This window comes from Peribacillus alkalitolerans (assembly GCF_010882125.1).
In the GTDB taxonomy this organism is placed as follows: domain Bacteria; phylum Bacillota; class Bacilli; order Bacillales; family DSM-1321; genus Bacillus_BN; species Bacillus_BN alkalitolerans.
In genome coordinates this window covers 172,872-230,542 of sequence record NZ_JAAGVZ010000006.1, presented here as the reverse complement: position 1 = coordinate 230,542, position 57,671 = coordinate 172,872, and the positions used below count along the sequence as shown (strand labels likewise).

Sequence of the window (57,671 nt, the reverse complement as noted above, 5' to 3'; positions counted from 1 at the left end):
CAAGAAAAAGACAAAAGCCTATTCCTTTACCTTCCACTTACAAGTGAAGCTCTCCCATCCGAAGGAGCTCTACTACTGCTTGTGAACGTCCTTTAACTCCAAGCTTTTGCATAGCGTTCGAGATGTGGTTTCGGACTGTCTTTTCGCTAATGAATAATTCGCCTGCAATTTCTTTTGTAGTCTTATCCTGCACCAACAGCTCGAAAACTTCTTTTTCTCTTTTGGTGAGTAATGGCTTATGAGTGAATTCGTTCTCCTTCAAGTATTGTAACCCTCCTTGCCTTCACCAGCTGTAACCTAGGAATGGGTATAAATTTAGTCATCATATAGTATGTGAAAGAGGAGAAGGAAGTGACTATTTTACGTGATAGATGACTTATTTATTTACAAAGCTGATTTGGCCCTCTTTTAAGAAGCACCTCTTTCATTTCTTCCGTCCAAGCTACAGACTTTCCTGTTAATCTTGAGATTTGTACCATCGTTCCCCTTCCAGTAAAGCAAATCTGCCCATTCTCTCTTTTTCCCATGTAATGGATATCAACAGAAGAATTACCGACCTGGCTAGCCTTGACATAGATTTGTAAATTTTCATCAAAAAATACCTGTTGAAGAAAGTCACACTGAAGGTCTGCTACCACAGGAATTGTTTCATTCGTTGGCTTTACCCAATCTTGCATGAAACCAAGGGTTTTCAAGAATTCAATTCTCGCCATTTCAAAATAAGTGAATGGGACCGTATTATTTAAGTGCCCAAACATATCCGTTTCGGAAAACCGTACTTTTATTGGGTATGAAAAGGAAAACGCAGCTTCCCACTCCCTTAGATTTTCAATATATGATATTCGACTCATCTTGTTTCCTCCTATTTAATGAATGGTTATTCATTAAATTTTATAATATTTAGAACATTATGGAAAGCAATATTATTTAAATAAATTTAAGTGAAAGAAAACGGTTGTTTTCGTAAAGTTTGTTGCTTTTATAGTTTAATTTAACTTTAACGATCTGAGTTGATTGTAGCGGAGGACACTTGGCTCCAGCGGGAAAATGAGGGAAGTGGGAGACCCCACAGGTGGTATCGCCGAGGAGGCTCCCATCCCTCCCCGCGGAAAGCAAGTGCCTCTCGATGCAATCAACGGACAAACTTTATTGTCTTAAAACAACATGCGAAAAGAGCCAAGAAAAAAGAACATGGCCTAATCAAAGCCATGTTCTTAAATCAACTTTTACCTAGGAAGCTTTCGGATGACCACAAGCCTTTCCATTAGGCTCTTTTAGCTTCTTGTCATGTCCTTTATGCTTTCCATTATTAGAAGCTTGATCTGGACAGTCTTTAACTTCAGGAACATCCGTTAGATCCAACTGTGCAAGCAGTGGATCATGATCGCTTGCGCGGCCGTGTATATTCATAAACGGTGAATTGATATTTAAAATATCAAATTCGGTTTTATCATACAAATTCTTTGAAACTAACATATGATCTAATGTTTGGGCATTACCTTGATAGTTATACGTATAGCGCTCCTCTATTGGAAGTTTGTATAGTAGATTTTGCAGTATATCGCCTTCCAACCTTTTTAAGGCAGGAGAAAATTCAAAATCATTTTGATCGCCCAATACTACTACATTCGCTTTAGGGTCTTGGGAAATGATTGAATCAACAAAAGCATTGATAACTTTGGCAAGCTTGATTCTTTTCGCTTCACTTGTTAGGTTTGGCGGCTGAATTTTCCCAAAAAGCGGTAAGTCTCCACCTTTAGAGTTCAAATGATTCGTAATGACGATGACGTCCTCACCTTGGAATTCGAACTGTGCAGCTAACGATTTTCGGGTGTCTTCAAATAAAGGATTTTGAGGATCGATTCGTCCCGGATTAACTGTCAGACCTCCATTTTCATATCCAACTGCCTGATCTGCCGTCCCCTTAGTTGCTTCTTTTAAGCTTACTCGCTCAGGGTTATACAGGTACCCGACACGAATATTTCCACCAGGTGCCCCTCCATCATGATTATCTTCTGGGGCAATGTCTGTATAGGCATATAGTGGACCACCTAATTCCTCAATTTTATTTACTAGCTTCTCAAAACTTTTTGTCGCATCTGTCGTTCCATCGTCCGTTTCCCCGTTGTTGTCTTGCATTTCAATTAAACCAATAACATCAGGAGTTTTTAATTCTTGAATAAAGGAGTTCGCAATTTTTTCAACCTTATCCTCAGATGTTTTGGATGAAAAGTTTTCAACATTATAGGAAGCAATGGTTAACTCGTTATCATTTTTCACAAATCCAATTGCATCTTTTTGTATTTCTTGTTTAATTAGGGACGGCATTTTTGTTGCATCAACCAAAAGTTTGTAATTACTGTATGAATAGCTCAAAACACCTTGGACGATTCCGTCAAAACGATCTCCTGTCTTTGCCACAAAGTCTTTATTGATTAATAGGTGAATTCTTTCCGGATTTGTATTATTCTCAGCCAGTAATGGAGCACCTAGAGGTGTATAGACCTTATCAGCATATCTTGAGGCAATTACCGGTACCTCTCCATACTTTTGTGGCCCCACAACAGAAGGGCTCTCCAATCCAACCATCATCCCCTCAATACTCTCATAAAAATCGATTGCATCTTCTTCAACATCAAAACTAGATAAAGAATCGTTGTCAATGATTTGACTTGGAATGGTGCGATCCTTTCCTAAGATAATGGGTTGAGGAAATGGTTGATTCTTTAAGTGAACCGAAACGGAGGTTGCATTTATTTCCGTCATCGACAAATCCGTTTCCAGTTTTTCCTGGTATCCTTCCAATACCCACTCTTTTACCGTACCATTAACGAATACAATATCGCCTTTTTGTACTCCATGGGCTTTTTTGTATACCATAATTGCATCAGATGTACGGTTATTCTGATCCCCTAGTTGATCTTGGATGAAGAAATTATTGCTATCTGTAACGTGGGTCACTATTCCTTTAACTCCAGCAACCGTCTTACCACTGTAAGGTGAAATATGGCTTTCTCCTTGAAGTTCAAAGATTTTTGGACCTTCTGTTACAGGTGGTTCAGTAGGAGTCCCTGCTTCATCGGAAAAATGGATGGCTGTAGTATTTTTTAGACCGGGAACGGAAAAGTAATCCAATATAGATGCTGTTACTTGAACTTTTTTTCCAATAATAGTTGGATTTGTTTGTAATCCGAAGCTTGGCCTTAAAGAGGCTGGTAGCTGTACAGGCATCATTTTTGTAATATCTGTTTCTGCGGGATCATCAGCAAAGATAAAGTTAAAGTCGTTTGAAAACGGCGAAGTAAAATCATATGATCCAGTTGTTAATGCATGTCCAACGATAAATCCTTCTACCGAAACATTACCACTTCTTAATGCTATTGCTTCCTTTACTCCAATCACCTCTGCCGCAACAGCAGTATGGATTGTATGCGGCAAGATAGTTGTCAGCAAAAGTACGATTGAAGCAGATAGAGCCATTAGTCTCCTCTTAAAAAAGTTCATTGATAGATTCCTCCCTATTGTTTTAGGTTTCCCGGGAAATACAAATTGCAACAAAAAATTACAATTTTCTGAATAACTATAACAATACTTCGTAAACTACCTGTAAATTTTTGGGTATTTTTCTGTAAACACCTAAAAAACAAGACTATTGCACTAATTCACTTTGATTTGTTAGGTATATACTCTTGCCGTTTTTCAAAAAAAAGATGGCTGGTACAAGTGTTATTTTTCACACTTTCCATCCATCTAAATCAATGATTCCTTTTAGTTAATAGGGGACCCTTGTATCGTGCTTCAGGACGGAAGATTGTATTATCCTCTGCCTGCTCCAATACATGGGCTGTCCAACCAACCATTCGGCTTGCCGAGAACGTCGGAGTGAATAAGTCGGGGTGCATTTGAATCGATTTCATTACAGCGGCTGCGTAAAATTCAACGTTTGTATAGAGCCTTCTTCCTGGCTTATATTCCTCTAATAATGTGATTGCTGTTTTTTCCACATGACTAGCTAAGTCCAACCAATGGTTATCACTTTGAACTGAAGTTACCACTTTTTGCAAAGCAATCGCCCTTGGATCACGTGCCCGATAAATCCTATGTCCGAAGCCCATAATCTTTTCTTTATTTTCCAGCCTTTCACGAATCCAATCTTCCGCAAAGTTCTTCACTTTAATTTCATCTAGCATCTTAATGATTCCTGTAGGTGCCCCTCCATGTAACGGTCCTTTCATGGCCCCTAGTGCCCCCACGACAGCAGAAACCATGTCTGATTCCGTTGAAGCAATCACTCTAGCTGTAAATGTTGAGGCATTCATACCATGCTCCATCGTAAGAATCATATAGGATTCTAGCGCCTTCAAATTAGCTGGTGAAGGATTTTCACCATAAAGCATAAATAAGAAATTTTCTACATGTCCCAAAGATTCATTAGGATGAATAAATGGTTGTCCAATACTCTGACGATAGCGGTAGGCAATGACGGTAGGTACAATGGACACCATTTTAATGGCTTGCTCCATTGACGGCTTCCAGTCATAATCCTGTGTTCCTAATGATGATAGTACGGTCCTAGTCGCTTCCATGATTCCCATTGTTGGAGGTAGACTCTCAATTAAACGAATCGCATATTCAGGTAAAAATCGTTCTCTCTGAATTTGCTTACGTAAAACATCTTCCTCTTGCTTTGAAGGTAATCTGCCACGCCATAAATAGTAAGCAATCGCCTCAAAACTATAATTTAAGGCTAACTCTTTAGCCTCAATTCCTCTATATAACAACACGCCTTTTTCTCCATCGATAAAGCTTAAAGAAGTTTCTGCGGCAATGATTCCTTTTAATCCTTTTTGGAACATATTTACCATCCCCCTTTTATACTACTAGTGTACGTGATACAATCATTAATAAAAATTAAATAATTATCGAACTTTTAATTAAAATTATTAATCAGAGGTGGATGGTATGGATACAAAATGGCTAATGACTTTTGTCAGTGCCGCAAAACACGAAAATTTCAGGCAAGCATCTGAAGAACTTTTTATATCTCAGCCATCAGTTACTGTACATATAAAACTCTTAGAAGAATATTTGGATGTATCTCTCTTTGAACGAAACGGTAGAAACGTATTGTTAACTGAAGAAGGTAGACGGTTCTTACCAAAAGCTAAAGTTTTATTGAAACAATTTGAGGAAAGCATAGATGATTTGAAGCTTTTTAAACAAGGCGTGCAAAGAAAGCTTATATTAGCCATTTCCCCATTGATAGCAGCCTCCATCATGCCCTATATCCTTCAAAAATATATGAAGGATAACCCCGAAATCATGATTGATATTCAAGTCATAGAATCTAAAGGAATCCTCTCAGCCGTTTTATCAGGGGAGGTAGACTGTGGTTTATCAAGACTAGAAGTTTATCATCAAAGTGTCACTTGCACTGCTCTTTATGATGATCCTGTACTTTTAATCTCTGCGAATGATGGTTTGGATCCAGAAACCAGCCCACCTATTGATGTTGAATCCCTTTTAGCCTCAAATAGAATTCTGACCCACAATCATCCAGAATATTGGGATGAATTACTGAGAAATTTAGGAAATCAGTATCCAAGTATTCAAACCATGATTGTTTCCCAAGTACATGTTACTAAAAGATTCATTGAAGAGGGACTTGGGGTTTCATTCCTGCCTGAATCAACTGTTCGAAGAGAATTAATGGAAGGAAGGTTAATGGAAGTCCACATGCCTGATTTCCCATTACCAATTGCGAGAAGTTACTTCGTGACAAAATATCAGCATACAGAGGGGATGCAATTTTATGATTTTATCACGAAGTTTAAACTATAAGAAACAAAAAGGAGCCACCGAAATGGTGGCTCCTTTTTGTTTATAAAGAGTTTTACTTGTTGTAGTTAAGGCGGTGTCTAGCTTCGATGCACAGGACGTGCTAGTGCCGACAAAACATTCGGCCGTGGCGTTTTTGTCGGCATGAGCCAAAGAACGCTTCCGCTTTTCGTTACGCTTCGTCGCTTCCGAAGAAGTTTCTGAATGATTGGATTGTAGTATCGCGGTTTAGCGCAGCAATCGATGTAGTCAAAGGAATTCCTTTTGGACATGATTGTACGCAGTTTTGTGAGTTACCACAGTTAGCAAGTCCACCATCACCCATGATAGCGTTTAATCTTTCTGGTTTATTCATTTCACCAGTTGGATGAGCGTTGAAAAGACGAACTTGTGAAAGTGGTGCTGGACCAATGAAGTTTGATCCACTGTTTACGTTCGGACAAGCTTCCAAACAAACACCACAAGTCATACATTTTGAAAGCTCATAAGCCCATTGACGTTTTCTTTCTGGCATACGTGGTCCAGGTCCAAGATCGTACGTTCCATCAATTGGAATCCATGCCTTGACTTTTTTCAATGAATCGAACATTCTACTACGATCCACTTGTAAGTCACGTACTACGGGGAACGTGCGCATTGGCTCAAGGCGGATTGGTTGCTCAAGTTGATCAACTAAAGCCGTACAAGATTGACGTGGCTTTCCGTTAATCACCATTGAACAAGCTCCACATACCTCTTCAAGACAGTTCATATCCCAAGTAATAGGCGTTGTAGTTTCCCCTTTAACGTTTACAGGATTACGGCGAAGCTCCATTAGCGCCGAAATAACGTTCATGTTCGGGCGGTATGGAATTTCAAATTCTTCAGTATAAGGGGCAGATTCTGGTGTATCTTGACGAGAAATGATAAAACGAACTGTTTTTTGCTCAGCCATGATTTAGTTCTCCCCCTTTTTCTTTTTCGAATAGTCACGCTTACGTGGTGCAATAAGGGATACATCAATATCCTTATAATGGAATTCAGGAGCGGTTTTGAATCCAGTGAATTTCGCCATTGTCGTTTTCATGAACTCTTCATCATTACGATCAGGGAATTCAGGCTTGTAGTGAGCTCCACGGCTTTCATTACGGTTTAATGCACCGATTGTAATAACACGAGCCAATTGAAGCATGTTCATTAATTGACGTGTAAATGAAGCACCTTGGTTACTCCATTTCGCTGTGTCATTAATATTGATGTTTTCCCAACGCTCAATAAGCTCTTGAATTTTCTCATCTGTCTGTTGTAGCTTGTCGTTATGACGAACCACAGTTACGTTATCTGTCATCCATTCTCCAAGCTCTTTATGGATGATGTATGCATTTTCTGTACCATTTAAGGACATGATGTGATCCCATTTCTCTTGTTCCTGCTTCACGTGCTTATCAAAAACTTCAGAAGAAATGGAGTCAACAGACTTTTCTAATCCACTGATATATTTCGATGCGTTTGGTCCAGCAACCATTCCTCCATAAATCGCAGAAAGTAAAGAGTTAGCACCTAAACGGTTCGCTCCATGCTGTGAATAATCACATTCACCCGCAGCGAATAATCCTGGGATGTTCGTCATTTGATCATAGTCAACCCATAGTCCACCCATAGAATAGTGAACAGCAGGGAAAATTTTCATAGGAACTTTACGTGGGTCATCACCCATGAACTTCTCATAGATTTCAATAATTCCACCAAGTTTAATATCAAGCTCTTTAGGATCTTTATGAGAAAGATCAAGGTATACCATGTTTTCACCATTGATACCAAGCTTTTGATTAACGCACACATCGAAAATTTCACGAGTTGCGATATCACGTGGAACAAGGTTTCCGTATGCAGGATATTTTTCTTCCAAGAAATACCAAGGCTTGCCATCTTTATATGTCCATACACGTCCGCCTTCACCACGAGCAGATTCACTCATTAGACGTAGTTTATCGTCACCTGGGATGGCAGTAGGATGGATTTGAATGAATTCTCCATTTGCATAATAAGCACCCTGCTGGAATACAATCGATGCAGCTGAACCAGTGTTGATTACGGAGTTCGTAGACTTACCAAAGATAATTCCAGGGCCTCCAGTCGCCATGATTACAGCGTCACCAGGGAAAGCCTTAATTTCCATCGACGCTAAGTTTTGTGCTGTAATACCACGACAAACACCAGCATCATCTAGAACCGCACCTAAGAATTCCCAGCCCTCGTATTTTGTAACAAGGCCGCTTACTTCATATCGACGAACTTGCTCATCTAATGCATACAATAATTGTTGACCTGTAGTAGCACCCGCAAATGCTGTACGGTGATGCTGTGTTCCGCCAAAGCGACGGAAGTCAAGTAATCCTTCAGGTGTACGGTTAAACATTACTCCCATACGGTCTAGCATATGGATAATAGCCGGTGCAGCATCACACATTGCTTTAACTGGAGGTTGATCCGCTAGGAAATCTCCACCATATACTGAATCGTCAAAGTGTTCCCAAGGTGAATCTCCTTCACCTTTCGTATTTACCGCACCGTTAATCCCACCTTGTGCACATACAGAGTGAGAACGCTTAACAGGTACAAGAGAGAATAGATCTACTGGTTGTCCAGCTTCCGCAGCCTTAATGGTAGCCATAAGACCTGCAAGTCCGCCACCGACTACGATGATTTTACCTTTACTCAACTTAATTCACTCCCTTTTCCTAACACGTGTGCAGAAAATTTTCTGCCTGCTTTGAATCAATAATTCTTATACGAAAGCAAAAATTGCTCTTAATCCGACAATGGATAATGCGACAAAGATTCCAATTGTCACATAAGTAGAAATTAATTGTGCACGTGGAGTAATAGTTAATCCCCAGCTTACTGCGAATGACCATAATCCATTAGCGAAGTGGAAGATCGCAGATAGAACACCAATGATATAGAACCATAGCATAAATGGATTACCTAAAATCTCTTCCATCATTTGGAAGTTAACTTCCGCACCGAATGCTGCTTGAATTCTTGTTTCCCAAACATGCCATGCAAGGAATATCAAAGTAATGATTCCTGTAACACGTTGTAACATGAACATCCAGTTTCTGAAGAAGCCGAATCTTCCAACATTGTTTTTAGCTGTAAAAGCGATGTAAATTCCATAAATTGCATGGTAAAGCAACGGTATGAAGATAATGACAAGCTCCAATAATTCCCGAAAAGGCAACATTTCCATGAAATGAGCTGCTTTGTTAAAAGCCTCTGCACCTCTTGTTGCAAAATGATTGACAACCAAATGCTGTATCAAGAATACCCCAACTGGAATAACTCCCAGTAAAGAATGTAGTCTGCGGTTTGCAAACTCACGATTTCCAGCCATTTTGTACCCCCCTTAATTAGTTAAAATGTTTTATGCAGTGACCTCATAACCCCCGTTAATCGCTCACATAGCAGAAAAATGTTGCTAATACTATATTGAAAATAGTTATAGCCGATACCAGTATAATGTAAACAAACCATTAATACATAAAAAAAATACAAAACTTTTAAAATTTAATTCTTCATATTTCTACATTTTCTAACAATAATATGACATAAACATTTTACTCCTCTAAAAATGAAGCGTCAAGAAAACGGATACATAAATAATCCCAGAAAAATAAAATATTTGGTTAAAAGTTGATACTTTTTTCTTTCCAATTGTTGTAGAAACCAAAGTATGCTTCCTTTATAATATGGAATAGAAAAGAGGGGAAGTTCATGGAAAAAGAACTGCTTGAAGAAAAAATTGAAACCACGACAACATCCAACGAACCTTACGTGCCCGTCTTTGGACAAGAAATATTACGCGAATTCGTTTTGCAGGAAATCCTCGGCAAAGAAGGCCCCCAAATCCTATATTGGGCGGGTAAGCAATTGGCAAGAAAATTCCCTGTAGAAGACTTTAACGAAATATTGAATTTCTTTACCCATGCTGGCTGGGGAACTCTCACCCTTAAGAAAGAAACAAAGCATGGATTGGAACTAGAGCTCTCTGGTGATATTCTAGCACGTAGATTCGAATTAAATGATGACTGCCATTTTCAATTAGAGGCTGGATTCTTAGCTCAACAAATTGAAATGCAAAAAAAACGTATGACAGAAACATTGGAAGAAAAGAAAAAGAAACTCAATAAAGTACATTTCACGGTACAATGGGATTCTAAAGACATGATTGACTAACAAACCATTATTAAAAATGATAAGCTGAATCCGCTTTGGATTCAGCCTTTATTTTTTAAAAATTCACACCAGATCATGATGGCTTGTTGTCGAAAAATCGGTATTTTGGCTATTTCGAAAGTATTTTTGGTTTATCGAATGTAATTTTTGATTTTCGAAAGTATTTTGCCGGATTCGATTGTAAATTTCAAATATCGAAAATAAATCCTATCTTTTCGAAAGTAAGCCTAAATTTTGCATGCCAAGATTGAAGATTATGCTTTTATCTCTGAAGTTTCACTTAATTGGAAGGCTTCATGTAAACATTCTACAGCTTTTACCATCTTTTCGAATTCAACGACTGTAGACACTTTTATTTCTGATGTGCTAACCATTTTAATTCCAATTCCGTTACCCGCAAGTACATCAAACATCTCTGCTGCTACCCCTGGATTGGAAACCATACCGGATCCAACAATTGATACTTTTGCTAGTCCGCTCTCTGTTTCGATGGACTCGTACATTAATTGCTCCTTATTCGTTGTCAATACATCAAGTGTATCCTTCAAATCGTTTGACTTAATGGAGAAGCTCAAGTTCATTTGCCCAGTTGACGTTGCACTTTGAATGATGATGTCCACATTGATATGATTCTTTGCAAGCAATGTGAAAATGCTAGAAAGTGTCCCGACAACATGTGGCAATCCAATCAGTGTAATTCTAGTAATCCCATCTTCAAATGCAATGCCTCTGACAACTAAATTTTGTTCCATTGTAGCTTCCTCCTCAATTCTCGTTCCTTGCTCCATGACCATGCTTGAACGTACCTCTAATGGCACAGAATAATTTTTTGCAAATTCGACGGCTCTAGGATGCAAGACACCCGCACCTAGATTGGCTAATTCTAACATCTCGTCATATGAGATGCTCAACAGCTTCCTAGCTGATGATACACATCTTGGGTCTGTCGTAAAAACACCCGTCACATCTGTATAAATGTCACAGCGATCAGCCTTAAGGATAGCAGCCAATGCAACGGCTGTTGTGTCAGAGCCTCCACGTCCAAGGGTCGTAATCTCACCTTCATCGTTTATACCTTGGAAACCAGCTACTACCACAACTTTTCCTAGTGACAATTGTTCTTGAACCCTCGCCTTGTCAATATCTATGATTCTTGCATTTCCAAACACACTCTCTGTTTTCATACCCGCTTGCCATCCAGTATAGGAAATCGCGTCAATACCAATATCCTGAAGAGCCATTGCCAATAATGAAATAGTCACTTGTTCACCTGTAGTCAGGAGCATATCCATTTCCCTTTTATTAGGGAAGGCAGAAATCTCCCTTGCCATATCTACTAACACATCAGTTGTTTTTCCCATAGCGGATACGACTACTACAACATCATTTCCAGCATTTTTTTCTGCTTGTACCCTTTTTGCCACATTACGGATTCGATCTACATCCCCTACTGATGTTCCACCAAACTTTTGAACGATTAGTCCCACAGCTTTCTCCACCTTTTTCTTTTTTGTTCAAAATAACGCAAAAAACAGCAATGAGAGATCTCATTGCTGTGAATACGCAAAAAATACGCAGTACACAGTGAGATAGCTCTCCAAGAATAACATTCTTGACAATCCAGTACCTATTCAATACTGAACCAGCACAAGCAAATTATGAGTTTGCTTTACTTCGGCGATTTCCCCTTTCATAACCCTTCGTTGAAGCTCATCCTTCTCCAGGCATTACTATTGAAACTCGCACCTCTATCATCACTTTAACTTGTAAAGTAATTTTATTATTCAATTACGAGAAATTATATCACGGTGTCATTTACACCGCAATGTTTTTATATTTGGCTGTTTTGTAAACTTTGTTTGCTAGTAAGAATAGAGTGGTTGATTTCCGCTCCAGGATGCTCGCTTTCCGCTCCAATCAACCTGATTATTAACCGTTCGCTTTAACAAAACCAATAATAAAACAATCTTTTAGAAAAGATCCATATATTTATGTTTCTAAAAGAGTTCGCTGGATTTCCTCTGCAAGAGGCTTTGGAATTCCGATTTTTATAAATTCCTCTATATTTGCTTCTTTCATTTTCTTAATAGACCCGAAATGTTTTAAGAGTAATTTTCTTCTCTTTTCTCCCACCCCAGGGATTTCATCCAGCTTAGAGGAAATAGCATTTTTCCCTCGAAGCTGCCTATGGAATGTAATGGCGAATCTATGCACTTCATCTTGGATTCGTTGAAGTAAATAAAATTCTTGGCTCCGTTTGTCCAATGATACCACTTCTAGAGGATTTCCGATCAATAATTCAGATGTTCGATGTTTTTCATCTTTCACAAGTCCAGATAAAGGAATATCAAGTCCTAGTTCGTTTTCAAGTACATCACGGACTGCTTCAATATGGCCTTTACCACCATCGATGATAATTAAATCCGGAAGAGGAAGCCCTTCCTTTAATACCCTTGAGTATCTTCTTCTAACCACTTCTCGCATAGATTCATAATCATCTGGACCTTTGACGGACTTGATTTTATACTTCCTATATTCTTTTTTCTCCGCTTTTCCATCGATAAAGACGACCATTGCTGAAACAGGGTCGGTTCCTTGGATATTCGAATTGTCAAATGCCTCAATACGATGGGGTGTATAGATACCAAGTTTTTCTCCGAGATTCTCTACTGCCTTGATCGTACGTTCCTCATCCCGTTCAATCAGGGAGAATTTCTCTTGGAGCGCAATTTTTGCATTTTTATTCGCAAGCTTCAAAAGATCTTTCTTTTGACCACGCTTTGGATAAAGAGTTTTGACTTGCAATAATGCTTCAGCCATTTCCGCATCCACAGTCTCTGGTAGTAGGATTTCCTTAGGTTTGAAATGGTTAGACATTTCATAAAACTGGCCAAGGAAGGTAAGGAATTCGTATTCCGCTTCATCATAGATTGGGAACATCGAGACATCCCTTTCAATCAATTTTCCTTGTCTGATAAAAAATACTTGAACACACATCCAGCCTTTATCGACAGCATAGCCAAATACATCGCGATCCGTGAAATCGGTCATCATCATTTTTTGCTTTTCCATCGTCACTTCGATATGAGCTATGCGGTCCCTATATTCCTTTGCTCTCTCAAAATCAAGCTCCTCCGCCGCTGCATGCATCTTAACCGTAAGCTCTTGCTTGATTTCCTTATACCCTCCACCAAGGAATTTAGTGATGTTTTCAACTATCTGCTTATATTGCAGCTCACTTACTTCCTTAATACAAGGCGCCAAACACTGATCTAGATGATAATACAAACATACACGATCAGGAAGCGTATTACATTTTCGAAGAGGATAAATCCTGTCGAGTAGCTTTTTCGTTTCATTAGCCGCGAAGACATTTGGATAAGGGCCAAAGTACTTCCCTTTGCCTTTTTTGACCTTCCTGGTCGTAATCAATCTTGGATGGCGTTCATTGGTCAAGTGTATGAAAGGATAGGTTTTATCATCCTTCAGCATGACATTATATTTAGGCTCATGTTTTTTGATTAAATTTAGCTCAAGGATTAGGGCCTCCATATCAGAAGAAGTCACAATATATTCAAAATCCTCGATTTCATTTACGAGGCGCAAAGTTTTTCCGTCATGGGATCCGGTGAAATAAGATCGAACACGATTCTTTAATATTTTCGCTTTTCCTACGTAGATGATGGTTCCTTGACGATCCTTCATCAAATAACATCCTGGTTGATCGGGAAGTATTGCCAATTTATCTTTAATTCTTGCGTTCATTTCGGATTTCCCACCCTTCTGTTAATAGAATAAAGGGATTGCTAATTTCCGACAAGTCCTTTGCCAATAGGATTGAAATTTTTAAAAGTTTCATCTCCATTTATACAGAATAATTTCATTATAGACAGGATCAAAAATTGGACTGGATTTAAAAGTATTCACTTTTTCAATTTTTTTAGATATATCTATCCCTTGGGCTTTGAATCCATCCACAGCTTTATCCGTTAATAAGATGGTCTTATCTTTGTAATAAGATTGGTCTAATAAGAAAAATTCAAAGGTTTGTACTTTTTTATGGGACTGGGGTACCTCGTTATACTCTAGAACTCTTGTTTCTTCCCAGGTATACACGATAGAATCTTGATTATATTCCTTTAAGAAATTTGCAAGCTGATAGGATGCGGGAATTTCATTTGATTGGACTTTTATATACTTATACGACTGACTAAGTTGTAGCGCTAAAAGAGTACAACTTAAAAACAGAGTTAGCGATACTTCGGGTTTATTCACTAAATTAATCAATAGAACAAAAAGGATCAATCCTATTAAAGGAAGAATATGTCTTGGTTTATCTATGTTTTGTGCAAGTAGAGCCCAGAAAAAATAACTAACGCTCATGAGTAATGCTAGTTGGAGTATTGCACCCGTACTAACTCTTTTCCATTTATAAATAAAAAGACATAGCAATATACCAAATAGTAGGGCTATAGCTATGGATTGAGCAGCAATTCCCGTCCAAAGAACATTATCCAATATTATGGTTTTTAATCGTATGGGGAAGGGAACAGCACTTGAGACTGCAGTATTCCCCCAACTGTTAAAATGTCCATTCGTAAAAGCGGTTGAAAGCTTTAAGAAACCTTTTACACTTCCTTCAGAAATAATAAGTGCCACTACCCAGATCAGTTGAAGCATGACTGCAATCATCGAATAATTAACTACATGCTTAAACCTGAATTGTTTATTCCGCCACTTTTTATAAAACAGAAAAAGGATACCTACTGCGAATGGAAGATAGGATAGTCGAATTCCTAATAAAACACTAAACAAAATTAATGGCATAATATTTAACCAAGGTTTATTATCTTTTGTTGCTTTAATAACACTCCAAAAATACCACCATAAAGCAGCAATTGCCGCCCCTTCAGACATTGGTTGGTTTACAATAATCAAAGTATAGGTTGAGGAGTAAAGGATTGCTGAAATGAATAAACTCGATTCCTTAGAACAAACTTCTTTCGCTAGTTTATACATCGGTAATATAGAACTGAAGTAAAATAAAATGTTGAACAGAGTCAATGAAGCTATTTTATTTTCAATGAAAAGATGGATAAAATATCCACCTAAAATAAAGTAAGGGTATCCTGGAAAGTGCGGTTGCATTGCCATTAAATCATATCGTTCCAATGCTAGAGCAAAATCCACTTGATCCCACGAAGATGCAAAAGAGTTGAGATGAGCTAATTGAGTATAAAATACAAAAAAAATCGATAAAAGACTATAGATTACAATTACAATTTTCAAATATTTTGTATTCAAAACTTTAGATTCCATATGTTCCACCATTCGCTAAAGGTCTGCTCTTACTAGATAATTTACTATTTTATTATTAGAAAACTTGGCTAGCACCAAGCCTAAGCGCCGACGATTGCCTAGTTGCACTTATACTTTAATCCTAAAATTGGCCTCGACGTCGCCTTACTTCTTTGCTGCCAATTTATACTTTCTTAAAGTACAAGGAAAAAGTACAAGGCACCGCCTTGTACTTTACATGGAAAGAGGAAAAAATCATTTTGCTTGTGGTTTCAGTATGTTAACTTTTTTTGCTTTGTCTTTGCTTTTATTATCATTTACCGATTGATTAGACGTTAATAGATATATACAAACAAAGTAGCCTAAATATGCGATGACTTCTTCAATAGATGGCATAGAGGAATATCCAAACAATGCTTTAAGGAAGATTCCAATATCTCCTGATAGCAATGGAGCTACCCCATGATCCCGCAAGTAATGATCGTAGTCAATTGGATGTTCAGGCAGTAACCAAGTCAGATCGTACAGATGTGGAACTACACTTCCAACTAATTCCAAATCCTGCATCATTGAAATGGCTTGAACAAATAATCCTGCAGCAATCAATATGATAAATGCACCAGTCACTTTAAAAAATGTTTTTAAAGGGATTCTCATTGTTCCCTTAAAGAATAAATAGGAGACAACCGCTGCAATGATTACACCTGTAATAGCTCCCCAGCCCTGCATGGCAGCACCAATGTTACCTCCGGTGATTGCAGCAAAGAAGAAAACCGTTTCAACGCCTTCTCGAAGGACTACTAAAAATGAATGTATGACCATACCAACGACGTTTCCCGTCGATATAAAACGATCCATTTTCCCTTCATACTCTCCTTTTAAATCCCGACTATGCTTAGCCATCCAAAATACCATTTGGGTTAACAACAAGGTAGAAACAATCATGATGCTGATTTTTAAATACATCTCACTTCCCATTGAAGCAAAACCAGTTAAAACAAGTTGGAACAGCATGGCTACACCGACACTTGCCAAAACCGCCAATCCCGCACCTAACCATACGTATTTGGTATATTGTTTATTGTCCATCCTCTTTAAGTAGGTTGTGATAATCCCTACTATGAGCAATGCCTCTAGTACTTCACGAAATGTAATTAACAGTGCTTGTATTTCCAAAGAGCAAAACTCCTCTCCCCATGATGTCCCTTTATTATTTTCTATTTTTCTTACGAATGGAAAGAATGATAACAGAAGCTATAACTCCCACAATTAGTATGATTGGAATCCAATTTTTCAAATTGCTTATATCCGTCCATTCTTTTTTTTCTGTTTTTGTCTCTGTTGCACTCTCAGAGAAATGGCCAACTTCTAAACTTTTAATTTGAAATTGTTTTTGTAGAGAAGTTAATACTTTATCTTTACTTTCATTAAAGGCTACTTTGTCAGCTTCCCTTTTTCCTACACCAAAGAGTCCAGGATTTCCTAATGATGCTAATGCTTTATCAAATTCTTCATTTATTTCTTTATTCATTTGTGCATTTTCTGCATCTACTTTAGGTGACAAAGCTTTATAAGTAGCAAAGCCCTTCGCTAACAAACGTTTGCTTGTTTCATATTCTGCAAAGTTTTTATCTACATTTTCTAAGCGTCTTGCAATATTTAAAACAAGGAGCTTCTCCATGTTTTTTATAGTATTCTCTTTGTCTTTATCTTCAAGGTTTTGAAGAATGATCTTGGCAGGTTCAGGTCCCATATGCATATCAATTTCTTTTTTCACCGTTTCAAAATGCTTTTTAGCGGTAGCAAAATCGGGAGGATTTTTATCTAGTTGAATTAACATTTCATTATATACTGTTGCCAATTCTTCTTCATTAGGATCTCCGTATGTATACGCATTTACCGAGTTAGCAAATAAAGGATTTAGTGCAAATAACAATATAAAACCAATATAAAAAAGTTTTTTCATTTTCAATCCTCCTACATTCTCAATGATAATGATTATCAATATTAATGTCAATCTTATTTTGCAATGGATATATCCTTCGGATTTCTTGATTTAATTGACTTTTTTATTTCTAAATTATTGAACGAATGTGCCTCTGTATCAATTTCTACTTTGTGAACGGGTCTTTTTAGCTCTTTCAAGATTGCAGGAACAACCGAAGTTATATATCCTCTGAAAGTAATAAAAGATTCACCTGTAGAACGCACCTGATATTGAATAGGAATCTCCTTGACACGAAATCCTTTTCTAACAATATTTAAGGTCAGTACCTGTGCATAGTTATAATCATGGATAATTTCTGCATGTTCGAGAACCTGCCTTGTAAAGGCCCTCATACCAGATTGACCATCAAATATCCATTTTTTAAGGAGTATACTCTGTATAAAAGTAAAGAAGTAATTACCTAATCTCCGGTGAAGCTTCATTCCTTTTATGGTCCCTAAAAACCTTGATCCCATCGTATAGTCCACTTCACCATTAAATATCGGTTCCAACAATTCGGGGATTTGCTTCGGTGGATATTCTCCATCTGCATCAATCATGACCGCGATATCTGCACCACGTTTATAACTTTCCTTCAACCCTGCACGCACCGCCGCACCTAGACCACGGTTCCTCTCAAAGCTGACAATATAATCAGCACCTGCTTTTTTGGCCACGTTGACAGTTTGATCCTTTGACCCATCATCAATCACTAAAACCTTAACTTCCACCTGATGATGAAAGTCTCTTGGAATGTCTTCAATAACCCTACCTATTGAATCCTCCTCATTAAATGCAGGAAGAAAAACTATTACTTTTTGTTTATTCATGTTTGAACTCATCCTTCTTGAATGCATCTAATAATACTTTACCTCTACTATGATTTGGGAAAGGCGCACCTAAAAGGTATGAAAGGGTAGGTGCTAAAGAAACGAGACTATGTTTCTCCTCAACTTTTTTCCCTTTTGCGATATTCGGTCCATGGACAATAAAGGGAACAAACCTTTCGCCTTCATCAAGATGCCCATGTCCACCAATTCCATCAGCCTGTCCATGATCAGCACATATGAATAACGTGGTATTTTCCATTTTCCCTTCTTTTTCAAGCCATGAGACAAAGTCCTTTATTAGAGCATCAGCTTCATGTATTTTTTGTAAGTATTCATCATATAAAACGCCCATGCTATGACCCGTTTGATCTGTTGCAATCATTTGAACAATGAATAGTTCAGGATCCTGTTCACTCATAATTTTTTTTGCTCTTGCCATGATATTAGGATCTGCTTTATCGTTGTGCATGACTGCTGTGACTGTTTCAACATCATCTCCCATTGAATCCACTAAATGCGCAATTCCAAGAAGCCTTCCCTTTTTCCCTACTTTACGCAAAGAGTCAAAAATACTTTCTACTTTAATCCCTAGTTTCCATACCATATTTGATTGAATACCGTGTTCAAATGGATAGGTACCTGTAAACATGGACGAAAAACATACTACGGTTCTTGCAGGATAAACAGTCTCCATATTCATATATTCTGTACCGTTTTCTTTTAAAAAGTCTAAATATGGAGTATCCGCTTCATAAAACCGCTCTTTTCTCATTCCATCCACTACAATCACAATGACTTTTTCAGATAATGCTTTATCTGGTTGTGGAAAACTATCTTTTGTATAAGATCCATAGATTTTTGGTTTCCAATCAAATAAATTCCGATGAAGAATATATGCAAATAATAATATAAATGCATAAAAGAGAATGAAAGAAAGTATTTCAATTTCTCCAGCAGATCTATTAGCTTCAAAAATCATTTCCCAAATAGATAAAATTAGTAGGAATTTAGGCAATTGCTCTTGAGCGTTCCCACTTGTTGAATCACTATTTTTCAATACTAGTTTCCAAAAACGAGTAAAGTTCATCCAGGATGTGCCAATCCTTAAGTGATAATAGAAGGTTCCCCAAAAAAACACAGTGAAAAAGAAATACAGTGCAACTGAAAATAAAAGAAGATTAATATCGACTTCATTCCAAACGATTAAATAAATGACAAAAGGAATCCATAAATAATTCCTTAATAATAATGGGAAATCAAAGATATAAAAGATGACTAATAATGGGATTACATATATAAATGCTCCTAATAAATCAAGCATCGACTGAAGTGATCCCCATAAAGAGGCATGAAATAACATAAAAGTCCCGAAAACAAAGATGGGAGTAAACGGTTTTCCTTCATTTAATAAATTCCAACATCGTGCTGCAATTTTTTCGAATTTAGAAGCACTTTTCACTCTTTCATCACTCCTCTTACCTTTACCCATTCCTTCATGGTCTTTAAGGATATGGGATAATTAATAAATGCAATAAAGCCTGCTGTATAAGAAAACATAAATTTCATGGCATGTGTTAAAACTGCTACCATATACCCCTCTTTAATAGAAAAATCCATCAAACCTAGTGCAAATACAAGGAAACTTTCATAATTTGCAAGTCCACCTGGGGTAATTTGAAAGACCTGTCCTGCAATTGTAAAGCTATTGGCTATCACTGACTTAAAGAATGACAGGTCTCCATCAAGTGCCATGACTGTACCATATAGAACTCCGGCTTCTAGAATCCAACTCGTCACAGTAAACAGAATGATACCAATACCATTCATGCCTGAGAATGCTTTTTTCATAAGGGCTAGATGTCTTTTCAAAAAACTAGGGAAATATTTATTTATTATAAGCAAACAAAGAAAACTACCGATTCCGCCAATCACTATCATCCATACAGGTATTCTAAACTTAACTCCCAAACTTAGTAGCCCAACCAAAGTAATGAGCGTTAAGGTAAGCATATCTATCAACCTTAGTACTATTACTGATTGAAATGCTTCCTGATCCTTAATGTGTGAGTCCCTCGTGCTTAATACTTTAATTCTAAACAAATCCCCTAATTTAATAGGTAGTAAATGATTGATCAACAAACTATATAATATGCCTAATAAACAAGTAGTGAATCGTGCCTTCCCTCTAAAATAAAGCTTCCAAGCAACTGCTTTAAAGCAAAAAGAAATGAAATAGATTACGAATATAGAAAGTAGCAGAATTGGATGGGCAAACATTTTATTCGTGCTTTTCCACAAATATTGAGCATCAAAGTAATGCAAGGTCAAATATATAAAACCAATCAGGATGAATAAGGATGGTAAATGCTTTACATTCTTTTTAAAGAATGCTTTCATTTTCTTTTGCCCACTTCACAGTTTCCATCAACCCTTGTTTAAAGTCTACTTTTGGAGCAAATCCTAATAAACGTTTAGCCTTACTAATGTCAGCCCAAGTGTTAACTACATCTCCTACACGAGGATTTTCTTTAATTATTTTCATATCAGGGAAAAAGGAATTTAATTCAGATAAAAGAAATTCCATCGTTATTGGCCTACCTGATCCAATATTGATAGTCTCACTTTTGGATAATGTGGTAATGGATAAGTAAATTCCAGTCACTATATCATCTATGTATGTAAAATCCCGTGCTCTTCCCTCTCCAAAGAGGATAATGTCTTCGCCACGAATGAGTTTTTTTATAAATTTCCCTATAGCCATGTCAGGTCTACCCCATGGTCCATAAACCGTAAAAAACCTCAGGATATTCACCCGATAACCATACAAATACTCATATACATGACAATAGGACTCTGCTGAAAATTTCGAAGCAGCATAAGGAGAAATGACCTTTCCATTTGCCATTTCTTCTTTGAATGGTCCTGGTTGGTTACCATAAACGGATGATGAAGAAGCAAAAACTACATTTGAGACGCCTGACTTCCCAGCAGCTTCTAGAACATTAATGGTGGCTTTTATATCATAATCTACATATTCAAGGGGGTTTTCAATCGAATAGGCCACGCCTGGTAAAGCAGCTAAATGGACGACAGTATCCGCATTGATTTGCATTAATAGTTCCTCAAGTTTCTCTTTATCAAGTAAGTTCATCTCAATAAATTTAAAAGATCCAATTGATTCGATACTGTCTAACTGCTTCATTTTCCTTTCAGGTGAATAATAGGGATGAAGGCAATCAATAACATAAACCTCATGATTTTCTTTTATTAATCTTTTAGTGAGGTTACTTCCAATAAACCCTGCACCACCAGTTACTATAATTTTCAAAATAACACCTCAATCAATAATTTGATTCATTATTAATATGCATTAAACAAGGAAAAAACCTTGTTGTTACACAAGGTTTTTCCTAATCAAAATTAGGTTTATTTCGCTTTTTCAATCACTGTTTCTAAGCTTGCTCGAAGATCTTTTAGTAAAGGTTCTCCAACTGTTTTATCTTTTGCTTTTGCTGCATCGAGATATTTTTGTGCATTTTCTTTTAGTTTATTATACTCTGCTTCTCCAAGTAATCCTTTAATATCTTCGCCAATTACATCAATGAATAAAGCACCTTCTAAAGCAGTTATAACAGATTTGTCTTCTCCCCAAAGTTCTTCACTTTCTTGATACTCCCCAAGAGCAATATTAGAGAATCCTCGAATGAAAGCCTTGTTTACTTGTTCAGGATTCAATGTAGCTACATCTGTTTGTAAATCAAATTGCTGAAGAATGAAAGCTGCTTCTTCTGGAGAATGGCCATTCAAATAGCTGTATAGCGATTGATAGAATGCCCAACCCTCTGCTTGTTCAATTTTTGCTACTACCTTATCTTTTTTCGCTTCATCTGCAGCTTTTGTTGCATAGCCATTTGGAATTGCCCCAGTTGCAAAATAGAAAGTTTTCATTAATGTTTTATCAACTACTTGCTTACCAAGCATGAATCCTAATTTATCATTAGATTCCACAGCTGTTTCAATCTCAGTAAATCCACCTGCAATTACATCCACCATATTCGTTCCATATGCTGCATCACGTTTTTCAACAGTTGTTTGTATAATCGCATAAAACTCTTTAGCTTCTTCGATTTCTTCTTTTACCTCTTCTTTATTATCCCAGTTCTCATCAATTTCTTTGAACTCATGTTTCATAGTCGTATAGAATACTTTTTGCATAAGTTTATCAAATAATTGCTTTACTACCACTTTATCCATAGAACCGTCTTTACCCGCTTGTAAAGCAGTTGTAATATGCTGATCTAATTTATCCTCAAATTCTGCATCTCTTTCTTGAACTAGTGTTTGAAGATTATTTGTATATAATTCGGTAACTTTATCATAATCTACTTCTTTACCCTCTTTAGCTTTTTCTAATTCAGTAACAGCCTCTTTAAAGACTTCTGAATAATTCACTTCTTCTACTTCTGCTGTCTCTGTTGATTCTTCTTTAGTCTCAGCCTGTTCCTCTTTTTTCTCTTCATTTGTTGAAGTTGTTTTACTTTCAGAATTACAGCCTGTCAAAACTGCACCTGCTAATAAAAAACTAGAAAAAATGGCTGCCAATTGTCTCTTTTTCATTGTATGTATCCCCCTGTAACCCCTAATTGAAAATGATTTTCATTCACAATTGCTATTATAGAGAGAATGATTATCACTGTCAATACAAATTCGTTAAATAAAATCTTTCATTCTCTTCATTTCCTAGAAAAATAAAAAAGGATGATTCAGATATCCTAAAAACGGATACTGAATCACCCTTTTTAATAATTATATTAAGCGTGCTTGCTTAAAAGGTTAGCAAGAGATTCTTTAGGTTGGAAACCTACCACTTTATCGACCACTTCACCGTTTTTCAACACTAGAAGAGTCGGAATGCTCATAACGCCAAATTTACCAGCAGTTTCTTGGTTTTCATCAACGTCAACTTTAACGATTTTTGCTTTGTCTGCCATTTCAGAGTCTAGCTCTTCAAGTACTGGAGCGATCATTTTACAAGGTCCGCACCAAGGAGCCCAGAAATCTACCAATACTAAGCCTTCGCTCGTTTCATTTGTAAAAGTTTGATCAGTTGCATTCACAATTGCCATATGACTAAATCCTCCTAATAAATAAATACTTTATAACTACAGACAGTATAACACTGCAGCCAAAAACTATGCTAATAATTTGTCTCGACTCATTTTATGCATTCTTTATTCCTTTTGGGACAACTAAATAGGTTCAAAAAAGGTCTTTAACACTTGAAAAACCCGGCAAATTCATGCCGGGTTAGATGGAATGTTATTAAGCGTTCACTTTTAGCTTTCTGAATTCTTCAGTCAGCATAGGTACAACTTCAAACAGGTCTCCTACGATTCCGTAGTCTGCTACTTTGAAGATATTAGCTTCTGGATCCTTGTTGATTGCCACAATTACCTTTGAGTTAGACATTCCGGCTAAGTGTTGGATCGCTCCAGAAATTCCACAAGCGATATATAAGTCAGGCGTTACTACTTTACCAGTTTGACCAATTTGAAGGGAATAATCGCAATAATCAGCATCACAAGCTCCACGAGATGCTCCTACAGCTCCTCCAAGTACGTTTGCAAGCTCCTTCAATGGGTTGAAGCCATCTTCGCTCTTCACGCCACGTCCACCAGCAATAACAACTTTTGCTTCTGAAAGGTCAACACCTTCACTTGCTTTGCGGACAACTTCCTTAATAATTGCACGAAGATCTTTAATCTCAACAGATAGTGATGATACATCTCCAGTGCGGGAAGCATCTTTTTCAAGTGGAGTAATATTGTTCGGACGAATCGTTGCGAAAATAAGACCGACTGTCACAATTTTCTTTTCAAACGCTTTTCCTGAATAGATTGGTCGAGTAAATACTAAGTTTCCGCCTTGCTCTTCGATTGCAGTAACGTCAGAAATCAAGCCAGAATTCAATTTTCCAGCTAAACGAGGAGCTAAGTCCTTCCCTAATGCAGTATGGCCAAGGATGATTCCTTCAGGCTTCTCCGATTCTACTACTGCTAGGAAAGCTTGTGAAAAGCCGTCAGACGTATAGTTTTGTAGCTTTTCATCTTCTACTGTAACAACTCTGTCAGCTCCATATTGTACAAGCTCATTTGCAACATTAGATACACCACTGCCAATTAATACACCTACAACTTCACCATTTTCAGATGCTAACTTTGCAGCAGCGATTGCTTCAAAAGATACGTTACGAAGGGAGTTATCACGAACCTCACCTAGTACGAGAATTTTTCTAGCCATTTATATAACCTCCTGTACTTGTTGTTTGATTTTTTGAATTAGATTACCTTTGCTTCAGTGTGTAGAAGTTTCACCAATTCTTGTACTTGATCTTTGATTTCACCATCAAGGATTCTTCCAGCTGCTTTTTGAGGTGGAAGGTATACTTCGATTGTTTTTGTTTTCGCTACTACATCATCTTCTTCTAAATCAAGGTCATCAAGTTCCAGTTCATCTAAAGGCTTCTTCTTAGCCTTCATGATTCCAGGAAGGGATGGATAACGAGGCTCATTCAAGCCTTGTTGAGCTGTTACCAGTAATGGAAGGGAAGTTTCAATCACTTCTGAATCCCCTTCTACATCACGCAATACCGTTGCAGTTGTTCCATCGATATCTAATTTGGTAATCGTAGTGATATAAGGAATGTTCAATAATTCTGCTACACGTGGACCAACTTGGCCAGAGCCACCATCAATCGCCACGTTTCCAGCTATGATTAAATCTGCATTTTTATCTTTTAAATATTCACCAAGGATTTTTGCAGTAGTGAATTGATCTCCTGCTTCTACATCATCTTCAATATTAATTAAAACTGCCTTGTCAGCACCCATAGCTAAAGCTGTACGAAGTTGCTTCTCTGCTTCTTCATTACCTACGGTTACAACTGTAACTTCGCCACCAAACGCATCACGCTTTTGGATTGCTTCTTCAACTGCATACTCATCGTATGGGTTGATAATGAATTCAGCGCCGTCTTCGTTAATTCGACCACCGGATAAAGTGATTTTTTCTTCCGTATCGAAAGTTCTTTTTAATAATACATAAATGTTCATGTAGTTCCCTCCCATTTTGTACGGTATTTTAGAAGATTTTGAATATTGATGGCAAAAAAATTATTTGCCGACAAATTGTGGTTCTCTTTTTTCAATAAAGGCACCAATGCCTTCTTTGGCATCCTCAGAAACAAAAACATGTCCAAAGACTGAAGCTTCTTTGTCTACCCCTTTGAAATAGTTTTCATGTTTAGTGAAATTTAATAATTCAATCGCTGCTTTTAAAGCAACTGGACTTTTCTTGGCGATGGATGTAGCTAATTCCTTTGCCTTAGCAGGAAGTTCTTCATCACTATAAGCATGGTTAGCTAACCCATATTGGACTGCTTCCACACCTGTAATTGGCTGGGAGGTAAAAAGCATCTCTGCAGCTTTTGGCATTCCTACATATCGTGGTAAGCGCTGCGATCCGGCAAACCCTGGAACCAATCCTAATTGTAGCTCAGGAAGTCCAAGTTTAGCTTTTTCGGTTACAAGTCGGATATGGCAAGACATGGCTAACTCTAATCCACCACCTAGTGCAGCTCCATGAATAGCAGCAATGACCGGTTTTGGAAATTGTTCAATTCTCTCAAAGAAATCTTGTCCGAGTTTAGCAAGTTTAGAGAATTCCTCACCTGATTCAATCGATGTGAATTCTTTAATGTCAGCTCCTGCTGAGAAGAATTTCCCTTCACCTTGAAGAAGAATAACCCTTACCTCATCATTGGATTCTAGTCCGTCAAATACGGATGAAAGCTCTTTCAAAACATGAGACGACAAAGCGTTAGCCGGAGGTCTTACTAAACTGATATAGGCAACTTTGTCTTCTATTGCGACCTTGACGAATTCCATGACAATCCCCCTTTTAACTAACCTAGTAAACTACTACCCTTCTTAGTATAAAAGTTTTTTCGATATATTACAAAAATAATTTATCAAAAAAGGCAGAATAATCTGCCCCCTTTTTTTTATTCATTAGAAGTTGTTCTTTGTCCGCAGCCATGGACAATGAGTTTATGTACCTCTGGCGCAAGATTTACTAGGTTGTATTTTTGGTCATTCATAACCCATGTGGTAACAGATTCATCAATGGTTCCGAAAATCATTTGTCTTCCAAGACGATAATTTAAATCAGCTCTCAACTCATTTTTTTCAACGCCATCTATTAATATCTGCTCTACAAGTTTTAAGTAACCTTTTAAAACTTCATTGATTTTAAGTCTTAGCTCCTTATTGGATTGCCTTATCTCCAGCTGTGTCACTATTGCAAGATGCGGATCCTCAGATAGCATACTGAAATGTTTCTCAACTAGTACGTAAAGCTTCTCGGATGTTGATGGAACATTTTTAATTTCTTCTTCAATTTTTTCTACAAAGTATCCCATCTTATCCTGAAATAGTGAAATTAATATATCTTCTTTATTTTTAAAATAAAGATAGATGGTTCCGTCAGCTACTCCAGCTTGCTTTGCAATCTTTGACACCTGAGCCTGGTGGTAGCCATGTTCAGCTATGACAACCACAGCTGCATCAATGATTTGCTTATATTTCGGTCGATTCTTTTTCAAAAAATCCTTCCCCTTTCAGAGAAATGAATGGATGATCACCCAATTACTGAATGAATACTCATTCATAATTTCATAATAGAATGTTGTCATTTCTCTGTCAAGAAAAAACTAAGATTTTCTATATTTTTACTCCATTCAAACTCTATCATCGTTTTCCAAGCTTGTCCAATAGGTGTTAGATACTCGCCTTAATGGCGAGCCTTTAAAGAAAGGTGGTTAATGATGAACTTATACTGCTTTCTAACTTTTGCCGCTACACTTATTCCTTAAAAATGCCTTAGACTACGCTCAAACTAAGCCTGCTTTTTCTCTTCAGACAACTTATTTTTTTCCTCTTCGACTAATGCCCTTCTCAGAATTTTCCCAACTGCTGTCTTTGGAAGCTCTTTTCTGATTTCATAATATCTCGGTACTTTAAAGGCTGCTAAATGCTTACGCGCAAAAGTATTTAATTCTTCCTCCGTCACGGTTCTTCCTTCTTTTAGTACGATATACGCTTTTACTGTTTCACCCCGGTAAGGATCGGGTATGCCAGCAACGACCACTTCTTGAACAGCTTCGTGCTCATACATGACTTCTTCCACTTCTCTAGGATATATGTTAAACCCTCCGGCGATAATCATATCTTTTTTGCGATCGACAATAAAGAAATAACCGTCTTCATTCACGTAACCAAGATCTCCGGTTAAGAAATACCCATTTTTAAACGTCATTGCAGTTTCTTCTGGACGATTCCAATAACCCTTCATTACTTGGGGACCTTTGATTCCAACCTCGCCTATTTCATTTGGTCCTAAAGGCTCACCAGTCTCGAATGACAATATGGCAGCATCTGTGTCAGGCCATGGAACTCCAATGCTTCCTTTTACACGTGGACGGTCCCATAGGAAATTGGCATGTGTAACTGGGGAGGTTTCTGTTAAACCATAACCCTCAACTACCTTGCCACCCGTTACTTTTTCAAAGTTCTCTTGGACTTCCACCGGTAGTGGCGCCGAACCGCTAATACAAGAATCAATGGATGAAAGGTCATATTTTTTAATATCAGGATGATTCAGCAAGGCAATGTATATGGTAGGTGCTCCAGGGAACAACGTCGGGCGTTGCTTATCAATCGTTTTCAAGGTCGTTTCAGCATCGAATTTAGGCAGAAGAATCATCTTATAGCCTTCCATTATGGACAAGATCATTACTGCTGTCATTCCATATACATGAAAGAATGGTAGTATACCAAGAACACTCTCTTCTCCTTTTTTACATTTATACATCCAAGTAGTACACATTTTTGTATTTGCAATTAGATTTTTATGCGTGAGGATAACTCCTTTAGGAAAACCTGTAGTCCCACCTGTATATTGAAGGATGGCAATATCCTCTTCAAAGTCGAACTCATAAGGTATTTCTATTGAAGAAGATTGTTTTAGAATTTCAGTAAGTAAATGATGTTTACCTGAATGCTCGACCTTCACGGAGATACCTAGCTGTTTTTTCTGAATAAATGGGTAGATTAAATTTTTTGGGAATGGTAAATAGTCTTTGATAGCGGTAACAATAATATGTTCAAGTTTAGTATTTGGCATCACCTTTGAAACTCGTGGAAACAGGGCATCCATGGTTATGATGATTTTGGCACCTGAATCCTGCATTTGATACTCCAGTTCACGTTCCATGTATAATGGATTTGTTTGAACAACAACACCACCAGCTAAAAGAACTCCAAAGAATGAAATGACCGAGGATGGCATATTAGGCAACATGATAGCCACTCGATCGCCTTTTTGAATCCCTAGTTTTTTCAAGTAATTTGCTAATTTGAGAGAAGCATCATACACTTCTTGGAAAGTATGTTCTTTACCCAAAAAATGAATCGATGTTTTATTAGGGTATAGTTGTGCAACTTCTTTCAGTAAGCTTTGTATTGGCTTGGTTTCGTATGTCAAAGTTGGAGGTATTTCAGCAGGATAATTCTTTAGCCAAACTTTTTCAACCATTGTATTCCCTCCTTAAATATATTTAATTTTCTAACTTTTCTATCTTATTATAATATAGTGTACTTTTAGTGACAATTAGAAGGTTAGTTCCATTGTCATGTTTTTACAATAGACTCTTTTCGCATAGATTGTTGTTTTGAAACAATAAAGTTTGTCCGTTGATTGCGACGAGATGTACTTGCTTTCCGTGGGAGGGATTGGCGCCGCGATACCGCCATTGTGAGGTCTCCCACTTCCCAATTTTTCCCGCTAGAGTCAAGTGCCTTTGCTTCAATCAACTCTGATCGTTAAAGTTAAATTAAACTAATAAAGAAACAAACTTTACAAAAACAACTTTACGAAAAAACCCTTTCATTACCATCGTATTCCAAACAGCGATTATTCAGAATCAATTGCATACCTTGCCAAAATCAATGGACAGGACCTTTTTACAATTAAATTAAGGTAATTGTATGAAAAAACGGATAGAGAAGAGTCCTCTATCCGTCTAGTAGTTATGAAGTTAAGTAAAGAACAACATGTAGATGATTCCAATCGCTATAAATCCGCCGCAGCAAACTAATAGGACTTTTGCTAGTTTTTCCACATTCCCTCTCCTTTACGATATTCCAGCTCCAATGACATAAGATAATCCTACAGAAATGGATAAAGAAATGAATCCAACTGCACGGTTATCTTTTTCGATTTCTTCATCTATTTTAAAACCTGGTGTCAAAAATTCATAGATGAAATATCCTGCCAAAAGAAGGATAAAGCCAAAGATTCCCCAACCTACCATATCAATCAATGAATCATGCTGACTGATGGAATGCCTAAAAATATTGGCGATACCAAAGATTTTGCCACCCGTAGCCATAGCAACTGAAAGATTACCCTTTTTAATTTCTTCCCAGTTCCGATATTTGGTGACCAATTCGAATACTGCCAGAAAAACAAACGCACACAAGATAACAACGCTAAAATAGGCGGATATTTGAATAAATTCATTCTCCCAAAAGGAATTCATGGCAATCTCCTACTTTACTTAAATTCTACTATGGTCACGCCAGTGCCACCTTCGCCCGCTTCACCGAATCTAATTCGCTTCACTGAACGGTGATATTTCAAATATTCCTGAACACCTTGTCTTAGAGCTCCGGTTCCCTTACCGTGAATAATGGACACTCTTGGGTATCCTGCAAGTAAAGAATCATCAATATATTTTTCAACACGTAATATGGCGTCTTCAAATCTTTCTCCACGTAAATCCAATTCTAGATTGACATGGAATTCTTTCCCTCGAACTGTAGCAAGCGGCTTCGTCTCCACTTGTTTTGGACGGCTCAAGTACTCAAGATCTCTTTCTTTTACCTTCATTTTCAAAATGCCAATCTGGACGTTCCATTCATCACTTGTCGCTTTTTCTATCAGATGACCCTTCTGACCAAATGTGAGAACTTTCACTTCATCCCCAGGCTGTAATTCCCTTTTGGTTTGCTGAGTGACGGTTTTCTTTTTCTTAGTGATCTTAGGAACCGCTTCTTCCATACGTTTACGCGCTTCAATAAGTTCATGTTCCTTCACTTCTGCATTCTTTTGAATGCGCAATTCCCGAAGTTCTCTAATGATCTTCTCTGAATCTTCTTTTGCTTTTTCTACAAGGCGTTGGGCATCTAGCTCTGCTTTTTCCATAAGTGCATCTTTTCGCTCGTAATACTCCATCATTTGCTTTTGTAAATCTTTATGAAGCATTTCTGAAGTTTTTAGGAATTCATTTGCTTCTTCTCTAGCTTCCTCGGCCTGTTTTCTGCTTTTTTCTAATGAAGCAATCATGTTTTCTACTTTATTCGTTTCTTCCCCAATATAGCCACGTGCATTTTCAATCACGGATTCCTCTAGACCTAACCGTTTTGAAATTTCAAAAGCGTTACTTCTTCCTGGTACTCCAATCAGAAGTTTATAGGTTGGGCTAAGTGTTTCTACATTAAATTCAACGCTTGCATTCACAACACCTTCGCGATTATATCCGTAGGCTTTCAGTTCAGGATAGTGAGTAGTCGCAATAATCCGAGCTCCACGACCGTATACCTCATCGAGGATTGAAATCGCAAGTGCAGCCCCTTCCTGCGGATCGGTCCCTGCCCCTAATTCATCGAACAAAACAAGACTTTCATCATCCACTTTCTTTAAGATATCCACGATATTTACCATATGAGATGAAAATGTACTTAAGCTCTGTTCAATTGATTGCTCGTCACCGATATCAGCATATACAGTTTGGAAGACAGCTGCTTCTGAACCATCCAAAGCAGGAATTTGCAAACCAGACTGTGCCATTAAGGTTAAAAGGCCAACCGTTTTCAACGTAACTGTTTTCCCCCCAGTGTTTGGTCCAGTTATGACGATGGCTGTAAAGTCTTCTCCTAAATAAATGTCATTTGCCACTGCTTCTTCACGTGGCAAAAGTGGATGCCTAGCCTTGAATAGCTTAATCCGACCTTCATTATTTAGATTAGGTTTTGATGCCTTCAATTCTTTTGCAAATCGAGCTTTGGCAAACATGAAATCCATTTTACCTAAAACTTTAACATTTTGGAGGATTTCATGTGTATATTCACCCACTGTGACAGTCAATTGAATTAGGATGCGCTCAACTTCTTGCTGCTCTTGCATTCTGATTTCAGAAAGCTGGTTGTTTAGCTGAACAATACTCTGAGGCTCGATGAACAATGTCTGTCCAGAAGAAGACTGATCATGAATGATTCCTCCATAATGAGAACGATATTCCTGTTTCACGGGGATAACGAAACGGTCATTACGGATAGTAACGATGGCATCAGACAACATCTTCTGAGCATTGGTTGAGCGAATCATGCTTTCAAGCTTTTCTCGGACACGTGCCTCATTTGAACGTAGCTGACTTCGTAAAGTACGGAGCTTATCACTCGCTGAATCAAGTACTTCTCCCTGTTCACCTATAGCATCAAATATATGCTTTTCAATATCATGTAAATCAAATAGAGTATGAATAGTTTCATCCATCAACGGAAGCTCAATATCATCTTCCAGCATTTCATCAATGAACTTCGTTAATCTTCTGCCTGCTCTTAAGGTAGAGGCCGTTTCCATTAATTCCTGAGGGCTTAACATGCCTCCGATTTGTGCACGCTTTGCATGTGGACGGATATCAAATATCCCTCCTAGCGGTACATTTCCTTTCAAACGAATGACTTTTGCTGCCTCATCCGTTTCTTCCTGCCAAACCACTACTTCATCAAAGTTGATGGATGGCATTAAATGCTCAGCTTGGTCCCTCCCAAGAGATGAGGACACATATTTCAAAAGCTGTTCACGTATTTTATGGAACTCCAATGTTTTCAACACTTTATGATGCATGGAGAGAGATCCTCCTCAAGTAATTTCAGTCATTTCTTTTTAAAAATGCCATTAGTTCTTCACTGCTTTTTGTGTTTAATACAGAGTTTTTAGGAATCCATGCCTTTTTTGCTGTGGATACCCCGATTGGCATATGTTCAAGCATTGCCGTATGATGGGCGTCTGTATTAATGACAAGCGCGACGCCTGCTTCCTGTGCTTTCTTTAAATGCTCAGGAGCCAAATCAAGCCTGTTAGGGTTTGCATTCAGTTCAAGAGCTGTATTTGTTTCTTTTGCTAGTTCAATCAACATGTCCATGTCCACCTCATAGCCAGAACGTCTTCCAATAAGACGTCCTGTTGGATGGGCAATGATATCCACATGGGCATTTAATAAAGCCGTCTTTAACCGTTCCATAATCTTTTCTTTAGGCTGTGAAAAACTAGAATGGATAGAAGCTATGACAATATCCATATCTTTTAAGAGCTCGTCATCATAATCTAATGAACCATCTGGTAGGATGTCCATTTCTACTCCAGATAAAATTAGGATATCATCATATTTCTTATTCAATTCTTTTATATATTCTCGCTGTTCACGAAGCCTCTCAGGTGTCAGGCCATTTGCAACCTTTAAATATTGAGAATGATCCGTAATTGCCATGTACGAATAACCTTTCGTACGGCATGCTTCTATCATCTCTTCAATCGAGTAAGCCCCATCGCTCCAAGTGGAGTGCATATGAAGATCACCTTGTATATCGTCTAGCGTCACAATATTCTCAAAATCATGACTGTGCTCAATTTCCTTTCCATCCTCCCTAGCTTCAGGAGGTATGAAGGATAGATCGAAATGGGCAAAGAATTCTTTTTCCGATTCAAAAGTAAGAATCTCACCAGTCTCTAAATTCTCAACACCGTACTCGCTTATTTTTTCTCCTCGGTCCTTTGCGATTTGACGCATTCTTACATTATGGTCTTTCGAACCTGTGAAATGGTGAAGAGTTGTAATAAATTCATGGGGCTTCACTAGTCGAAAATCGACAGAAAGGTCATATTGATGGGCTAGAACAATAGAAACCTTTGTATCTCCACCTGCCACAACATCCTTTATGTTGGCCATGGACAGTAAATGTTCTTTCACAATGTCTGGTTTTTCTGTAGCGATGATATAATCTAAATCCTTTACTGTCTCGCGCATTCTTCTGAGACTGCCAGCACGTGAAAATCTTACAATGCCTTCTACTGATTCCAAATAATCTTCAATATTGGCAGCGATCGGCAAAACTAAGGCTAATGGTAACCTGTCAGGTCTCGATCCCACTTCTTTTAATGCAGCCAAAATTTTCTCTTCTGTTTTTTTTCCAAACCCTGCAAGAGCTTGTACTTTATTAGCTTCGCATGCTTCCTTTAATTCATCTGCATTGGTAATATTCAATTCTTGATAGAGCTTAGCAATTTTTTTGCCACCTAAACCTTGGAGTTGCAAAAGAGGGATCAATCCTTTTGGCACTTCTTCTTGCAGTTCCTTTAAAGGTGTGGACATACCCGTTTCAATAAACTCTTCGATGACAGAAGCCGTCCCTTTCCCAATCCCAGATAGAGCTGTAAAATCTTGAATTTCTGAAAGACTTCGATCATCTGTTTCCAATGCTTGTGCAGCTTTTCTAAAAGCAGAGGTTTTAAAAGGGTTTTCACCCTTTAATTCCATATATATTGCTATCTTTTCTAGCAACTTAATGACATCTTTTTTATTTACTGGCATTGTTTATCACCTACCAATAGTGTAATTTGATACATCTAAACCTTAAGATTTTTCTATCTATTTAAAGATACCTATTGTGGAGTTAAAGTACAAGGAAGTGGGATTTAATATCTACATATTGTTACTTCACTGCTGTTGTAATTTACGGTTAGTACAAAAAAGACCTTCCTCCCCTTAATACGAAATGGCTGCTTAAAAGTTGCATATGACAGCCATTTTTTCGCCTAAGGTGCAAGTAGGTCTTAAGAAGGCATATGATTAAACCATAAATCTTTAACTTTATCCGAAAACAACGGTGTATTCTTTACAATCGATTGAGCAAAAAATGACTCATGGATTTGATTTTGGATGATTTCTATCGGCAAAAGTGCAGCTATGTATACTAGTATAAACATGATAAGATAGACTTCAGCGAGTCCTAAAACTCCTCCACCCCATCTATTCAAGGTTTTGAGAATTGGGAAATGGGCAATGAAATCAAGCATCGATCCAATCATTTGCCATAGTATTTTAACAGCAAAGAATATCGCTGCAAATGCAATCGCATTATAGTAGGCTAAATCCAATCCTATTGTGTCAAAGAGCATATTAAATGACCCTTTGGCTCCCATGCTAGGGAACGGAATCCATAGCTTCAGTTTTGGTGCTAGTTCATCGTAATACATATAGGCAGCTATAAAAGCCACAAAAAAGCCAGTCAAATGAATAAATTGAAGAATGAAACCTCTTTTTAGGCCTACAATGGCTCCAATCAGAAGGATGGTTAATATCACTAAGTCAAGCATGGAATTCATTCCTTTTCATTTCTTTGTTCCAGTTGTTCATAATGAGATAACTGGTCTTTTACCTTAATATAATCGTGGATTGCGTTCACGGCTGTCAAAACTGCTAGTTTGCTACTATCAAGCGACGGATTCTTGGCACTGATTTCGCGCATTTTATCGTCAACCATTGAGGCAACCAGTCGGATATGGCTGGAGCTCTCAGCTCCGACGATTGTATATTGTTGTCCATATATATCAACTGTAATTTTAGTTTTTTTCATGTCTGACAAGGTGAAGCCCCCAATCTAAAGAATCCTAATCTCTATAATAACATGAAGTTTTTCAGCTTAAAAGAGAGACGCTATCTATTAAGGTCTCATTTTTGCAATAAAATGTAAATTCCTAGAATTTTTGCCCTAATTACCTGAAAAAAGGAGAAAAATAATGTCCCATGTAGTATTAATGCTTACTCAACAAAAAATCGAGACTATGAAAAAACATTATATGAATGACTTGTCTCCCACTTCCCCACCAGGAAGCGTATTTTCAGCAAAGCCTACATCTTGTACAGTTACTGCCTACAAATCTGGGAAGGTATTGTTTCAAGGCTCCCGAGCAGAAGCAGAAGCGAAACAATGGATGTCTGAATCCATATCTCCATCTAATTCAACACAAAAGAAATCAATATCTTCAAGTGTTAAAAAACATGCCTATTCGCCGCCTGCCACAATTGGAGAAATGTCTTTAATCGGATCAGATGAGGTAGGGACAGGGGACTTTTTTGGCCCTATCACGGTAGCAGCTGCCTATGTACCAAAAGAAAAAATCTCTCTATTAAAAGAGCTGGGTGTCAAGGATTCAAAAAATCTAAAGGATCCTCAAATTCTAGAAATTGCTTCTCAGCTTAAACATGCAATTAGCTTCAGCCTACTTGTACTCGACAACACCAAGTACAATGAATTGCAATCAAAAGGAATGTCCCAAGGAAAAATCAAAGCCTATTTACATAACCTTGCCATCAAGAATTTATTAAAAAAAATTGACCCTGTCACTCCAGAGGCAATCTTGATAGACCAATTCGCACAACCTGACGTGTTCTTCAATTACCTTAAGGGGCAGGAGCTATTCAAAGGTGAAAAAGTCTATTTAAGTACAGGTGCTGAAAGCCTTCATGTAGCTGTTGCAGCAGCTTCGATTTTAGCTCGTGCAGCATTTGTCAAACAGTTCGAACTACTTAGTGAAAAAGCAGGCTTTAAACTTCCAAAAGGAGCGGGCCCACAGGTTGATCAAGCCGCAGCTAAGCTTATCATCGCTAAAGGCACAGGCTCTCTACATGAATATACAAAAGTCCATTTTGCGAATACCGAGAAGGCGAAGGCCATTTTAAATAAGAAACGTAACTAAAAAAATGAATGCTGATGGTTGGGTATTACCCGTCCATCAGCATTATTTATTATTTAAGACATTTTTTATCATATTGTTAAACAAACCATGCCAACCTTTCATATTGGACCTAGCTCCTTTGCTGCCAATTTATTTATTCCTAAAGTAAAATAAAAAAAGACCGCCTAACTTTTCACAGTTAGAACGGCCCTCCTTTATTTATTATCCACGCATTTCCGCGCCTTTTGCTTTTACTGCATCCAGGACTTTATTATGTGCTTTTGTTACTTCTTCGTCCGTCAACGTTTTCTCTGGATCAGAATAACGTAGGGAATAGGCAATGGATTTCTTGCCTTCCTCCATTCGATCGCCTTCATAAAGATCAAAAATGGAAACTTCCTTCAGAAGTTTACCAGCCGCTTCTGTGATGATTGATTTCAACTCAGATGCAGGCATATCCTTATTTACAACTAGTGCAATATCACGAGTGATAGAAGGGAAACGAGGGATCGTCTCATATCCAATCGGAGCAACTTCTGCTTCTAGCAATGATTTTAGCGATAATTCGAATACATAGGTGTCTTTCAAATCCAGATCCTTTTGTACATTTGGATGTACTTGACCTACAAATCCAATGTAAGAACCATTCAATTTTACTTGTGCTGTTCTTCCAGGATGCATGCCTTCCATCTCTACTGCAGCATACTCAATTTGGTCAGACAATCCGAGATGATTGAACATTCCTTCTAAAATACCTTTTGCCACATAGAAGTCTACCGGGTTCTTCTCACCTTGCCATGGGTGTGAATGCCATAAGCCCGTGATTGCACCAGCCACATGTTCTTTTTCAACAGGTAGTTCATCGGATGTCGTTTTTAAGAATACAGCACCTGTCTCATACAGTGCTATTGAATCAGTTTGACGGGCTACATTGTATTTTAATACTTCTAAGAGCTGAGGCACGATGCTTAGACGCAATGTGCTGCGATCTTCGCTCATCGGCATTGCAAGACGAATGGGCTCAGCATTCTCAATCGCATATTGAGTTGATTTTTCTACCGTCGTTAGTGAATAAGTAACCGCTTGGTAAAGGCCAGCTCCTTCTAAATAACGACGTACTTTTCTGCGCTTTAATTGATAGGAAGATAATTTCCCTGGTGTTGCAGCAGCAACCGGAAGAGTTTTCGGGATATTGTCATATCCGTACATACGTGCAACTTCTTCTATTAAATCTTCCTCAATGGAGATATCGCCACGACGAGTTGGAGCAGTTACAGTTATTTCTTCCCCTTCTACTGTTGCTTCAAATTGTAGGCGAATAAAAATATCCTGAACTTCTTTCATCGTTAATTCAGTTCCAAGACGTGCATTGATTTTCGAAAGTGTCACAGACACAACTGCAGGTTCAACCTGTAGGCTATCAACCTCTACTGAGCCTGAAAGAACCGTTCCTCCCGCATATTGTTCCATCAGATAGGCCGCTCGTTCCGCTGCTAAACGAACACGGTTTGGATCAACCCCTTTTTCAAAACGGGCACTTGCTTCACTTCTTAAACCATGATCTTTTGAGGCTTTACGAATAGTTGCACCTGTGAAATAAGCAGATTCTAAAAGTACTGTTGTCGTTGTTTCAACAACCTCAGAGTTCGCTCCACCCATTACTCCAGCCAATGCGACTGGTTCTTGCCCATTTGTAATCAATAGATGGTCAGCCTTTAATGTACGTTCCGCATCATCTAGCGTAGTGATTTTTTCACTTTCATTCGCTTTTCGTACAAGAATTTCTTTTGAGCCTAAACGATCATAATCAAATGCATGCAACGGTTGACCGTATTCTAACAATACAAAGTTCGTAATATCTACGATGTTATTGTGCGGACGAATTCCGCTAGCCATTAACAAAGTTTGCATCCAAAGTGGTGAAGGTCCCACTTTTACGTCTTTGATCACTTTTGCTACATATAATGGATTGTCTAGTTTTGCTTCAACGTTTACCGTGATATAATCAGATGCCTTTTCAGTACCTTCTTGAACTGGAGCTTCTGGCCATTTCACATCTCTTCCTAGAATCGCAGCAACCTCATATGCTACCCCAATCATACTTAGGCAGTCTGCCCGGTTAGGAGTCAATCCTAATTCAAGAATTTCATCATCCAGCCCAAGCTGTTCTAGAGCATCCAAACCTACTTCAACATCATTCGGGAATACGAAAATGCCTGTTGAATAGTCTTTGGCAATAAGCTTGCTTTCGATCCCAAGCTCCGTTAAAGAGCAGATCATTCCAAGAGAAACCTCTCCACGTAGCTTCGCTTTTTTAATTTTGAAGTTACCTGGAAGGACTGCTCCTACTTTCGCAACAGCCACTTTTTGCCCTTTATCGACGTTTGCTGCACCACAGATAATTTGAACAGGCTCTTCTTCTCCAACATCGACTAGACATTTATTTAACTTATCCGCTTCTGGGTGCTTCTCTTTCTCTAATACATGACCTACAACCACACCAGAAATTCCAGCGCTTTTCTTTTCAACACCTTCTACCTCAATACCACTTTTCGTAATCTTTTCTGCAAGCTCTTCAGCAGAAACACCATTTAAATCCACATACTGCTGTAGCCATTTATATGAAACAAACATTGTCATCCTCCTCAATTGGAAATCAGTATTTAAGCTTAGTTCCCTTATCCTTCGTGACGTTCGAATTGTTTTAAGAAGCGCACATCATTTGTATAGAAATGACGGATGTCATCAATTCCATACTTTAACATCGCAATACGTTCTGGTCCCATACCGAAAGCAAACCCAGAATACTTCTTAGAATCGAATCCAGCCATTTCTAATACATTTGGATGCACCATCCCAGCCCCAAGGATTTCGATCCAGCCAGTTCCTTTACATACGCTACAGCCTTTTCCACCACAAATTTTACAAGAAATGTCCATTTCTACTGATGGCTCAGTGAATGGGAAGAAGCTTGGGCGTAGACGGATTTCACGATCTTCTCCAAACATTTTCTTTGCAAAAACTTCCAATGTTCCCTTTAAATCGCTCATGCGAACATTTTCATCGATGACAAGGCCTTCGATTTGCATGAATTGATGGGAGTGTGTTGCATCATCATTGTCACGACGATACACTTTTCCAGGACAAATAATCTTTACTGGTCCTTTCCCTTCATGCTTTTCCATCGTTCTTGCCTGTACAGGAGAAGTATGGGTACGGAGCAAGATTTCTTCAGTAATATAGAAAGAGTCCTGCATATCACGTGCTGGATGCCCCTTCGGAAGGTTCAAAGCTTCAAAGTTATAGTAATCTTTTTCTACTTCAGGACCTTCTGCCACCTGATAGCCCATCCCGATAAATAAGTCTTCAATTTCTTCAATCACTTTAGTAAGAGGATGATGATTTCCTACTTTTACTGGTCTACCAGGCAAAGTCACATCAATTTTTTCTGCTGCCAATTTCGCCTCTACAGCTGCAGCTTCCATTGTAGCCTGTTTACTTTCAATCTTTTCTGCAATGGCTTCTCTCACATCGTTTGCAAGTGCTCCGATTATTGGACGCTCTTCTGCAGAAAGCTTACCCATACCACGTAAAACTTCCGTGATTGGACCTTTCTTCCCTAAATACGATACGCGGATATCATTCAATTCCTTTAAATCAGCCGCTGCTTCAACCTTAGCAATCGCTTCAGCTTGCAACTCTTGTAAACGTTCCTGCATCTTTCTTCCTCCTTATTTACACTGCTTTTTATTTGAATAGCAGTATTATGTAATTTTTTGAAAAGCTCTGTTAAACAGGGCTGTTGATTTCCGTTCCAGGCACTCGCTTTCCGCGGGGCGGGCGGTGAGCCTCCTCGGCACAATGCGCCTGTGGGGTCTCACCTGTCCCGCTTCTCCCGCAGGAGTCGAGCGCCTTCCACTCCAATCAACTTAGTGGATAAATTAACAATAAGCTTTAACAGATCTTTTTGAAATACAAAAAAACCTCAATCCCAAAAAGGGACGAGGTTTTATATCGCGGTACCACCCTTGTTAGCACACAGGAGGTACCTGTATACTCACTTCATTGGATAACGGCATAATGCCGATGCACCTTTACGCAAAATGCGGTCCCGGTGCCGACTACAGAGGTGAACTTCACATATTGTCTACATAAAAATGCTCTCAGTCTTAGGCATTTTCTCCCTGAATGCTTTCAAATAGCTACTTTTCTCTATCAACGTCTTTTTATTATGAAAGATTTCCTTAACCCATTATAGTCAGTTTCGTTATTCTATGCAACTGTCTTTCTTATTGATTCAATGCATACAAAAGAATGCCTGTTGCAACCGTCACATTTAACGATTCAGCCTGTCCAAAGATGGGGATATAAAGGTTTTGGTCAGTTCTATCTAATAGTTCTTTCCGAACACCGTTCCCTTCGTTACCCATAATCAATGCGAATGTTTCTTGGCTTGAGATTTCTCTATAGTCTTTTGCATTTTCAAGGGATGTCCCATATACCGGAATATTTTGATCCTTCAAAGTGACGATCCATTCTTCCATTTTACCTTTCATTACTGGAAGGTGGAAAACAGATCCTTGTGTTGAACGCAGAACTTTACCGTTATATAGGTCGACACAACCTTCACCTAATATCACGAGGTTTACACCAGCTGCATCTGCAGTTCTAATAATTGTCCCTAAATTCCCAGGGTCCTGTACACCATCTAACATTAATACCTTTTGATACGATAGTGGTACTAACTCCTTTTTTTCACATACAGCAAAAATGCCTTGTGTTGTCTCAGTCTCGGCTAAAAGCTCGACTATAGACTCTGGTACTTCAAATATTTCTTCATCTTCAATATTCCAATTATGAGGTAAATCGACATATTCATTCTTTATTATTGTGACAACTCTTTTATTTTTGAGAGCTTCCTCTACTAAATGAAAACCTTCTATTAAAAAAAGATCGCTTTTGTCCCGCTCTTTTTTCGTCAATAATTTCTTCCATTGCTTTACCATAGCATTTTGTGGAGACTGAATATACTTCAAGGTTCTCTCTCCTTCTAGAATCTGATTTTCCTATTATAGCCCAAAGACTGTACATAATAAATCATCAAATGGAAAGAATAGTAGTGTTACATACAAGAAGGAGGACATGACTATGAATTTAAATTTACGCAACGCCATCATACATAATGTGACTGGCAATTCTCAGGATCAATTGGAAGATACTATTGTGGATGCAATCCAAAGCGGGGAAGAAAAAATGCTTCCAGGACTTGGTGTACTTTTTGAAGTAATTTGGCAAAATTCATCTGAGGCAGACAAAAAGGAATTGTTAGCTACATTAGAAAGTGGTTTAAAAAAATAACAGCCGTTCTCGGCTGTTATTTTTGATTTTCACAATAGTATATCTACTCCACAAAGCGATTTTCTAGGAACTGTTTACAAAATAAAAAACAAGCCCAGTCCAAAACTAGGCTTGTTTCATGACATTTTATTCAAAAGTAATCTTATTAACTGTTTCACGATCTAGTCGCTTGATGACTTCAACGATTAGCTTTACAGCATTTTCATAGTCATCACGGTGTAGCATTGCTGCATGCGAATGGATATAGCGAGTTGCAATCGTAATGGAAAGGGCAGGTACACCATTTGCTGTCATGTGGATAGCACCTGAATCTGTTCCCCCACCCGCCATAGAATCAAATTGGTAAGGGATGTTATTTTCATCTGCAACGTCGGTAACAAAATCGCGTAATCCTTTGTGCGAAACCATGGACGCATCATATAGGATAATTTGTGGTCCTTTGCCCATTTTACCCATCGCTTCTTTTTCACTTACTCCTGGAGTGTCTCCTGCAATTCCAACATCAACTCCGAACCCGATATCAGGTTGGATTTTGAATGCTGAAGTTTTTGCTCCACGAAGACCTACTTCTTCTTGAACAGTTCCTACACCATACACTACGTTTGGATGATCAGTACCTTTCAATTGCTTTAGGACATCAATTGCAATTGCACAGCCAATGCGGTTATCCCATGCTTTTGCAAGTAGCATTTTTTCATTGTTCATTACTGTGAATTCGAAGTGTGGAACGACCATGTCTCCAGGACGAACTCCCCATCCTTCTGCTTCTTCACGGCTAGAAGCACCAATATCAATGAACATATCTTTAATTTCTACAGGCTTTTTACGAGCTTCAGGTGAAAGGATATGAGGTGGCTTTGAGCCGATGACTCCTGTCACTTTTTCTCCTTTACGCGTTACGATTGTCACTCGTTGTGCAAGCATAACTTGTGACCACCAACCGCCTACTGTTTGGAAGCGAAGGAATCCCTTGTCATCGATTTGTGTAAGCATGAATCCAACTTCATCTAAATGTCCTGCCACCATAATTTTTGGTCCGTCTGCTTTTCCAGTTTTAACTGCGATTAAGCTGCCTAGACCATCAGTAATTACTTCATCCGAGTAAGGTGCTATGTATTTCTTCATGACTTCTCTTGCTTCTCTCTCGTTGCCAGGAATCCCATTTGCATCTGTTAGATCCTTAAGCATCTCCAATGTTCCATCCATTTTTGCCATATTGCTGCCCCCTTTAAAAATCATTCTCTTCCATTATACAGAATATAGAAAAACTCGGCAAAATTCTAATAATTGTTGCACGTATTGCACATTTAATATCCTTGCTCTTGTCTTTCAAAATTAACCCTATTTTTTTCGATATATGCTTCCTTTACTTCTTTTTGAGAAAAGCCAAGTAGCTCACCCAAAAGAATATATTGAGTGAATAATTCATGGTAAGTGGCTTGTACCTTTTCAGATTTGAAAGACATTGTCACTTCAAAAACACGTAAGAATTGATCCGTTATCGACCTTTCAACAGTTGTTTTATGTAAATCTTCTAGAGAATCATCTAAACCTAAGTCAATACCAAGGGATAAGATGAAGTGAACACCATCTACATATTCTTCTAGAATCTTCTGCTTAGGGGATGATTCTTTTATACTCCAGAATTTAAAGCAACGCGTTTCATTGGCTAATTCTCCTAATTCCACAAGAAAGGCCAATATTTTTTTTTCTATTAAATCCACTTCTAATAGTCCATGCTTTTCTTCTATATGTGTATCTAAAGCTTTTTGCATCTTGAACAGTTGATTGTAATCCATGATTCCTCCAATAATCTTTTTTTAAAAATTATAGCAAAGTATTGAAACTTTTTCTTAATCCAGACGTAGAAAGTAGAAAATAAGTGCTTGTTTGCAGGAGGTCCAATGCTATGTTGTGGTTATTCAGATTGGCTTTATTCGCCATCTTTGTTTTTATTGTCTATTCAGCCTTTAAATATTTAACTAGTCCTAAACGGAAGCTTGAACTGGCACATGAGCAGAAGAAATATTTTTTTCTTGATGATACAGGAAATATTCGTAAAAATTTCCTTCTTACCTATAAAGGGGTTTTATTTGAGGGGGAAAAATATCTAGGGACCACAGAAAAGGCATTTGAAGTCATCTCTATTTTTATTTGGCCAAAAAGCACTATGTCACTTAAGGGATTAGAACGTTCAGACTTTCTCTACATTGAATCCGAGGTTAGGAAAAACTATCCTGATGCGGTTATTGACTGGAAGAGTCCAATTAAAGAGTTCTTAATAGAAAAACAGCCTTGAGAATAAGAATCTCAAGGCTGTTTTACCTGTTGTTTAAAAAATTCTCCCCATGCAATGACCTTTGTCTTCTCTCTCACTAAATAGACTAATAATGTCAAGCATAGTAGTAATAGCAGGGAAATCGATAATGAAAATTGTTTGATATAATGGCCAAATACGGTATAAAAGAATGCTAGAGGTAAGTTAGTCAAAAAGGAATAATAGGCAAAGCTTTTAAAATCCTTTTTTACTTCTTTTAGACATAAAGACAACAGATGGTAATGAACAAAGGGAATGAGACGTAATATCGAAATTTGCTGGACATTTAGCCTTCCATATCTCCCAAAGAGTTTTTCTTTAAGGCTTTCCAATTTTTTCGAGAAAAATGGGATCTTATCTATAATGGCATAAAACACTATATTGGATAAAGTCAATCCAATGATTGAATAAATCGTTCCATATACCGATTCAAATAAAATGCCGCCTGCCATACAAACGATTGCAACTGGAATCCAGAAAAACTGACGAAGTACATGAAAACCAATGAATACAATTGGAGCCCAGTATGACTGCTCTTCAATAAACGAGAGAACCATCAACAGATTTTCGTCCATCTTACCACCTCTCCCAAATGATCTCATGTTGCTTTCACAAGTATGTAGCCTGGGTTAGTAAGTCAGTTCTTCTTTTATTGCTACTTTGTAAAGCTTATACAGTTAGTTAAGCTAATATTACAGTTTCGATAATAGTAGTAAATATAAGATGATATGCAATAGGGATAATACAGGTAAGCCAATTTTGAAGGATGTATGCTTCGTTTTATGTCTGAACCAGTTCATTCCGACTGTAGCCCCTACTGCACCTCCCAATAATGCTATGATCCAAATCGTCCGCTCTGGTGTGCGATATTGGCCTCTTTTAGCCTTTTGCTTATCCGAAAACATAATTACAATTCCAACAATGTTGATTACTATAAAATACAGTTCTAATAAACCCATCTTTACCTCCTAGAGTGTCATTTCCTGACATATTTAGTTGGAATCTCGCAATGAAATAAAAGCCATTCCCTAAGCAGGGAATGGCTTTATATATTACTTATCGAATTGTTGTTTAGCAACTGTTGCTAATTCAGCGAAAGCTTTTGCATCAGCGATTGCTAATTCAGCTAACATTTTGCGGTTTACTTCGATACCAGCAAGCTTTAAGCCATGCATTAAACGGCTATAAGAAAGACCGTTGATGCGAGCAGCTGCGTTGATACGAGTAATCCAAAGCTTACGGAAGTCGCGTTTCTTTTGGCGACGATCGCGGAAAGCATATTGTAATGATTTCATTACTTGTTGGTTAGCAACTTTGTATAATGTATGTTTTGAACCGTAGTAACCTTTAGCTAATTTGATAACTTTTTTACGACGTTTACGAGTAACAGTACCGCCTTTTACACGTGGCATGTTGTTTCCCTCCTATTTCTCAATTACTTAATATTGTCTAACATATGACGAATACGTTTGAAGTCACCTTTGCTTACAAGGCCAGCTTTGCGAAGCTTACGCTTTGCTTTAGTTGATTTGTTAGCAAATAAATGGCTTGTGTATGCTTTTGAACGCTTTAGCTTCCCAGATCCCGTCTTTTTGAAACGCTTTGCAGATCCGCGGTGAGTTTTCATTTTAGGCATCAGATGTTCCTCCTCATTACATGGTCATTGAATTACTTTTCGTTTTTCGGTGCTAAAACTAAGAACATGCTACGTCCGTCCATTTTAGGAGACTGTTCAACAGTTGCAAGGTCGTTGCACTCTGTAGAGAAGCGATCCAATACGCGTTGACCGATTTCCTTATGGGTAATCGCACGTCCTTTAAATCGGATGGATGCTTTTACTTTGTCTCCTTTTTCAAGGAACTTACGAGCATTACGAAGCTTTGTATTAAAGTCATGATCGTCAATCGAAGGGCTCAAGCGAACCTCTTTGATATTGATAATCTTTTGATTTTTGCGAGCTTCTTTGTCTTTCTTTTGTTGCTCAAAGCGGAACTTTCCGTAGTCCATGATTCTGGCTACCGGAGGCTTAGCAGTCGGAGCAACAAGAACAACATCAAGATTTACACGAGCGGCAATATCCAGAGCTTCGAATTTGGTCTTAATTCCTAATTGCTCACCGTTTTGGTCAATGAGACGAACCTCGCGGGCACGAATACCCTCGTTTACCAACATGTCTTTGCTAATAGTTAGCCACCTCCAAGGTTTAATGGGCGAATACAACTTTCGGAAGGAATAGCGCATGACACTTTCGATTGCAATAAAAAAGTGTGGATGCACATAACACCCACACTGAAAGATTAAATAACGAAAGTCAATAATCAAGTCATGAACCTGTTAACTGCATGAAAGCGTCATCCAGGTGAGAAGCGGGTGCCTCTTCTTCCTCAAACAAGTATTCAATTCACCTTAGAAACTATATCATACTGTAAAACACTCTGTCAAATATCTGTTTTATCAGCAACAAAATTTATACTATCAAATCATAGGCACAATTGCAATACCTTTTTTACATTCCCAATTTTAGTCAGTTCCTTAATTTACTCATGTAATATTCATCTTTAAACTCACCATCAATGAATAGAGAATGACGTTTCGTGCCTTCAATTTCAAATCCCATTTTTTGATATAAAGATAATGCTCTTTTGTTATGGGCCAACACAGTCAACTCTAAACGATGGATTTGGTTCATTTCGGCCCATTGATCAGCTTTGTTAAACAAAGCCTTTCCAATTCCAGCTCCTCTCTCGCTTTCTTTGACACCAATGACGATATAAGAGGAATGGCGATTTCGCAATGTTGAATTCCCAAGAACAAACATGTAGCCAATCAATCCCCCTGGATTTTCCGCTACAAAAATTTGAGAATGAGTATCTTCCTGAATTTTAGACAAATGTTTTTGGAAGGATTCTTCTGATGTTTTTCGTTCCCCTGGTCCAAAAAGCATAAAGTTCGACATCTCCACAGTCTTCATCAAAGCCAATAATTCCCCTGCATCACTAATTCTGACTTCGCGGATATCCATGATTTCCCTCCATTTAAAGAATGTGAAAGTGCCTGTTTAGCCCGAGATTACTCTGGAGTTGGTGATGAAACAACTACTGCTTCATTCCTCTCCAATGATTAAATTGGAGTTCACCTCCTGCAAAAAATGGCTTATTTCACCTGCTATGATTACCTTTATGGTCATTTTGTCCTCATAAAGGGCATCATTGAGTTCGTATGATTACCTTTTGGACACTTTACTCACCCAAAAGGGAATCATTCACCTGCTATGATTACCTTTATGGTTTTTTAGTCCTCGTAAAGGGCATCATTGCGGTTGTATGATTACATTTTAGACTCTTTATCCTCCCAAAAGGGATCCATTCACTTGCTATGATTACCTTTTTGAACAGTAAGCCCTCGAAAGGAAGCTTCCCAACCAGCCGCGGAAAGCGAGTGCACTAGCTGCAATAAACAGCCTAGTTTAACAGAGCGATTATATAAAGAGGCACTCTCAAAAACTGAGGTGCCTCTCTAGGTGTTAATTTATTTAGTAACTTCTTCTTTGATTTTGTTTAAGAAATCAGTAAATGGCATTGTTTCAGAATTCTGTTCGCCATATTTTCTTACGTTTACTGCGTTTTCTTTAATTTCATTGTCCCCTACTACCAGCATGTAAGGAACCTTTTGCATTTGTGCTTCACGGATCTTGTAGCCGATTTTTTCATTGCGGTGATCAAGGTCTACACGAAGTCCTGCTGCTTGAAGCTGTTCTTTCACTTCTTTTGCATAGTCAAGGTGAGCATCCGGAGAGACTGGGATGACTTGGACTTGAACAGGAGCAAGCCATGTAGGGAATGCACCCTTGTACTCTTCAATTAAGAAAGCAACAAAGCGTTCCATTGTAGAAACGACTCCTCGGTGGATAACGACTGGACGATGTGGTTTTCCATCTTCCCCAACATAAGTTAAATCAAAGCGCTCTGGCAATAAGAAATCCAGTTGGACTGTAGATAAAGTCTCTTCTTTTCCAAGTGCGGTCTTCACTTGAACATCCAGCTTTGGACCGTAGAATGCTGCTTCACCTTCAGCTTCAAAGTAATCCAAGCCCATTTCATCCATTGCCTCTTTAAGCATGCTTTGAGCTTTTTCCCACATCGCATCATCATCGTAATACTTTTCAGTATCTTGAGGATCACGATAAGAAAGGCGGAAGGAATAGTCATCCATATTGAAATCTTTGTACACTTCAAGAACTAGATTAACAACACGCTTGAACTCTTCTTTGATTTGATCAGGTCTTACAAAGATGTGCGCATCATTCAATGTCATACCACGTACACGTTGAAGTCCTGCCAATGCCCCTGACATTTCATAACGGTGCATTGTTCCTAACTCTGCAATACGAATCGGTAATTCACGATAGCTGTGGATGTCATTTTTATAAATCATCATGTGATGAGGACAGTTCATAGGACGCAGAACTAACTGCTCGTTATCCATTTCCATGACAGGGAACATGCCATCTTGATAGTGATCCCAGTGACCAGAAGTTTTATATAGATCTACGCTTCCCATAACTGGTGTATAAACATGGTCATATCCAAGTCGTGATTCTTTATCTACGATATAACGCTCTATCACTCGGCGGATAGTTGCACCTTTTGGAAGCCATAATGGCAAGCCTTGGCCTACCTTTTGGGAATTCATGAATAGGTTCAACTCTTTACCTAGCTTACGGTGGTCGCGTTCCTTAGCCTCTTCAAGTAGACGTAAGTGTTCAGCTAATTCTTCTTTCTTGAAGAAAGCAGTTCCGTAAATACGTTGTAGCATTTTATTGTCGCTGTTGCCTCTCCAGTACGCACCGGCAATGCTTAACAATTTGAACTCTTTAATTTTCCCAGTGGATGGAACGTGAATTCCTCGGCAAAGGTCAATGAAATCGCCTTGTTCATACAACGTTACAGTTTCATCAGCAGGAATCGCTTCAATAAGTTCAAGCTTATATTCATCATCTAATTCTTTGAAAAGTTGAACCGCTTCATCACGAGAAACTTCTTTACGGATGACAGCAATGTTTTCATTCACAATTTTTTTCATTTCTTTTTCAATCGCAGGCAGGTCCTCAGCGGAAATGGCTTCATCCAAGTCGATATCGTAATAGAAACCACCTTCAATGACAGGTCCAACACCTAGCTTTACATTCTTATACAGACGTTTGATCGCTTGTGCCATCAAATGCGCTGTACTGTGACGAAGAATTTCCAATGCTTCTTTGGAATCCTGAGTGATAATTTCGATGGAAGAATCATCTTCAATCGCTCTAGTTAAATCAAATAATTCACCGTTTACCTTACCAGCTAATGATTTCTTTTTTAATCCCGGACTGATACTAGCAGCTATATCTTCAGTCGTCGTGCCTTTAGCATACTCCTTTACTGCTCCGTCAGGGAAAGTGATTTTAATCATTTCAGACACACAGACTCAACTCCTTCAATTTGTAAAAAATAGTTTATAAAAATATAAAAAGCCCGCCCCTGTATAACAGGGACGAGCTTAATTATCAAAAGTAACCCGCGGTTCCACCCATGTTTTATTTTTTCATTAGAGAAAAAATAACACTTAGAAACTGATAACGGCAGCATCCGTCAGCCAATACTCGAAATTCTTTCATAGCTGAAGTTCAAAGGTGGTAAGCACTCTGTCCGGATGGAAAGCTTGCAGCCTTGGCTTCCCTCTCTGTAAACCATACTCAGAATACCCATGTCCTTATCATGACATTTAGATATAAAATCTATTATGTAGGATATTATAGATGGTTATTCAAGGAAAATCAAGGGGCAAAAGTGGAACTTATTTACTTAAAGAACTCTATCTTTTTCATTCAATTTTTCATATTGCAATGAATAAAATTGGGCAATTGACATAATGGATGCTCTTTCTTCGAATATCCTCATTACCGTTTGGATGACTCCATGATCTGTCCTGTCTGCATATAGAAAAAGCTTTTCTGGTGCGATTGAAATTAAAGGAGCAATTAAATTCGAGTCAATATACATCGGATTTTCCGCAAGGAGCTTCCGGTCTATTTGCTTAATTATCTCCCTTTTTTCCAATTTTTCAAATGACTCTGAATAGAATTCAACACTATCCTTATGTAATACATGCAAGACACTCGCCTTTGGCTTTTGTGCATGCATGAATTCCCTTAGAAAATGGATAAAGTTTTGATAATCCTGTTCAAGCTTGTATTCATCAATGGCCAGTTCAACAAATTCTAATAACTTTTCATTTAGACCTTTCAGTCGGAACTTCGAAAAAGAGTGGAATGAAAAGGATGTATTCGCCTGCAAAATGGAGTGTAAGCCATTCTTAACGACTTCCTTTTCATTATCCCAAAAGCAATCTGGAGACTGAATCTCTGTTTGTCCTTCAATAATGGATAAGGCAATATCAACGATATCCGTTATTTCTTCACATTCTTGATAATAAAATCTCTCACGGATGATTTGCTCTAACCAATGAATCATCAGTTCATTCTTCATATAAGAAAATAAGCTTTCACTAAGCCATTCTAACATTGGAAAAAAATTCTGTTCTTCAATGAATAAATAAATGCTCTCACCGTTTTCATACTTCATATATGTGTGAAGCTCCGCACTTAATGAATGTGCTGAAGCATATTTCATGATCGAAGCTGCTTCTTTCTCAGAAGCAAAATGAATGTGTACCAACGATACCCCCCCTTGCCATGCTTCCTATTTCATATATATGGGATAAGCCTTACAAATAGAAGCATAAAACTTAGAAAACTCGCCGATTTGCGAGTCTCAAGGGTAAAAAAGAGACAAAGTAGTACGAATTATTCATTCCTTATATTGGCAATATAACTATTTTCTACATTGTATTTTTCAAGAATCAAAAAAACCGCCTCCTGAATTGAGACGGTAAAACGGGACATTTCATTAGTCCCTCAAATTTTTTCCTTTTAACATCACAGGTTTTGCAAGAGTACGAATTCGTTCCATCAGTCTCTTTGCTTTTACCTGCTCAACCTCGCCTCGTTGTGAGGTTGTCATATGAGTCTCTAATCCTTGAAAATCAAAATTAGAGGTAAAAAAGGTCGGGAGACTTTCAAGCATGCGGAATTGCAAAATCGGGCCAAGAACTTCATCACGAGCCCAGCTGGACATCGTCTCAGCACCAATATCGTCTAACATGAGTATATTGGCTTTTTTAATCGTATCGATTTTATCATTCAATGAATGGTCTTGAATAGATGCCTTCATTTCTCTGAAAAAGTCGGGTACATACACGATCATAGTCGGGATTTTTCTATCTGCCAATTCATTGGCGATTGCCCCTAGCAAATAGGATTTCCCAACTCCGAAACTACCATGGATGTACAATCCTTTAGCCTTTCTTCCTTGATCCAAGTCCTCAATAAACTGCATGGCCTCAGAAACTGCAAATAGCCTTTCTTCAGTAATGTTCGTGCTATTGAAGTCAGCCATGGAAGCGGACAAAATATCTTTTGGTACATATAAGCTTTTAATAAAGCTTTCGTGACGCTTTCTATCATCTGCAGCCAATTTCCTTGGACAACGATCATATTGAAGGTCAATTCTATTTCTTTGAATAATCAGTTCCGGATGGTAGCCTTCCATCATGTTAATGCAACCTTCAAGACTTGGGCACTTTTCACAATTTTTACTTTGTGTACTAAATTCATAAAGTTTAACTAAACTTTTATCTACCATTTCTTTTGTGACAGAAGTGCTATGTTTATTTATGAAAACGGCAATGTCTGGGTCATTCAACACTTCTTTACGAATCGTTTCGTAACGTTCGTTAAACTGTGCAGTATTTGTTAATTTACTTAGCCTGTTCGTTATTTTCTCCATGATAGGCTTCACCTCTTTTTAAGCCTTTTAATTTTTTCCTCAAGCTCTTTCCGCTTCTGTTCAAGCTCTGGAGAAAGTTCTTCTCCATCAGAGGAGGTTTCCGTTGTTTTGCTCTCACTCATCCAATCAGGGATGTACTCTTGGCGAACAACCTTCTTTTGTCTGGATGGTTTGTCTTGTTTATTTTTCTTTTCTTCTTGCCAAGATAGATACTGCTGATTTTCTTTTTTTGCAAGATCCATAGCATCTATGACCGTTTTAATATTCTTTCTAGCCCAATGCCCGGCTATTTTATCTACATACCCTTTTGTCAATTTCATATCCGTCTTTATCATGACATATTCAATCAGTACATTGACAACGCCAGGCGGGAGCTGCTGGTTCATCATAATACCTTCTACAATTGTGATATCCGATTTGGAAGGTTCTGCACCACCCGACAGCTCTTTCAATCGTTTTAATGGAGAGACTGTCTCAAGATGCTTAATATGCTTTTCCTCTTCATTTCTTGGTTCAGATGTCAGAGAATGCAGGTGGGGCGGCTGTACTCTTTCTGCTAGCGACGGCAAGTCGTCTTGATATTCTACTTGATACCAATCTCTTGCATTTTTCCGTAACGCCTCAATATTGACTTCCTTGTTTTCATCTACTGACCGTAAAACAAGCCCCTGCATCTGTAATGGATTAATCCCGTATAGAAACGCAATTTTTGCTATTGCTTCTTTTACCTTTGGAGCAAAAGCTTTTTTCGAAACGAACGTACTACTTAACCCAGCAAAAAACAGGTTAAAATCAAAAGATTCCTCAAAACCAATTGGTGAAGAACCCTCTTGTCTGCCAATATATCTGTGTGAAGGTTCAGGCACAAGATCTTCCTTCGATTCATCCGATACATAAAGTGATTCCAGATGTCCGGAAATAAACACATCAGAAAAGCTCTTCGTTACAGGTTCGTATTCTTTTTCATCCACAACCTTATCACTAAAGAATTCCTTTAGCTTCTGATAATGCTGTTTTCCCAACCTTTTATGCAGATAGATATTTAGCATTCCATCATGAAGAAATTCCTCTGGTGTCAGAGGAGGCTGTAATTCATAAATGAAATGTTGACGATCCTCGGATTTTTTTCTCCAAACCTTCAATAGTCCAATGCCTTCTAGTTTTTTTCTGGCATCATAGATTTCACTTAAATTCAAACTCATAACATTCATTAATCCACGGTGGAATGAAGAGCCACTTGACCATATTCTATTCTGTTCTAGTTCACTCCAAAAAGTGAAATATAAGCTCATAGCAATCGAACCAATCAATGGTTGATATAACAAAGCAATAACTTTTCGATCATAATCATGTAGCAAACCGCTTGAAGATATTTCATAGCTATCTACCGGCACTAATTCTTGCCAATGTTTAGACATATACTCAACCTCTCTAAAAAAGCCTCACTGATAAGAAAAGCAGAATTGCATTTGGCACTAGCTTGTCTTATTCATGTAGCTAGACACTGCTCTATAATTTAAAAATATACTTCCTAACCTGAAAAAAAAGAGCTAAAGCACTAGTTTAGCTCTTAATCCCGTTCTCTATTGATTAAATCCTTTAGTTCTTCAATAAATACATTGATATCTTTAAATTGTCTGTAAACAGATGCGAAACGTACATAAGCCACTTCATCAACCTTAGCCAATCTATCCATGACCATCTCACCGATAGCTTCGCTCTTTATTTCAGAAATACCCTGATTACGTAATTCCTTCTCTACCTCATGAGTAATATCTTCTATTACTTTTAATGGTACTGGACGTTTTTCGCATGCTTTAATTAGACCGCGCAAAATCTTGTCGCCGCTGAATTCTTCTCTAGTTCCTTCTTTTTTTACGACGATTAAGGGGGTTTCCTCAACTTTTTCAAAGGTGGTGAAGCGGAATCCACAAAGTTCACATTCACGCCTTCTTCTTGTAGAACGTCCTTCATCGACAGGACGAGAATCTAAAACACGAGTCCCACTATTCAAACAGCTTGGACATTTCATTTAATCAGCTCCGTTTAGTCATGCCCATTCGATTTTATTTCTTACCATTATCTTATAAAAAAGGAGGGTACAGTACAACTTAATTATTTATTGTATACGAAATATAGGTCCTTATTTTTTGATAGGAACTCTTTGATCCATTTCAAGATAAAGAGAATGAATCAAATCAGCTAATACATTGTAATTTCCCGTTATTTTTTTCATTTCAGTTGAAATTGTAAAATCAAGTGCCGTTTCAAAAGGACGTACTGAGACAATGGATGCTACAACAAACGCTTTCATTGGAGATTTAATAGTCGCAGACAATTCACCATGGTCATACGAAACAGTCCCTATTACTGCATTTTTCCCCTTTAATACTTGTTCTATTTCACTAAGAACTTTACGTAAATCCGCTTTATAATAATGAGTTTTAAGTCGATCATCAGGATTATGGTCCCCTGTTTCCACCTGACTATCAAATCGTTTTAAAAATGACGAGAATAATCCCATTACTCTACCTCACTAAAAAATATAAATTTCTTATATTTTAAACATATTATCGAAATTATGTACAATAGTCTGTTTTAAATACAAAGGCAAATAAAAAAGAGGTGTATTTTTACACCTCTTGTGATTACACATATTATAATGCTTTTACTTGTGATTTATTGACTTGAACTGGACCCATACCACGTGGAAGCTCGATGTTTTCACGAGTTTGAGCACCAAGAGCTTCAGCAATGTAGTCTGCAGCAATATTAGGATCTAATTCTCCACACGTATACACGTCAATGCTAGCATAGCCGTGTTCCGGGAAACTGTGAATAGTTAAGTGTGATTCAGAGATGATGACAACTCCGCTTACACCTTGTGGAGCAAATTTATGAAACGCAACTTCGCGAACTTCAGCACCTGATTTAAGTGCAGCGTCAACAAAGATTTGTTCAATTTTTACCACATCATTCAATTTTTCAAAATCACAACCCCAAAGCTCAGAAATTACATGTCTACCCATAGTTTCCATGTTAATTTTCCCCCTTTAACATGATAAGATTTCCGTGATTTTTACAACAAAGAAATGGCGACTACCACGGGGGAAAGTTAGTCCGAAGAGGTCCTAACCCTTTAAGTAGTACCAAGCTGTCTTCCGAAGAAGTTCACGAATCATAGTATACTTCGTTTATTTTTGTTTTGCAATATACATTTACAAAAAAAATACAAGCATTTTAAACCAATGACACACAAACCCAAATATAATAAGGGTTTCATTCCAAAAAGACAATTATTCGCTTATGTGTTTTTGGAACGAACAATACCATTATTATATCGAAAATAAGGTTAATGTGTGATGAAAATTTTTGGTAATTTCATCAATCTATGCTGGATTATCTGATCAAAATATCCTCTATTTTTATCCTTCACATGATGCACTTTATCCTTCACTTTACCGCGGATATCCTGCTTGCTAGTTTATCCTTCACTCATCAGAACCTTCATCAGTTCATTTTCCAGGTGTGCCTCTCTTTTATCCTTCACTTTATGCCCATTATCGTTCACTCTACCCCAGTTATCCTGCACCTTTGCTTGTTTTACCTTTCACTTTTCAAATTTTATCCTTCACTTTTTGGGAAAATCAGAAATTTTCCCACGCGAAATTTCTTTTATCCACTTTGAAAGGCGATTACCCTTCACTTAGGTTACGATACTATTCACTTCACCTCGGATATCATGCACACTTGCTAGCTTATCCTTCACTCTTCAGAACCTTCATCAGTTCATTTTCCAGGTGCCTCTCTTTTATCCTTCACTTTAGGCCCATTATCGTTCACTCTACCCCAGTTATCCTGCACTTTTGCTTGTTTTACCTTTCACTTTTCAAATTTTATCCTTCACTTTTTGGGAAAATCAGAAATTTTCCCACGCGAAATTTCTTTTATCCACTTTGGACGACATTTTTCCTTCACATAATCTCCGTTATCATTCACTCTAACCCGAATATCCTCCATTCAAGCTAGCATTTCCTTCCTCTGAAGAATTTGAATCAGTCAAAGTTGTGAAATACGAAAAAGAGGCTTGCCATTTTTAGGCAAGCCAAAGAGTAAGGGTAATTTTTCAGAAATAAATTAAATGACAGTAACCAATCCTAGCTAACGTGTACTTCTGATTGTGTCAAAAGTTGTTTTGCTACGTATTTAGTTAGGTCTACAACACGGCAGGAGTAGCCCCACTCGTTATCGTACCAAGCTAAAACTTTTACTTTGTTGTCCCCAATAACCATAGTGGACAACCCATCGATGATAGCTGAATTTGGATTTGTATTAAAATCCACGGAAACTAACGGCTCATCTGTATAATGAAGAATTCCATTTAGTGAACCATTTGCTGCATTAATAAATGCATCATTGATAGTTTCAGCTGTTACATCAGATTTCAAATCTACAACTAAGTCAACTAAAGATACGTTTGGAGTTGGTACACGTAAAGCCATACCATGTAATTTCCCTTTAAGGTGTGGCAATACAAGTGATAATGCTTTTGCTGCACCTGTTGTAGTAGGGATGATACTTTGACCGCATGCACGAGCTCTACGCAAGTCTTTATGTGGGTTGTCTATATTTTTTTGATCATTAGTGTATGCATGAACAGTAGTCATTAAACCATTCTCAATACCGAATTGGTCATCTAGAACCTTTACTACAGGAGCAAGGCAGTTAGTCGTACAAGATGCATTGGAGATGATAGAATGATTTTCAATATCAAGATCTCCATCATTAACACCCATAACGATTGTTACATCTTCATTTTTTCCTGGGGCCGTCAAGATGACTTTCTTAGCTCCAGCTTCTAAATGAAGGGCTGCTTTATCTCTTGAGTTAAATTTTCCTGTAGCTTCAATTACGATATCTATATTCATTTCTTCCCAAGGAAGTTCTTTTGGATCACGTTCGCTAACCAATTGAATGCGCTTACCATTTACGACTAGTGCATTATCTTCAGGAATTACTTCGCCTGCAAAAGTGCCATGATTAGTATCATATTTAATTAAATGTGCTAACGTTTCAGATGGATAGCTAGCATTTATTGCGACAATCTCCAATTGATCTTCAAGTATTGCCTTTCTAAATACCATTCTACCTATACGTCCAAATCCATTGATTGCAATTCTTGCTTTCATTTTTCGGAACCCCCCGAATTAGTGTTATACTTTATTAACCTCTTGATGTAATTAGTATAACATAATAAAACATAATTGTGATAATAAAAATGCGGATTTTAAAATGTTTAACTATTTAGAATTTACGAAATTAAAAATGACTACTCTGTATTGCTTACACACTACCATTTTGTCTTTCTAAAGTATTAAAAAAAGCCTGCAAGAAAATGCAAGCTCTACAATCCATGATTTACTTTAAACAAATGGTATAACCCAATTAGTCGATAATGTCCCATTGACGTAGGATGGATAACAATTGCCCCTTTGTTTCTTCAATGGTTCCATTATTGTTGATCACTGCATCTGAATGCTCGATTTTTTCTTTTAATGGCCATTGTGAACTGATTCGGTCAAGAGCTTCTTTTTCAGAAAAGCCATTTCTCTTCATCAAACGTGCTAATTGCATATTCTTATCTACATACACCAATAAGATTTTTTCAACCATAAAGGTTAGATTACTCTCGAACAATAATGGGATGTCCAAAAATACAACCTTTTCTCCCTTTAGAAAAGCTGATTCTTGTTCATCTTTCATAAATTTGCGAACAGCAGGATGAACGATACTGTTTAATTGGAGTCTTTTTTCTTCATCCTGAAACACAATGGACCCTAGTTTCGGACGGTCCAATTCTCCTGATTCATTTAATATATCTTCCCCAAAGGTTTCTACAATTAGGGAGAGTGCTGGCTGTCCAGGCTGCACAACCGTTTTTGCAGCGATATCAGCATCTACAACAACAAATCCTAATTTTCTAATCATATCACTTACTGTACTTTTTCCACTTGCTATAC

53 protein-coding genes, 1 riboswitch and 3 other annotated features (1 of these 57 only partly in view) are annotated in these 57,671 nt (G+C 37.9%); of the genes, 5 read left to right on the top strand and 48 right to left on the bottom strand.

Going from position 1 to position 57,671, the window contains the following annotated elements; translation table 11 throughout:
* Window positions 1-37: 37 nt before the first annotated feature.
* The 4 genes from G3O09_RS09890 to G3O09_RS09875 all read right to left on the bottom strand — a co-directional run bounded on the left by G3O09_RS09890 (window position 38) and on the right by G3O09_RS09875 (window position 4,856).
* A complete protein-coding gene (locus G3O09_RS09890; RefSeq protein WP_042345475.1) occupies window positions 38-262 on the bottom strand; it encodes a helix-turn-helix domain-containing protein in 225 nt (74 codons plus the stop codon).
* Window positions 263-380: 118 nt separating this feature from the next.
* Window positions 381-851, bottom strand: a complete 471-nt coding sequence (locus tag G3O09_RS09885) for an acyl-CoA thioesterase (RefSeq protein WP_163101311.1) — start codon at window positions 849-851, stop codon at window positions 381-383.
* Between the two features lie 379 nt (window positions 852-1,230).
* On the bottom strand, window positions 1,231-3,504 hold the full coding sequence (locus G3O09_RS09880) for a DUF6359 domain-containing protein (RefSeq protein ID WP_163101310.1): 2,274 nt from the start codon (window positions 3,502-3,504) through the stop codon (window positions 1,231-1,233).
* A 251-nt stretch (window positions 3,505-3,755) separates the two neighbouring features.
* On the bottom strand, window positions 3,756-4,856 hold the full coding sequence (locus G3O09_RS09875) for a citrate synthase/methylcitrate synthase (RefSeq protein ID WP_163101309.1): 1,101 nt from the start codon (window positions 4,854-4,856) through the stop codon (window positions 3,756-3,758).
* A 106-nt stretch (window positions 4,857-4,962) separates the two neighbouring features.
* Between G3O09_RS09875 and G3O09_RS09870 the strand changes: the two genes are divergently transcribed.
* The gene (locus G3O09_RS09870) at window positions 4,963-5,841 is read left to right on the top strand and encodes a LysR family transcriptional regulator (RefSeq protein ID WP_163101308.1); all 879 of its coding nucleotides are present in this window, start codon (window positions 4,963-4,965) and stop codon (window positions 5,839-5,841) included.
* 169 nt (window positions 5,842-6,010) lie between these two features.
* Here the strand turns inward: G3O09_RS09870 and sdhB are convergent, their stop codons facing one another.
* From sdhB to G3O09_RS09855, 3 genes are all read right to left on the bottom strand, one after another.
* Window positions 6,011-6,772 (bottom strand): succinate dehydrogenase iron-sulfur subunit, encoded by a 762-nt coding sequence (gene sdhB, locus G3O09_RS09865; RefSeq protein ID WP_163101307.1) that lies wholly within the window; start codon window positions 6,770-6,772, stop codon window positions 6,011-6,013.
* 3 nt (window positions 6,773-6,775) lie between these two features.
* Complete coding sequence (sdhA, locus tag G3O09_RS09860; protein ID WP_163101306.1) at window positions 6,776-8,539, bottom strand: succinate dehydrogenase flavoprotein subunit; 1,764 nt, start codon at window positions 8,537-8,539, stop codon at window positions 6,776-6,778.
* 66 nt (window positions 8,540-8,605) lie between these two features.
* On the bottom strand, window positions 8,606-9,214 hold the full coding sequence (locus G3O09_RS09855; RefSeq protein ID WP_163101305.1) for a succinate dehydrogenase cytochrome b558 subunit: 609 nt from the start codon (window positions 9,212-9,214) through the stop codon (window positions 8,606-8,608).
* A gap of 380 nt (window positions 9,215-9,594) precedes the next feature.
* Here G3O09_RS09855 and G3O09_RS09850 point away from each other — a divergent pair, with 380 nt between their 5' ends.
* Window positions 9,595-10,056 (top strand): YslB family protein, encoded by a 462-nt coding sequence (locus tag G3O09_RS09850; protein ID WP_163101304.1) that lies wholly within the window; start codon window positions 9,595-9,597, stop codon window positions 10,054-10,056.
* Window positions 10,057-10,310: 254 nt separating this feature from the next.
* On the opposite strand, the gene G3O09_RS09845 is transcribed toward G3O09_RS09850, so the two are convergent.
* From G3O09_RS09845 to zapA, 21 genes are all read right to left on the bottom strand, one after another.
* Window positions 10,311-11,543 (bottom strand): aspartate kinase, encoded by a 1,233-nt coding sequence (locus G3O09_RS09845; RefSeq protein WP_163101303.1) that lies wholly within the window; start codon window positions 11,541-11,543, stop codon window positions 10,311-10,313.
* A gap of 95 nt (window positions 11,544-11,638) precedes the next feature.
* Window positions 11,639-11,815: riboswitch (Lysine riboswitch) on the bottom strand.
* A 230-nt stretch (window positions 11,816-12,045) separates the two neighbouring features.
* Window positions 12,046-13,821 (bottom strand): excinuclease ABC subunit UvrC, encoded by a 1,776-nt coding sequence (gene uvrC / locus G3O09_RS09840; RefSeq protein ID WP_163101302.1) that lies wholly within the window; start codon window positions 13,819-13,821, stop codon window positions 12,046-12,048.
* Window positions 13,822-13,911: 90 nt separating this feature from the next.
* Window positions 13,912-15,375 (bottom strand): glycosyltransferase family 39 protein, encoded by a 1,464-nt coding sequence (locus G3O09_RS09835; protein ID WP_163101301.1) that lies wholly within the window; start codon window positions 15,373-15,375, stop codon window positions 13,912-13,914.
* A gap of 234 nt (window positions 15,376-15,609) precedes the next feature.
* A complete protein-coding gene (locus tag G3O09_RS09830) occupies window positions 15,610-16,530 on the bottom strand; it encodes an FTR1 family iron permease (RefSeq protein WP_163101300.1) in 921 nt (306 codons plus the stop codon).
* 34 nt (window positions 16,531-16,564) lie between these two features.
* A complete protein-coding gene (locus G3O09_RS09825) occupies window positions 16,565-17,320 on the bottom strand; it encodes a hypothetical protein (RefSeq protein ID WP_163101299.1) in 756 nt (251 codons plus the stop codon).
* A 53-nt stretch (window positions 17,321-17,373) separates the two neighbouring features.
* On the bottom strand, window positions 17,374-18,171 hold the full coding sequence (locus G3O09_RS09820; RefSeq protein WP_163101298.1) for a glycosyltransferase family 2 protein: 798 nt from the start codon (window positions 18,169-18,171) through the stop codon (window positions 17,374-17,376).
* Complete coding sequence (locus tag G3O09_RS09815; protein WP_163101297.1) at window positions 18,164-19,630, bottom strand: alkaline phosphatase family protein; 1,467 nt, start codon at window positions 19,628-19,630, stop codon at window positions 18,164-18,166. Before G3O09_RS09815 ends, G3O09_RS09820 begins: the two co-directional genes overlap by 8 nt.
* The gene (locus G3O09_RS09810) at window positions 19,627-20,568 is read right to left on the bottom strand and encodes a lysylphosphatidylglycerol synthase transmembrane domain-containing protein (protein ID WP_163101296.1); all 942 of its coding nucleotides are present in this window, start codon (window positions 20,566-20,568) and stop codon (window positions 19,627-19,629) included. Before G3O09_RS09810 ends, G3O09_RS09815 begins: the two co-directional genes overlap by 4 nt.
* Window positions 20,552-21,499 (bottom strand): NAD-dependent epimerase/dehydratase family protein, encoded by a 948-nt coding sequence (locus G3O09_RS09805; protein ID WP_163101295.1) that lies wholly within the window; start codon window positions 21,497-21,499, stop codon window positions 20,552-20,554. Before G3O09_RS09805 ends, G3O09_RS09810 begins: the two co-directional genes overlap by 17 nt.
* Before the next feature lie 98 nt (window positions 21,500-21,597).
* On the bottom strand, window positions 21,598-22,788 hold the full coding sequence (locus G3O09_RS09800; protein ID WP_163101294.1) for a hypothetical protein: 1,191 nt from the start codon (window positions 22,786-22,788) through the stop codon (window positions 21,598-21,600).
* Between the two features lie 194 nt (window positions 22,789-22,982).
* On the bottom strand, window positions 22,983-23,297 hold the full coding sequence (gene trxA / locus G3O09_RS09795) for a thioredoxin (RefSeq protein WP_163101293.1): 315 nt from the start codon (window positions 23,295-23,297) through the stop codon (window positions 22,983-22,985).
* Window positions 23,298-23,493: 196 nt separating this feature from the next.
* Entirely contained in the window at window positions 23,494-24,471 is a 978-nt protein-coding gene (locus G3O09_RS09790) for an electron transfer flavoprotein subunit alpha/FixB family protein (protein ID WP_163101292.1), read from the bottom strand.
* A 38-nt stretch (window positions 24,472-24,509) separates the two neighbouring features.
* The gene (locus tag G3O09_RS09785; protein ID WP_163101291.1) at window positions 24,510-25,283 is read right to left on the bottom strand and encodes an electron transfer flavoprotein subunit beta/FixA family protein; all 774 of its coding nucleotides are present in this window, start codon (window positions 25,281-25,283) and stop codon (window positions 24,510-24,512) included.
* A 60-nt stretch (window positions 25,284-25,343) separates the two neighbouring features.
* On the bottom strand, window positions 25,344-26,117 hold the full coding sequence (locus G3O09_RS09780; protein WP_163101290.1) for an enoyl-CoA hydratase: 774 nt from the start codon (window positions 26,115-26,117) through the stop codon (window positions 25,344-25,346).
* Window positions 26,118-26,233: 116 nt separating this feature from the next.
* On the bottom strand, window positions 26,234-26,833 hold the full coding sequence (locus G3O09_RS09775; protein WP_163101289.1) for a TetR/AcrR family transcriptional regulator: 600 nt from the start codon (window positions 26,831-26,833) through the stop codon (window positions 26,234-26,236).
* 293 nt (window positions 26,834-27,126) lie between these two features.
* Window positions 27,127-28,824 carry an AMP-binding protein gene (locus G3O09_RS09770; protein ID WP_163101288.1) on the bottom strand — a complete coding sequence of 566 codons (1,698 nt, stop codon included), beginning with the start codon at window positions 28,822-28,824 and terminating at the stop codon, window positions 27,127-27,129.
* 598 nt (window positions 28,825-29,422) lie between these two features.
* Complete coding sequence (locus G3O09_RS09765; RefSeq protein WP_163101287.1) at window positions 29,423-29,830, bottom strand: DUF350 domain-containing protein; 408 nt, start codon at window positions 29,828-29,830, stop codon at window positions 29,423-29,425.
* A 14-nt stretch (window positions 29,831-29,844) separates the two neighbouring features.
* The gene (locus G3O09_RS09760; RefSeq protein WP_163101286.1) at window positions 29,845-32,199 is read right to left on the bottom strand and encodes an endonuclease MutS2; all 2,355 of its coding nucleotides are present in this window, start codon (window positions 32,197-32,199) and stop codon (window positions 29,845-29,847) included.
* A gap of 25 nt (window positions 32,200-32,224) precedes the next feature.
* Window positions 32,225-33,943, bottom strand: a complete 1,719-nt coding sequence (gene polX / locus G3O09_RS09755; protein WP_163101285.1) for a DNA polymerase/3'-5' exonuclease PolX — start codon at window positions 33,941-33,943, stop codon at window positions 32,225-32,227.
* 242 nt (window positions 33,944-34,185) lie between these two features.
* Window positions 34,186-34,728 (bottom strand): CvpA family protein, encoded by a 543-nt coding sequence (locus G3O09_RS09750; protein WP_163101284.1) that lies wholly within the window; start codon window positions 34,726-34,728, stop codon window positions 34,186-34,188.
* A 5-nt stretch (window positions 34,729-34,733) separates the two neighbouring features.
* Window positions 34,734-34,997, bottom strand: coding sequence for a cell division protein ZapA (gene zapA / locus G3O09_RS09745; RefSeq protein ID WP_163101283.1), 264 nt, complete (start codon window positions 34,995-34,997; stop codon window positions 34,734-34,736).
* Between the two features lie 154 nt (window positions 34,998-35,151).
* On the opposite strand from zapA, the gene rnhC reads away from it, so the two are divergent.
* Entirely contained in the window at window positions 35,152-36,111 is a 960-nt protein-coding gene (gene rnhC / locus G3O09_RS09740; protein ID WP_163101282.1) for a ribonuclease HIII, read from the top strand.
* A 201-nt stretch (window positions 36,112-36,312) separates the two neighbouring features.
* On the opposite strand, the gene pheT is transcribed toward rnhC, so the two are convergent.
* From pheT to G3O09_RS09725, 3 genes are all read right to left on the bottom strand, one after another.
* On the bottom strand, window positions 36,313-38,724 hold the full coding sequence (gene pheT / locus G3O09_RS09735; RefSeq protein ID WP_163101281.1) for a phenylalanine--tRNA ligase subunit beta: 2,412 nt from the start codon (window positions 38,722-38,724) through the stop codon (window positions 36,313-36,315).
* 44 nt (window positions 38,725-38,768) lie between these two features.
* On the bottom strand, window positions 38,769-39,809 hold the full coding sequence (gene pheS, locus G3O09_RS09730; protein WP_163101280.1) for a phenylalanine--tRNA ligase subunit alpha: 1,041 nt from the start codon (window positions 39,807-39,809) through the stop codon (window positions 38,769-38,771).
* A 275-nt stretch (window positions 39,810-40,084) separates the two neighbouring features.
* Window positions 40,085-40,318 (bottom strand) — a binding site (T-box leader).
* A gap of 61 nt (window positions 40,319-40,379) precedes the next feature.
* Window positions 40,380-41,096, bottom strand: coding sequence for a TrmH family RNA methyltransferase (locus G3O09_RS09725; RefSeq protein ID WP_205439641.1), 717 nt, complete (start codon window positions 41,094-41,096; stop codon window positions 40,380-40,382).
* A gap of 142 nt (window positions 41,097-41,238) precedes the next feature.
* Here G3O09_RS09725 and sspI point away from each other — a divergent pair, with 142 nt between their 5' ends.
* A complete protein-coding gene (gene sspI / locus G3O09_RS09720; RefSeq protein WP_163101278.1) occupies window positions 41,239-41,448 on the top strand; it encodes a small acid-soluble spore protein SspI in 210 nt (69 codons plus the stop codon).
* A gap of 126 nt (window positions 41,449-41,574) precedes the next feature.
* Here sspI and G3O09_RS09715 read toward each other — a convergent pair whose 3' ends face one another.
* Window positions 41,575-42,663 (bottom strand): M42 family metallopeptidase, encoded by a 1,089-nt coding sequence (locus tag G3O09_RS09715; RefSeq protein WP_163101277.1) that lies wholly within the window; start codon window positions 42,661-42,663, stop codon window positions 41,575-41,577.
* Window positions 42,664-42,755: 92 nt separating this feature from the next.
* Window positions 42,756-43,247, bottom strand: a complete 492-nt coding sequence (locus G3O09_RS09710; protein WP_163101276.1) for a dUTP diphosphatase — start codon at window positions 43,245-43,247, stop codon at window positions 42,756-42,758.
* Window positions 43,248-43,357: 110 nt separating this feature from the next.
* Here G3O09_RS09710 and G3O09_RS09705 point away from each other — a divergent pair, with 110 nt between their 5' ends.
* Complete coding sequence (locus tag G3O09_RS09705; protein WP_163101275.1) at window positions 43,358-43,747, top strand: sigma-w pathway protein ysdB; 390 nt, start codon at window positions 43,358-43,360, stop codon at window positions 43,745-43,747.
* Between the two features lie 11 nt (window positions 43,748-43,758).
* On the opposite strand, the gene G3O09_RS09700 is transcribed toward G3O09_RS09705, so the two are convergent.
* From G3O09_RS09700 to coaE, 15 genes are all read right to left on the bottom strand, one after another.
* Window positions 43,759-44,340, bottom strand: coding sequence for a TVP38/TMEM64 family protein (locus tag G3O09_RS09700; protein WP_163101274.1), 582 nt, complete (start codon window positions 44,338-44,340; stop codon window positions 43,759-43,761).
* A 117-nt stretch (window positions 44,341-44,457) separates the two neighbouring features.
* Complete coding sequence (locus tag G3O09_RS09695) at window positions 44,458-44,724, bottom strand: DUF1294 domain-containing protein (protein ID WP_163101273.1); 267 nt, start codon at window positions 44,722-44,724, stop codon at window positions 44,458-44,460.
* A gap of 93 nt (window positions 44,725-44,817) precedes the next feature.
* A complete protein-coding gene (gene rplT / locus G3O09_RS09690) occupies window positions 44,818-45,177 on the bottom strand; it encodes a 50S ribosomal protein L20 (RefSeq protein WP_108671240.1) in 360 nt (119 codons plus the stop codon).
* 23 nt (window positions 45,178-45,200) lie between these two features.
* Complete coding sequence (gene rpmI, locus G3O09_RS09685; protein WP_108671241.1) at window positions 45,201-45,401, bottom strand: 50S ribosomal protein L35; 201 nt, start codon at window positions 45,399-45,401, stop codon at window positions 45,201-45,203.
* 32 nt (window positions 45,402-45,433) lie between these two features.
* Entirely contained in the window at window positions 45,434-45,937 is a 504-nt protein-coding gene (infC, locus tag G3O09_RS09680) for a translation initiation factor IF-3 (RefSeq protein WP_240338398.1), read from the bottom strand.
* A gap of 81 nt (window positions 45,938-46,018) precedes the next feature.
* Window positions 46,019-46,153 (bottom strand) — a sequence feature (ribosomal protein L20 leader region).
* A 136-nt stretch (window positions 46,154-46,289) separates the two neighbouring features.
* Window positions 46,290-46,787 carry a GNAT family N-acetyltransferase gene (locus tag G3O09_RS09675; protein WP_163101272.1) on the bottom strand — a complete coding sequence of 166 codons (498 nt, stop codon included), beginning with the start codon at window positions 46,785-46,787 and terminating at the stop codon, window positions 46,290-46,292.
* 506 nt (window positions 46,788-47,293) lie between these two features.
* On the bottom strand, window positions 47,294-49,225 hold the full coding sequence (thrS, locus tag G3O09_RS09670) for a threonine--tRNA ligase (RefSeq protein ID WP_163101271.1): 1,932 nt from the start codon (window positions 49,223-49,225) through the stop codon (window positions 47,294-47,296).
* Window positions 49,226-49,290: 65 nt separating this feature from the next.
* Window positions 49,291-49,532: a binding site (T-box leader), on the bottom strand.
* Window positions 49,533-49,608: 76 nt separating this feature from the next.
* Window positions 49,609-50,481, bottom strand: a complete 873-nt coding sequence (gene ytxC, locus G3O09_RS09665) for a sporulation protein YtxC (RefSeq protein ID WP_163101270.1) — start codon at window positions 50,479-50,481, stop codon at window positions 49,609-49,611.
* Between the two features lie 231 nt (window positions 50,482-50,712).
* Window positions 50,713-51,651, bottom strand: a complete 939-nt coding sequence (gene dnaI, locus G3O09_RS09660; protein WP_163101269.1) for a primosomal protein DnaI — start codon at window positions 51,649-51,651, stop codon at window positions 50,713-50,715.
* Window positions 51,652-51,659: 8 nt separating this feature from the next.
* Entirely contained in the window at window positions 51,660-53,069 is a 1,410-nt protein-coding gene (locus G3O09_RS09655; RefSeq protein WP_163101268.1) for a replication initiation and membrane attachment family protein, read from the bottom strand.
* 152 nt (window positions 53,070-53,221) lie between these two features.
* Window positions 53,222-53,683 (bottom strand): transcriptional regulator NrdR, encoded by a 462-nt coding sequence (nrdR, locus tag G3O09_RS09650; protein WP_163101267.1) that lies wholly within the window; start codon window positions 53,681-53,683, stop codon window positions 53,222-53,224.
* A 111-nt stretch (window positions 53,684-53,794) separates the two neighbouring features.
* Window positions 53,795-54,175 carry a cytosolic protein gene (locus G3O09_RS09645; RefSeq protein WP_163101266.1) on the bottom strand — a complete coding sequence of 127 codons (381 nt, stop codon included), beginning with the start codon at window positions 54,173-54,175 and terminating at the stop codon, window positions 53,795-53,797.
* A 133-nt stretch (window positions 54,176-54,308) separates the two neighbouring features.
* Complete coding sequence (speD, locus tag G3O09_RS09640) at window positions 54,309-54,689, bottom strand: adenosylmethionine decarboxylase (RefSeq protein WP_108671248.1); 381 nt, start codon at window positions 54,687-54,689, stop codon at window positions 54,309-54,311.
* A 1,119-nt stretch (window positions 54,690-55,808) separates the two neighbouring features.
* Window positions 55,809-56,840, bottom strand: a complete 1,032-nt coding sequence (locus G3O09_RS09635) for a glyceraldehyde-3-phosphate dehydrogenase (RefSeq protein ID WP_163101265.1) — start codon at window positions 56,838-56,840, stop codon at window positions 55,809-55,811.
* 256 nt (window positions 56,841-57,096) lie between these two features.
* Window positions 57,097-57,671, bottom strand: partial view of a dephospho-CoA kinase gene (gene coaE / locus G3O09_RS09630; protein WP_163101264.1) — the 3' portion only. It continues 28 nt past the right edge of the window; the window shows 575 of its 603 coding nt (coding positions 29-603); the start codon falls outside the window, past its right edge — the gene reads right to left on this strand; its stop codon occupies window positions 57,097-57,099.

What these genes read in the sequence shown, in the direction of transcription:
- G3O09_RS09705 (WP_163101275.1), top strand. Translation starts at nt 43,358, where the DNA reads ATGTTGTGGTTATTCAGATTGGCTTTATTCGCCATCTTTGTTTTTATT.
- G3O09_RS09695 (WP_163101273.1), bottom strand. Translation starts at nt 44,724, where the DNA reads ATGGGTTTATTAGAACTGTATTTTATAGTAATCAACATTGTTGGAATT.
- G3O09_RS09635 (WP_163101265.1), bottom strand. Translation starts at nt 56,840, where the DNA reads ATGAAAGCAAGAATTGCAATCAATGGATTTGGACGTATAGGTAGAATG.
- G3O09_RS09875 (WP_163101309.1), bottom strand. Translation starts at nt 4,856, where the DNA reads ATGTTCCAAAAAGGATTAAAAGGAATCATTGCCGCAGAAACTTCTTTA.
- rpmI (WP_108671241.1), bottom strand. Translation starts at nt 45,401, where the DNA reads ATGCCTAAAATGAAAACTCACCGCGGATCTGCAAAGCGTTTCAAAAAG.
- polX (WP_163101285.1), bottom strand. Translation starts at nt 33,943, where the DNA reads ATGCCAGTAAATAAAAAAGATGTCATTAAGTTGCTAGAAAAGATAGCA.
- G3O09_RS09780 (WP_163101290.1), bottom strand. Translation starts at nt 26,117, where the DNA reads ATGGAATTCGTCAAGGTCGCAATAGAAGACAAAGTTGCCTATATCAGT.
- G3O09_RS09790 (WP_163101292.1), bottom strand. Translation starts at nt 24,471, where the DNA reads ATGGCTAGAAAAATTCTCGTACTAGGTGAGGTTCGTGATAACTCCCTT.
- G3O09_RS09655 (WP_163101268.1), bottom strand. Translation starts at nt 53,069, where the DNA reads ATGTCTAAACATTGGCAAGAATTAGTGCCGGTAGATAGCTATGAAATA.
- G3O09_RS09825 (WP_163101299.1), bottom strand. Translation starts at nt 17,320, where the DNA reads ATGAAAAAACTTTTTTATATTGGTTTTATATTGTTATTTGCACTAAAT.
- rnhC (WP_163101282.1), top strand. Translation starts at nt 35,152, where the DNA reads ATGTCCCATGTAGTATTAATGCTTACTCAACAAAAAATCGAGACTATG.
- G3O09_RS09820 (WP_163101298.1), bottom strand. Translation starts at nt 18,171, where the DNA reads ATGAATAAACAAAAAGTAATAGTTTTTCTTCCTGCATTTAATGAGGAG.
- G3O09_RS09785 (WP_163101291.1), bottom strand. Translation starts at nt 25,283, where the DNA reads ATGAACATTTATGTATTATTAAAAAGAACTTTCGATACGGAAGAAAAA.
- G3O09_RS09810 (WP_163101296.1), bottom strand. Translation starts at nt 20,568, where the DNA reads ATGAAAGCATTCTTTAAAAAGAATGTAAAGCATTTACCATCCTTATTC.
- G3O09_RS09770 (WP_163101288.1), bottom strand. Translation starts at nt 28,824, where the DNA reads ATGGTTGAAAAAGTTTGGCTAAAGAATTATCCTGCTGAAATACCTCCA.
- G3O09_RS09800 (WP_163101294.1), bottom strand. Translation starts at nt 22,788, where the DNA reads ATGAAAAAGAGACAATTGGCAGCCATTTTTTCTAGTTTTTTATTAGCA.
- G3O09_RS09850 (WP_163101304.1), top strand. Translation starts at nt 9,595, where the DNA reads ATGGAAAAAGAACTGCTTGAAGAAAAAATTGAAACCACGACAACATCC.
- rplT (WP_108671240.1), bottom strand. Translation starts at nt 45,177, where the DNA reads ATGCCACGTGTAAAAGGCGGTACTGTTACTCGTAAACGTCGTAAAAAA.
- G3O09_RS09675 (WP_163101272.1), bottom strand. Translation starts at nt 46,787, where the DNA reads ATGGATATCCGCGAAGTCAGAATTAGTGATGCAGGGGAATTATTGGCT.
- infC (WP_240338398.1), bottom strand. Translation starts at nt 45,937, where the DNA reads ATGTTGGTAAACGAGGGTATTCGTGCCCGCGAGGTTCGTCTCATTGAC.
- G3O09_RS09855 (WP_163101305.1), bottom strand. Translation starts at nt 9,214, where the DNA reads ATGGCTGGAAATCGTGAGTTTGCAAACCGCAGACTACATTCTTTACTG.
- G3O09_RS09760 (WP_163101286.1), bottom strand. Translation starts at nt 32,199, where the DNA reads ATGCATCATAAAGTGTTGAAAACATTGGAGTTCCATAAAATACGTGAA.
- trxA (WP_163101293.1), bottom strand. Translation starts at nt 23,297, where the DNA reads ATGGCAATTGTGAATGCAACTGATCAAACTTTTACAAATGAAACGAGC.
- sdhB (WP_163101307.1), bottom strand. Translation starts at nt 6,772, where the DNA reads ATGGCTGAGCAAAAAACAGTTCGTTTTATCATTTCTCGTCAAGATACA.
- sspI (WP_163101278.1), top strand. Translation starts at nt 41,239, where the DNA reads ATGAATTTAAATTTACGCAACGCCATCATACATAATGTGACTGGCAAT.
- pheS (WP_163101280.1), bottom strand. Translation starts at nt 39,809, where the DNA reads ATGCAGGAACGTTTACAAGAGTTGCAAGCTGAAGCGATTGCTAAGGTT.
- G3O09_RS09645 (WP_163101266.1), bottom strand. Translation starts at nt 54,175, where the DNA reads ATGGGATTATTCTCGTCATTTTTAAAACGATTTGATAGTCAGGTGGAA.
- G3O09_RS09885 (WP_163101311.1), bottom strand. Translation starts at nt 851, where the DNA reads ATGAGTCGAATATCATATATTGAAAATCTAAGGGAGTGGGAAGCTGCG.
- G3O09_RS09835 (WP_163101301.1), bottom strand. Translation starts at nt 15,375, where the DNA reads ATGGAATCTAAAGTTTTGAATACAAAATATTTGAAAATTGTAATTGTA.
- nrdR (WP_163101267.1), bottom strand. Translation starts at nt 53,683, where the DNA reads ATGAAATGTCCAAGCTGTTTGAATAGTGGGACTCGTGTTTTAGATTCT.
- pheT (WP_163101281.1), bottom strand. Translation starts at nt 38,724, where the DNA reads ATGTTTGTTTCATATAAATGGCTACAGCAGTATGTGGATTTAAATGGT.
- G3O09_RS09715 (WP_163101277.1), bottom strand. Translation starts at nt 42,663, where the DNA reads ATGGCAAAAATGGATGGAACATTGGAGATGCTTAAGGATCTAACAGAT.
- G3O09_RS09880 (WP_163101310.1), bottom strand. Translation starts at nt 3,504, where the DNA reads ATGAACTTTTTTAAGAGGAGACTAATGGCTCTATCTGCTTCAATCGTA.
- dnaI (WP_163101269.1), bottom strand. Translation starts at nt 51,651, where the DNA reads ATGGAGAAAATAACGAACAGGCTAAGTAAATTAACAAATACTGCACAG.
- G3O09_RS09765 (WP_163101287.1), bottom strand. Translation starts at nt 29,830, where the DNA reads ATGAATTCCTTTTGGGAGAATGAATTTATTCAAATATCCGCCTATTTT.
- G3O09_RS09870 (WP_163101308.1), top strand. Translation starts at nt 4,963, where the DNA reads ATGGATACAAAATGGCTAATGACTTTTGTCAGTGCCGCAAAACACGAA.
- G3O09_RS09750 (WP_163101284.1), bottom strand. Translation starts at nt 34,728, where the DNA reads ATGCTTGACTTAGTGATATTAACCATCCTTCTGATTGGAGCCATTGTA.
- speD (WP_108671248.1), bottom strand. Translation starts at nt 54,689, where the DNA reads ATGGAAACTATGGGTAGACATGTAATTTCTGAGCTTTGGGGTTGTGAT.
- G3O09_RS09710 (WP_163101276.1), bottom strand. Translation starts at nt 43,247, where the DNA reads ATGGATTACAATCAACTGTTCAAGATGCAAAAAGCTTTAGATACACAT.
- G3O09_RS09700 (WP_163101274.1), bottom strand. Translation starts at nt 44,340, where the DNA reads ATGGACGAAAATCTGTTGATGGTTCTCTCGTTTATTGAAGAGCAGTCA.
- G3O09_RS09725 (WP_205439641.1), bottom strand. Translation starts at nt 41,096, where the DNA reads ATGGTAAAGCAATGGAAGAAATTATTGACGAAAAAAGAGCGGGACAAA.
- uvrC (WP_163101302.1), bottom strand. Translation starts at nt 13,821, where the DNA reads ATGAACGCAAGAATTAAAGATAAATTGGCAATACTTCCCGATCAACCA.